We start from the raw sequence: 57,671 nt of genomic DNA on the forward strand, positions 1-57,671 counted from the left end.
GTGCAACCTTCTCTCAGTGTATGGTAGGGGTACTAAACACTTCGAGATTTGGGGAGGTACTCCTTTTTTCATGTCTTAAAAACTCAAGCTGCTCAAGGCATTCAATTTATGAAATTGATTCATCTAAGATTGATAAGAAATAAGTTAGTCCATAGATATGACCATTGGGATGATGAAATAGCCATTGGTGAATCTATTTACAAAGGAGTCCAACAATTGAGTGATGAATTGTTAGAGTATTTAGTAAATAGTATTACTGGTTTAATCAAGAAGCTAGATGAAGGTTATAAATAATGGGGCTTTACATGTAAGCTTCGTAAACTGCTCTTAATAATACACGTTTCGGACCTTTCGATCCTCATTAAGGAAAGAAGAAAGACCGCCAGATTTTGAATTTAGAGAATTTCAACTGAAATTGCTATATCAAAAAAACGAGTAGGAGGCACTATGGAAGAAAGGTTAACTGAAATATTTGAAAAAGCAAATGAAAAATTCATTAATGATGATCTAGAACTATTGCTTTCAAACGTCTCTGAAAGGACGCTGTGTGGAGCACTAATGTTACATCTCAATATTTTGGTACAAAATTCTGAGTTTGCCGATTATAAAGTTGATGTGGAATACAATCGAAACAAAAATGGAAAAGTTAAAACATCTTTAAAAACAATTCGCGGACCTCAGGACATTGTTGTAAAGATAAATTGTGATCTTATTGTTCACAGTAGAGGTAATAATATCTATCAGGATAATCTAATTGCGATTGAAATGAAAAAATCTAATAGGAAACAAGAGCAGAAAGAAAGTGACCGATATAGATTGATTGCTCTAACGAAAGAAAGCTACGACGATATCTGGTCGTTTGATGGTAAAACTTTTCCAGAGCATGTTTGTAGATATGCATTAGGAATTTACTATGAAGTCAATTATAAAGCTCAGCTCATCAATATTGAATACTACAATAAGGGTTATAAATTTGCCGAAAAAGAAATCAGTTTTAAATCGGGAGGACACACCTGCACCAATTTTTCACAAGATCAACTTTGGGCACAGACTTAAACTCAGCATACAACAAGAATCTCAAACATTTTGAAAGTTAAAATCTATACTCCAATACAAGATATGAAACAAGCCTGTAGCTATGTAAATTTTACTGCTACAGGCTTATATTATGAGTTGAAAGTTAATATAGCATATAAAATTGTATAAAAATACAGCTCATTGCATATATTCATTATTCTCAATATTTCTGACGAATAATTCTCACTTAGTACGTAAAAATTCTCATGTTTTATGCAAAATCACAAGAGGCCCCTCCCTGGGCCTCCCCTCCCCTCTTTAACTGCACCTGCTGTAGCCGCAGCTGCTGCAATTTCTGCAGCCCTCGCTGTTAATCAGCGAGGCCGAGCCGCAAGACGGGCACAGGTCCAGCGACGTCGCCGCATGCCGGTTCACGGCATACTGCGATGCTAGCGGCTCCGCGACGATTTCCTGCGTCGCCGTCACGTAGGCGTCCGCATCGTCGTGGAACTCGCCGTGCATCTCCAGCGCCTTGGCGACCGCGTCGGCAATCGATTCGACGCGGTTTGCACCGAAACCGATGGCGCCCGAGCCGCCAATGCCTTTCAGGTGCTTGGTCAGCAGCTGTACTTTGTTGCCATGGTCGCCGTAGCGCAGGAACAGAGAGCACACCCGTCCGAGTGCCTCGGACATGGCAAATACGTCCGATCCCGCCTTGCCTACATTCAGGAACACCTCGCTTGGCGAGCCGTTCATATCGTTGATCGTAATATACGCCATGCCGAACGGCGTATTGAATTTATAGGTGGCCCCGCGCAAAATTTGCGGCCGGCGTTTGTACTGCTTATCGACCTCAGCTCCCGAGATAGCAGAGGTTAAGGAACTGACCAAGCCTCCGCCGGAAGTCAGGCTTGTTGCAGAGGACGGTGCCGCAGCTGAAGTGTAGCTGCCATCCGCTGCTTGAGCCGCTTCCCTTGTATCGGCATTCAGCACCTCGGCCTGAGCCGGAACCGGCTCACTTCTCTTTGCTTCTTCCGCAGCGCCTTTACTGTCCTCCTTCTTCTCGGTAGACAGCACCTGCACATCCCGGCTGCCGTCGCGGTAGATCGTCACGCCTTTGCAGCCCAGGTCGAAGGCAAGCTCATACAAACGCTTCGTCTCCTCAACAGTAAAATCGGCCGGGCAGTTCGCCGTCTTCGAGATTGAGCTGTCCACCCATTTCTGTATCGCCGCTTGGGCCCGAATATGATCCTCCGCCGATAAATCCATCGCCGTTACAAAATAGTCCGGCAGCTCCTGATCCGGATGCGCATCCTTCCATTCCTGAGCAATCGGAACATACTGCTTGTCGAAGCCGAGACGGCTTTGACGATAATATTCAAAAGCAAAGTACGGTTCAATACCCGTGGACGTGCCCACCATCGTTCCGGTACTGCCCGTCGGCGCCTGGGTGATCACCGTTACGTTGCGCATCCCTTTTTTCTGAATGGCCGCCCCTACCTCCGGATAGACGCTCGTCATCGTCTTCATGAAGCCGCTTTGCAGGAACGGCTCTGCCGCGAACTGCTGAAAGCTGCCTTTTTCCTCCGCAATATCTGCAGAAGCCAGATAGGCCTCTTTTGCCATAAAGCCGTACAATTGATCCAGGAACAGCAGCGATTCCGGGCTGCCGTAACGGATTTCAAGCTTAATCATCAGCTCCGCCAAGCCCATCGTCCCCAGACCTACACGGCGCTCGTTCTGCTGGTTCATCCGGTTTTCTTCGAAGTGGTACGGCGTTTTGTCAATGACGTTATCCAGGAACCGGGTAGAGTAGCGCACGACCTTGCCAAGCTCATGCCATGCTACATCCTGCTTCTCTGCATCATAGAACTGGGACAGGTTGATCGCGGATAAATTGCAGACGCCCCAAGCCGGCAGCCCCTGCTCACCGCACGGATTCGTACAAATGATGGGATTGAAATACCAGCTGTTGGACATCTGATTATAGTACTCCATAAATACAACGCCAGGCTCCGCTGATTTCCATGCGGATTCGATAATCGTATGCCATACCTCGCGGGCTTTCACTGTTCGCTGAACGACGACTTTTTTACCAAGCTGCTTCCATTTGTCGAGATTGCCGTCCCACAGCTCATCGTACTCGGGATCGTTCGTATCCGGGAACACTAGCTCCCAATCCAGATCCTCTTTCACCGCTTGCATAAATCCGTTGCTCACGCAGACCGATAAATTCGCGTTCGTAATCTGCCCCATCGTCTGCTTCACCGTAATAAAATCAACCACATCCGGATGCCAGTCGTTCATCATCAGCATGAGCGCACCGCGTCGGCTGCCCCCCTGTTCGATAAGACCCGTCGCGTAGCTGAACAAGCCGCCCCAGGATACCGCGCCGCTGGAGGATCCGTTCACGCCTTTAACAATAGCGCGTCTCGGCCGAAGCGAAGACAGGTTAATACCAACACCGCCGCCCCGAGCCATAATCTCCGTCATTTCCGTCAGGGTGCTCATAATCCCGCCACGGCTGTCCTTGGGCGACGGAATCACGTAGCAGTTAAACAGCGTCAGCTCATCGCTCGCATCCGCACCGGCTGCAATCCGTCCGCCCGGAACCAGCTTCCAGTCCTGCAAAATATATTTAAATTTATGTGTCCATTCTTCTCTCTTCTCAGGGGTTGCTTCTACCGAAGCCATGGCCTTCGCCAATCGTTCCCACAGCTGCTCCGGGGTTTTCTCTACGGTTAATGTCAGCTTCTCGACATGCGATTCAACCACATCACCACTCCGAAGCTGCACCTGGACAATATCGCCTGTACGTGCGATCACTTCCCCGACCTCCTTGGCGGGAAATTTCGGATCGTCCTTAGTCAATACCAGTACCGTATCTCCGACTTTCGTAAGACGGGTATCTGCATTTTTTAGCGCATATCGATCGAGAAAAATTTTCTCACTGAGTCCATTCAACTTACTCCCATGCACGGTCTTCAATACGACAACCTCCCGCAATGTAAAATCCACCAAACACAATATATAGTGTGCAAAACTCATTATACATTACAATATATTGTGTTTCTAATAGGCGAGTAGCGAATTTTGGTAATTAGGACAAGGAACGAACCCGATTGCTTCCATTTGCTCGAATAAGCTCTCTTTTTTGTATAGCGCTTCATAAAATATTTCGACAGGATCGGACTCTTTTTCCCACCGAACCGTACCGGAATTGAAACCTAAGGCCTATAGTCAAATCAGGATGAAGTCTTCCTTGCGAAGCAGCTTGCATCATTGATTTGGTATACCATATACTAGATGAGGCAAGACTTAATCTTTTATCTGGAAAGGGACATTATCCTATGAAGAATGAACAGCTTTTTCACCAATTGGAGCTTGTACGTGAGAGAACCATACAACTGCTTGACCTTGTTACCGAGGATACTGCGGACCTGATGCCTTCAGGGTATAACAATACGCTGCGCTGGCATCTGGGTCACATTGCTACCATCCAGGAAAATATGTGCTTGAAGCTTGCGGGAGAACCGTTCGGACTTCCGGAAACGTTCCCTGTGCTTTTTGCAAATGGTACGAAGCCTGCCGACTGGCAAACCGAGCCTCCCTCACTCGAAACGTTGAAATCCATATTGACAGAGCAGCCTTTAAGAATCAAACAAAAGCTGTACAACCGGACGGAGGACTTGTTGGCGGCTCCTTTCAAAGGCATTGACACCGTGGGCGGGATGATGGGCTTCAGCTTGTATCACGAAGGTGTGCATACCGGTTTCATGATGAGTCTGCGTAAAACGATTGCCTCCCTTTGACATGCGCGTCTGACCTTTGATAACCTAGTTCTGAATACGCGATTCGATTATATGGAGAGGCTTGGGTGACATCTGTACGGTTTCCCAGGAGCGGACTCCCAGAGGAGGCTTCAGCATGTATTTGTTTCAGAATCAATTTATGCCGAAGGAGCAAGTGCCCATTTCACCCGAGGACCGCGGGTATTATTTCGGCGACGGGATCTACGAAGTATTCCGCGTATATAACGGGGTCATCTTCGAACCGGACGGGCATTACCGCAGATTGGAGAAAAGCGCGAAGGATACCCGGATTGCACTGCCCAGCTCAATTTCGGAATTGAACGGAAATTTGGAAGAGCTTATTCGGCTCAACGAGCTGACGGAAGGCATCGTGTATATGCAAATTACCCGGGGAGCCGCGCCTCGGTCACACCCTTTTCCCAAACAGGCGGAGCCTGTCCTTATGGCGTACTGCTCACCTATGGCAAGACCGCTGTCAACGATCGAACACGGGATTCGTGCTATTACTATGGACGATATCCGTTGGCTGCGCTGCGACCTGAAGACACTGAATTTGCTTCCCAATGTGATGGCGAAGCAGCACGCTTTGGATCAGGGTGCGGATGAAGTCATTCTTCATCGCAGCGGTACTGTGACCGAATGCAGCGCGTCCAATTTCATGATCGTCAAAGAAGGTGTCTTACATACCCACCCGGCGAACCACCTGATTTTACATGGGATTACAAGGGATGTCGTGCTTAAGCTGGCCCGGGAGCTATCGATTCCGGTTCAGGAGCAGCCCTTTACAGTGGAGAATGTACAGCAAGCCGATGAAGCCTTTCTGACAAGCACGACGCAGGAAGTAACGCCAATTATTCAAGTTGACGGGCAGACTATTGGAACCGGGGCCCCGGGAGCTATCACTGTTAAACTGCAGCAGGCGTTCGCCCAGCTCATTCCTGCAGCTTCTCCGTCTCTTTAAATTGAAACTTTTTGCTTTCTTATCTACCAAAAAAAAACCTCCGGAGGTTACAGAAGCCATTGAAAAACGGGCGGAGTGGACGGAATCGTTCTGTAGAAGCGTAAGTGGTCGCCTTTACCCCGGATTTTGACCGCTATAAGCGGGTTGAAATTAAAAAAATCCGGGGGACAACAGCGATCCGAAGAATGATCCGTCCATGCAGCCGTAACTTTTTCAGTGGCCTCGGGCAGCAAAGGCTACCTCCGAAGGTTCCAACTTTCATTCGCATATTTCTCATCTATTAATTGCTGTACCAGCGACTGTTCGTAATCCGTCAGCTCGCCTTCCACCAGCTCCACATCCAAGCCTTCCGCCATCCCGATACGAAAAGCCTGCTCCGCTTCGTCCATTTGTACGGTATCTCTTTGCAGCTGCCGGCACAGATCGTTGATGGCCACAGCCTTGTGAACGAACTGCTGCTTCAATCTCGCCTGGATACGCTCATTTTTAAACTTCAATACGCGGAACAGCTGATCCGTATCCATATCCAGCAGGATCGATCCGTGCTGCAGCACCACTTGCTTTTGCCGCGTCTGGGCACTTCCTGCAATTTTTCGTCCCTCCACGACCAGCTCGTACCATGATGGGGAATCGAAGCAGGCTGCGGAGCCCATCGACGCGTACTTCGTTTTGTCCTCTTCGCTTGCAAGCTGCACCATCTGCGCATCGAGTCCCAGGTTGCGAAAGCCGGCCAGCAGCCCTTCGCTCAGCACCCGGTATGCTTCCGTTACGCCTCTCGGAATGCCCGGATAGCTCTCAGCAACGATGATGCTGTACGTCAGTTCTTTATCGTGGAGCACCGCGCGCCCACCGGTCGGCCGACGCACGAATCCAAGCCCTTCTGCCTTAAGCTGTTCAAAATCAATCTCTTCCATCGCCTTCTGAAAATACCCGATCGATAATGTTGCGGGATCCCAACCATAAAACCGTACGGTCGGAGGAACTTTTCCCTCGCTATGAGCGATGAGAATCGCTTCATCTGCTGCCATATTGTATGCAGGGTCTTGAGGCCCTGATGAAATAAAACGCCACTGTTCTTTCATACTTCTATCTACCTGCCTCTCACTTCTTCGCGGCGATCCACTTCCCGGCCGTCAGCTCTGGAATTTGAAACTCCCGGGTCGGCTTCTCTGCCACATCCGGCGCTACGAATGCCAACATCCCGTCCTCTCCAAGGACATGAAACCCGCCATCTACGGCAACCGCATCCACCGGACGGTGCTGCCATGCCAGATGCATCTGCTTACGGGACTTCAAATCAAGCAATGCCAGGGGCTTTTCCATATCCACAACCTTATTGGACGTGTCGAACCGCAATACAAGCATTTTACCGTTCAAAGCCGTCATAGTAAAGAAAAAGGGCCTCGTATTGGAAACAAAATTGCTCGTCAGCTCATAAGGCACCTGCTGCGGATTGAAGCGATAAATTTTATTGGACCATTCGCTTTTTACCCGCTGAGTTGTTCCTATATAAATATCTCCGCTCGTATCCAGCGCTACCTGGTCCAAAGGATACCGGCGCGCTTCCTGGATCATTTTGCCCCATTCGCCTGTCAGCAGATCCGCCTTGTACAGGTTTGAGCTCGTATCCGTATTATTGGAAGTGACGAAATAGACGTCCTTGCCTTGGCCCATCACATCCTCAACTCCCCCCGGCACCAGCCACTCCTTCACCCACTTATGCTCCTTCAGCTGATAAATGCCGACCTTCGTCATTTCGCTGCCCTTTTGCACCGTTTTCTCCGCAGCAGTCAGAAACATCAAATCGCCGGAAACGTAGCTGCACTTGGGCGACATCTGAGGCGTTGCATATTGCAGGAAGCTGCCGGACTGCTTGTCCCGTACATAAAATCCACGGAACGCCTTCGGATCGTTACTATTAAATACGGTAATGACCGTATGTTCGGCTGTATAGTTGATGCCGCTGATCGGCTCGGTCGTTTGCAGAATCGGCTTGCCGCTCTCCGTCTTGCTGTTCACACTGAACACCTGAAACTCATCCGCTGCAAGCAAATCGCCGGTTTCGTCGATCGCTTTGGTCACTTCCTCATCGACAGGAGTAATACGAGGCGGCTCTGTCCGTTGAAACCAGAACAGCATACCGATACTTATACAAACGGCGGCTATGAGCGCCACGCCCCATTTATTCAAACCCCATCCGTCCCTTCCCTCATGCTAATACTCATCATAATGGATTCGTTAAGGTTATGAAAGAGTTTCTTTTCGTCCATACTAAAAATTACAATTACTTATTTATAGCCACACCAAATGCCAGCTTTCCTTCCCGAAGGAAGGCACCAAAGGAGCGGCATCGCATGCAACCAACAGAGAAAAAAGAACACGTGCGCCCCTTCAACGAAGATGTCCAGCTGCATTTTGACCGGGAATGGTTCGAAAACCTGCATCAGCGAGCACAGCGAGGCGGTCCATGGGACGACTGGACGTTGTATCAGCTGGCTTACGAAGCCGAACGGGCCAGTCTGATTTCAGACTTTGACGAGCTGCAATCGCTCTTGCATATCCAACAGCTGACACCCATGCCTCATCAGATTGAAACTGCCAAGAAGGTTTTGACCGAGATGCGGGGAAGGGCCATTCTTGCCGATGAAGTCGGGCTTGGCAAAACGATAGAAGCCGGGTTGATCCTGAAAGAATATTTGATTCGCGGGCTCATCAAAAAAGTGCTGATCCTCGTGCCGGCCTCCCTCGTCCTTCAATGGGTCCGGGAGCTGAATTCGAAATTCGGGATTCCTGCCGTTGCCCAGAAAAAAGAATACATGTGGGCGCAGTGCGACATCATCGTCGCCTCGATGGATACCGCCAAACGCGATCCGCATCGCGACATTGTGCTGGGTATGGAATACGATATGCTGATTGTCGATGAGGCCCACAAGCTGAAAAATAAAAAAACGACAAACTATCAGTTCATCAACGATCTCCGCAAAAAATATTGCCTGCTGCTAACCGCTACGCCGGTGCAAAATGACCTGAAGGAGCTTTACAACCTCATTACTCTTCTCAAGCCGGGCCAGCTCGGAGGTCAAGGAAGCTTTCAAGCCAATTTCGTTGTGGATAAACGTATCCCCAAAAACGAGGAGCAGCTTCAGCAGGAGCTGTCCAAGGTCATGATCCGCAATCGGCGCAGCAATGGCAACGTCAATTTCACCAAGCGGGTGGTGCGCAATATTCCGCTTACCCTGTCCCCCGAGGAGCAGGCGCTGTACGACGGCGTCACGGACTTCGTCAAAGGGCGCTACGAGGAATCGGGCGGCGATATCAGCAGCGCTCTGTCACTGGTCACCCTCCAGCGGGAAGTATGCAGCAGCCGGGATGCGGTGTTCATTACTCTGGTCAATATGTTTAAGAAAACGCCCGAGGACTCGCCGATGCGTCCACGGATTTGGCAGCTCGTAGAGCTGATCCGAAGCATCAAAGCGAATACGAAGGCCGAGAAGGTCATGGAAATCGTACGGGATATTAATGAGAAGGTGATCATATTCACCGAATACCGCGCTTCTCAGGAATACCTGATGCAATACCTGAAGGACAACAAAATATCCGCTGTCCCCTACCGTGGCGGCATGAATCGGGGCAAGAAGGATTGGATGATGGATTTGTTCCGCAACCGGGCGCAGGTCCTGGTGGCAACCGAAGCCGGAGGCGAAGGGATTAATCTACAATTTTGCCACCATATGATCAATTTCGATTTGCCGTGGAACCCGATGCGCGTGGAACAACGGATCGGACGCGTCCACCGGCTGGGCCAGCAGGACGATGTGAAAATATACAATTTGTCCACCAAGGGAACAATTGAGGAATACATTTTGTCGCTGCTTCACGAGAAGATTAATATGTTCGAGCTCGTGATCGGGGAGCTGGACACGATCCTGGAACGGTTCGAAAAGTCCAATTCGCTTGAGACGCATCTTGCCAAAATGATTCTCTCTTCCCGCAGTGAAGACGAGATCCGCAAGCAAATGGACGATCTGGGGCGCTCCTTCTCCACGATTCGCTCTGAGGTCGAACGCAGTCCGCAGCAGAATCCTGCGATTGCGGGCAATATTTTAAATTCGCTGGGACAGACCATTCCGAATGAAGCGGAGGCGGCGCCGTGAAGCCTGCACAAATTCAAGATTTTGTGATGCGTTATTTAGAAGCGGAGCAGTGCGACATCCTGGAGAAGCACCCGGACTATGTCACCGTCAAGCTCTCCCCCTCCGCCGACAAGGAGCTGACCTTCCGCCCTTACTACTGGAGCTTCGTCGAACGGACCGGCGTCCCCCCCGAGACGATGACCTGCACATTCATCTTCAATCCGGAGTCGTATAAAGCCTCCCAGTCCTCGGCCACCCCGCAGGCAGTTGAGCGTCCGGATTCGTCCGGGATGGCCGCTCCGACAGCACCTGCGGGTTCAGGAACCGCCCCCCTCACCGGGGCCGCAGCGGTCGGCGGTCCTAACGCAGGCGCCACCGGTGGCGTTCAACATGCCCCCGATAGCATCCTGGGTCGTTATTTCGGCTTCGTCCCGACGCAGGTGGTGGCACGCGTACCGAAGGATGAGGTGACATTCGGCAGCCGCCGGCTCGAGCAAATCTTCGACGCCGTGCGCAGCAAGGGGCGCTTCGTGCACTTATTCGAAGAGGTGAGGAGCGAGCCGCGTTCGAAAACCTTTTCCACGCAAGCTTATGAAAGCTGGATGCAGGTCAATTTCAAGGTCGAGCTTGCCTGCGACATGAAGCGCAGTGAAATTCATTCGCTCGGCATCCATCTCGTGACAGGTCAAATCGTTGAGCAGTTTCAAGAAGTGCTCAAGGATCGTGCTTTGACCCCCGTCCTCCCTGCCCACGTTTACATGGTGCCTGATAAATTTACGCTGCCGCGCGCGGTCATTTATCTTGAACAGTATTTGGAACAGAAGCTTCGCAGCTACGATCATACCTGGGCCTCGGAAGCCAGAATTCGGCTGGAGGATGAGATCGCCCGAATCCGCAGCTACTACGAGCCCCTGCTTCAAGCGGCGGAGCCTGAGGCCAAGGCGGATATTGAGAATCAATATCGGAACCGGGAGCAAGAAATCGATTGGCAGTACCGGCCCCGTATCCAAATATCCGTCATCAATTGCGGCCTGTTTCATTTGCTAACGGGGAATCCGGGCATGAACTGACGGGTTCCGCTAAATGATTGCAAAAATAGAAGCAATTATTATTTTTGCGGCCTACAGGTTCTAACAAACTTTTCAAGGCATATTTTATACAATAAGGGCATAGCAAATCGAGCCCCATCTCCCAAACAAGCAGGTGACTGGATGAAAAAATTGGTGTTAAGGCTCTCAACGCTCCTTTTATGGACAAGCCTGCTGACGGCAAGCCCGCTTTCCACAGCAGCGATTCAAGAGCATCCGCCCCAACCGGCTCCCATCGTCAAGCCCGATTCCCCGGAACGGTTGAAGACAATGACTACGCCGACCTTCATGGATGCGGTGAATCAATGGGTGGGACGCATTGCCAAAGAGAAGGGCTATGAGGCCTGGTCCTCCGCCGCTTGGACAAGCTATCCCCTCGGTCCGGGGACGCACGGATGGATCGTGCTGCTGCAGGCCGGTGGCCGTGAAGTCGGTTACCTGGTCATTCACGCGGCGGACCCGAATCAGCCGAACACGTACCAGCTGTCCGAATACGGCAGCGGCAGCAACCCGCTTTTCAGTATGAACACACTGTACCAAAGTCTGGTACAGCTTGAACTTATCGATACTTCTTATGAGGCAGAACGCTGGTACATCGACCCGATGCACGCTCTCTGGATTGTGACAACGGAAGATCATACCTACTTTATTGATGCGTCATCCGGCGAAGTGCTGCCCCTTACCTCCAGGCAGCAGCTGCTTGATGCTGAACAAGCAAGCAGCGCCGATATCATAAGCCCTTCTACGGTGACACCCCGGAATGACATCAGCACCAATCGGCAAATCGACGGCTTCGATCCGTACGATAACATGACATGGCTGCTCCAGCAGCCTCTGCCGTCCATGGCTTTTGCCGGACTGCAGGCATTGCTTGACACGCCGGTTCCTGCCCGGCTCACCTTCATTGCCGAGCTCTACGGGGGGCAAGTGAACATCCCGTTTGCCGTAACCGGTTACCAGCAATGGTCCAATGAGGACGGGTACCTGCAGCTTGAGCACAACGGGCACAGGGCGATCCCCTACCGCTATGCTGCGGCAGCCGGCAAACTGTTCCACCAGCAGGACACGCCGCCCGTTTTCTAGCGAAAACGCGCTGGGCACTTATGCTTCCGACGCCAGTTTTCTGGCGAAAACTCTAAGCTTATGCTTCCGATGCCAGTTTTCTGGCGAAAACTCTAAGCTTATGCTTCCGACGCCAGTTTTCTGGCGAAAACTCTAAGCTTATGCTTCCGATGCCAGTTTTCTGGCGAAAACTCTTAGGTTATTCTCCTCCTCACATATAGAAAAGCTTCCCATCCCTGTGCTATAGGGGAGAAGCTTTTCATTTTTTTTTGCGCAGACCATTCAACCACATACGGATGGCCAGCGGAACCATACCGAACCAGCGGTACTGCCAATGCTCGCGTACCTCGCGTTGGCTTGCTTTTGCCTGCTTGCGGACTTCCTTCGGCGTCTCCATATATTTAATAAACTGCTCGGTCATATATTTGATTAACTCATCACCTTTAGCCAATAGGCCGACACCCCCATTCTTCCATTGTTGCCAATGAGGGAAAGGCTCAAACGTGCAGCAGCACCGGATTCTCAATTGATTCTCAACAAGGAGCAACGACACCTCCTCCGAATGGCTTGTTGCTTGAAATCAGCAGCCCCTCGCGAATGCAAGCGTCCATCTGCAGCAAAAAAAAGCGCCCGGCAACCATTCCTTTCGGAGCGGCTTGCCGGGCGCTGTACGCCATGTTACATTTTCTCAGGTGCTTCGAGGCCGATCAGCGCCAGTCCGTTTTTCAACGTGATCTGGAAGCATTTTACCAATGCAAGTCTTGCTTGACGAATCGCTTGGTCGTCCACCAGAATCGGGCATTCGTGGTAGAAGTAGTTGAAGCTTTGGGCCATATCCACCAGATGGCGGCTGATAATCGAAGGCTCCAGCTTGTGCATGGACTGCTCCACCCGCTCCTTAAACAGGTACAACTGCTTGAGCAGCCCCTGTGTCGGTGCATCCTCCAACTGGCTCAAATCCAATTGCTCCAGCGTCCCCCCGAATTCGATGGAGTCGCTGCCTCCATTCGCTCTGCGGAGTAAGCTGCAGGCACGGGCATGTGCGTATTGGACATAAGGTCCCGTCTCGCCCTCGAAGTTCAACGCATCCTCCCAGGAGAACACGATGTCTTTGATCCGGTTGTTGCTCAAATCATTGAATATAATGGCACCAACGCCGACTTGACGGGCCACCTCATCCTTATTTTCAAGATTCGGATTTTTCTCCGCGATGATGTCGTGAATTTTGGCGATCGATTGCGTCAACAGCTCCTCTAATCGAACAACGTTGCCTTTACGCGTGGACAGCTTGGCCCCTTCCAGGCTGACTTTGCCGAACGGCACATGCTGCAATTGATCCGCCCAAGTATAGCCCATCAGCTCGATGACCTTGAACCATTGCTTAAAGTGCAAGCTTTGTCCTGCATCCGTCACATAGATGCACTTGTCAAAATCATACGTATTCTTCCGGTAGATCGCAGCCGTTACGTCACGGGTATGGTACAGCGTACCTCCGTCCTTCTTGATCATCAGCGCCGGAGGCATGTTGTAGTCGTCCAGGCGGACCAGCAGCGCGCCTTCGTCTTCTTCCAGCAGATTTTTTTGCTTCAGCTCGTCAACGACCGCAGCCATCTTATCGTTATAAAAGCTTTCTCCTGCGTAGGAATCGAAGTGTACGCCGAGCAGATCGTAAATTTTCTGGAACTCCTTCAAACTGATTTCCACGAACCATTTCCACAGACGGGTCGCTTCCTCATCCCCCTGCTCCAGCTTCACGAACCAGGCGCGTGCTTCATCCTCAAGCTCCGGCTTGTTATCGGCTTCATCGTGGAACTGCACATACAATCGCTGCAGCTCATCGATTCCTTCTGCTTCCACGGTTTCCTTGTTGCCCCACAGCTTGTAGGCTACAATCAGTTTACCGAATTGGGTTCCCCAATCGCCAAGATGGTTGACCCCGACAGATTTATAACCAAGGAACTCATATATTTTATAGATTGCGTTTCCGATCATCGTTGTCCGCAAATGGCCAATATGGAACGCTTTGGCAATATTCGGTGAAGAAAAGTCAAGTACGATATTGCGGCCTTGACCGATATTTTGCGAGCCGTACCGTTCTTTGCGCTCCAGCACCTCACCAATGACACTTGCTGCGAAATGCGTCGGATTCAAGTACACGTTAAAATAGCCGGATACCGCTTCCACCCGTTGTATCGCCGGATGTCCGCTCCACTGCTGCTTTAGCTCCTCCGCGATCGCTTGCGGCGCCTTGCGCAGCTGCTTGCTCAGCTTAAAACAAGGCATCGACAAATCGCCCATTTGCGGGTTCGGCGGGTATTCGATCAATTCCGCAATAGCTTCCTCCGTAACCCCCTCCAGCTGGGATGCCAGCTGCGAGGCAAGTATGCTTTTATAATTCATTCTATTTATCCCCTTTCATTTCTACCAATCAGTCCATTTCTGATTCAATCCATCTATATTCTTGAACACCAATAAAGCACCCCGAACGGGGTGCTGCCAGACTTCAATCGAGGTTGCCATCATTTGCATTAAGTAACATTATATCGGTCATCAAAAATGGAGTCAAGGCTGGAATCCCATGGACCGTTTAGGGAAATGAAGCCCGCATCCATGATGCTGTGGCAGATAGAAGAAAACGCTTGGAGGCCAGAGACGGCCAATTGGACATCATCGCAGGCTATTCGAGCGGCGCCCGTTTAAATTATCGATCCACAATGGAACCAGAGATGCATTATTTGTTTACTCAGAGTATTTTCTGCATGATAAGCACGTCCAGCAGACGCCCGAACTTATATCCTACTTCTTTCATGACTCCTACATGAGTGAAGCCGAATTTTTCATGTATATATACGCTGCTGTCATTCCCCTCGGCAATTCTGGATAGAACGGTGTGCAGTCCGGCAAGCCTCCCGGCCTCCAGCACAGCGGCTGTCAAACGTTGTCCGAGCCCTTGCCCGCGATATTCGTTATGGATGTAGAGGGAAAGCTCCGCTGTTCGCTCATAGGCCAGCCTATCCGAATAAGGATTCAATGAAGCCCAGCCGACAACCTGCCCCTCCTGCTCCGCCACAACCACCGGATACATGGCACCATGTGCTTCAAACCATGCCTCCTGCTGAGCCAGGGTACGGGGAACGGTATCGAATGTAGCGACCGTATGAAGAACCGCATCGTTATAGATGTCCACAATGGCACTCAGGTCTTCTCTTTTTGCTTGTCGGATGTTCATGTTCGATCCCTTCCTCACCGGTATGTTACAAATGAAAAAACCACCTGGTATCTGAGATATCAAGTGGTTTATATCATCTAAAGCAAGAATGCGGTCAAGAGGACTCGAACCTCCACGGGGGGTTAGCCCACACGGACCTGAACCGTGCGCGTCTGCCAATTCCGCCATGACCGCTTATGGTTGTCTCCCTTACTTAAAAAAGGGGACAAGATGTATATTATCATTCCAACCTCGTGCCTGTCAACATTTTTCCGCCCGATGACGGCAACAATTTGAACTTTTTTTACGTATAGTTTATTATAGGCTGTGCAATATAACACAAAAAACATAAAGGAGGATCTTATGCGTAAACTTGGATTCATTCTTGCTATTGTCACTGCAATCACTGTACTATTGGCAGGCTGCAATACAAGCAGCAATGGCGGCAATAAACCGGCCACGCCTCCTCAGGCAGCAACAATTACCAAAGCAGAGTATGATCAAATCGATGATAAGTCCACTTATGAGGATGCGGTTAAAATTATTGGCGGTGAAGGCAAAATCATCTCCGAATCCGGAACCAAAGGAAATCCGGATTATTCCGTAACTTACCAATTTCCTGCCGAAGGAAAAGAGAACGCAAATGCGAAGCTGACCTTCCGCAACAATAAGCTCATTTCCAAATCAGAATCGGGCCTATGAGAATACCTCTACCGAGGCCTATCAAGATCAGCGACCGCGTTCTATGGCTGGTTTATCGCCAAATATAATTTTCACATCCGATGACCTCGGAAGCTTATAAATTCGTTTGTGGTGAGATAAGGATCCCATTGGGGTCCTTTTTACTTGGAGTGAAACTATAACCATTTACAAAGAAGCCAAGCAACAAAACCCCAAATTGGAAGCGCAATCAAAATTCCGTACAAGGTCCCCTTTAAGGCTGAGCCTTCCTGCATCATGACCGACTCCTCTCATGCGATCCCTTAGCGTTCTTAGAGTTTATATTTATGACCCTGTGCTGACCCTTATGCATGCTTCCAACTAAACTATATCATCATTTGGAGCCGAGCACATATACATAAGACAAGACCGATCTGTAGTATTAAGGTCATTTGACTTGTCAGTATACACTCTGGGAGGCGCGTTCATGGTATTGCTTCAATTAGCTATGGGAATTGTAGCTGCGCTGCTGCTTTGGGGATTTATTAAATTGACTTTTCAGGTCGTGCTCTGGATTATCGGAGTGACGCTTGTGATCAGCTTTTTGATTCCAGGCGCTTTCTTATTTATAAGCGGACTGATTTTTATTATGATCGGGATGTTAGCGACGTTGGGACTGCTATATATCATCGGTGCTTTCAAACCTTAATCTGCATGTGTGCGTTATTCCATCCTGGAAACAGCCTTTCTCCCCCTCTACCCTTCGCGGTATGCTTCCAACGCCCGCGCAGCCCAATCCTTCAAATCATTTGCATTGCGTTGAGGCGGCACATCAAAAATATGCGTCGCAAGCCCTTCCGCATCCGGATCTCTCCGCACGACTTCACCACTGCAAGCGCCATGTTCATCCACACATACCCGAAGATAGAAATAATTATCCAATGCTACCCAATGTCCGTCTTCTTGCCTCTGCATCATCGAAAGGCCTCCTTTGTCCGGTAATGGATTAACGGCTTTCTCACACTCATTGTTTCCTGTTGTTACGCAGGATACTCTTAGCAAGAAGCGGCATCGGAAAACAGGCATACTCCAGCCTTCAAATTGAGACGCTAAGTTCTGGAGGTGATCAACATGACAGGCAGAAACAATAAACCGCGCAATGACGGACCTGCAAGCAGTCCATCCCGCCTTGATCAGTTTGGAGACAAGCTGGCCGATAGCGTTCTACAACCTAAACCCAAAAACAAGCGCAGCTGCGAATCCGAGTAAATGATGATAAGGTCAATCCTTTGACACAAAAAGCAAGCCGGAATTTCCTGGTCGGAAATCCGGCTTTATTCCTTTGCGATAGGATTCATCGCTGCTGTTTTTTGCTTTATCCAGCGTTTATAGGCTGCGGTTGAAGCCATAACCGACTCATAGACCGTACGGCCGATACCATACCCTACCTCGGTTGAGGTTCCCGCATAGCGCGAGACTGGCCCTCTCTGTGTGGCCGCGATTATGACCGCATCTGTCGTCGTTCCTGTTGCGGGAATGTCCTCAGTGTCAAGCCGTATGCAGCAATCCTGCAATGCGGCCGTCTTAGCTTCGGTTGTAGTAATGACCGCATTCACCATCGCTGCATCCGTTAATTCTCCATCAATTAGTACGATAATATTAATCGTTCCGGGATATAGCTGATGACGCGGCTGCTTATACCCTGCCCTTGCTTTGTTGCTAAGGCCAACCGTTGCCCAGGTGCAAACGCGAAAGCCTGCATCCGTCACTCGCTCGCTGTAACCGCAATCTTGAACTCTCGCTGCAGTAAGCAGGGCAGCCGTTTCTTGTATTGCGATCCCCTGCTCCGCCATAAAAGAGTGCATTTCTGTTAGCGGATCGTCACACAGATAGGTATTGTCCACTTGACGATTCAAGAGAGCCTGATGCCATCCTAGCCCTTCTCCCCACATGGAAGAATTCAATGTACGCAGCGGCTGCTTGCTTTCGATTACATAATAGCTGTTCCGCTCCAGATCGACAAGCCGGAAAGACACGCCGTCAATCGGCGTCTGGACAACGCCTTCCCATAAAGGAAAAGCACTCATCGAGCCCCATCGATTCCCGACATAACGTCATGTCGCTCCTCAGTAAAAGGCTGGTAATAATAGCCCCTATCGAGCTTGACGATCCTCCGGTTCTGCTTGCGGATCATGACAGACGTATCATCCCAGGCTACGACAATCCCTTTAACATCATTCTTTATATCAGCATCCCTTACCACTCGAAGCACGGTACCCTCGATCCGGTATTGATCCAGCTGTTCTTCGCTTATCATCTGCTTTCCTCCCTACAAAAAAACTATTCCCCCTTTAAGAAGGAATAGTTTCTTTACTCAAGTCCTGCTGAACAGGACTGTGTAAGCATGTACATATAAGTGCGGTACGAGTCAATTGTTAGCTAACATGCTCCTTGGAATCATTCGTTTCAAACCAATAGTCCAGAACCTTGCTCGACATAACCCGCTTTTGTATATATTCTACCTGTGCCGCGGAAAATTGCGGCTGCCACTCCATCTCAAGTTCCTCACAAAGCTTGACGATAGTCAACAGCTCGGACCACGCCACATATCTTTTGTACCAGAAAAATTGAGGATGTTCAATCATATAGGGATACAGGTCGTCAAACTCTGTATGCTTACAATCGAGGGCACGTTCAAAATGAATTTTAGCTTCGTTCAACTTGGTCTTGAAAAAATCGGCCGGAATCTCATTCCCCATAGCAATGCCTCCTCTGTTTTGCATGGTTCCATTATAAAGGAAAAACAGATTCGAGAAAAGCTTTTCTCCCTTTGAAAATGTTTCAAGGTTTCCGTGCCGTTATTCGAACTCGATAATGCCGCCTTTTAATGAAGAAATTTTGGCTAACGACTCTACACGAATGCCCGACTCCCGAATCGTCCGTCCGCCTGCCTGAAACGACTTCTCCACGGCAATCCCTACCCCTACCAGCTCTGCACCGGAGCGGCGAATAATGCGAATCAGCCCTCGCGCCGCATCGCCGTTCGCAATGAAATCATCGATGAGCAGAATGCGATCCTGTTCAGCGAGACATTCCCGTGAAACCATAATATCCGTAACAAAGCCCTTCGTAAAAGAAGGCACCCGCTCCGAGTACATTTCCGTGTGCTCCGTATTGAGTGTCTTCTTCCGGCGGGCAAACACCATAGGCACGTTCAATTCTTGCGCCGTAGCAAATGCGATGGGAATGCCTGACGATTCGATCGTCATAACCTTGGTCACATTCTCTTCGCGGTACAGACGGGCAAACTCTTTCCCCATAGCCGTCGTCAGCACCGGGTCCACCGCATGATTCAGTATCGCATCCAATTTAATAATATCGTCAGAAATAATAACTCCGACTTCGCGTATTTTTTGTTTTAACAATTCCATTTCCTGAAACCCTCCATCCGAAAACCTTTTCCGTTAACTTATCACATGGGGAATCTGCGTTTCAAGTCCTAAGTTCATAATCTTTTCAAAAAGGAGTGCAACTTTTTCCTGATGAAATACGTTATTTATAGTAGAATGCAAGAAACAACGATCAGGACAGCGAAAAGAGCACTATGAAAATAACTAACGTTCATTTTCATGAAAATTGTGCTGCTTTTGGACGAATTTGCTCTTTGATGATTCAATTTCGGCAGAGTATGATTAATAAGGTTATAATTAACACTACATGAAAGGAAGATTTGGATGATTCGCAAACCGTACAGCCTCGCTTTTTGGTCCGTTCCTTTCATCCTCATTATGCTGATTACAGGATGTAAACATACACCCGAAGCCATGAATAATCCAACCGGAGGCGAAGTGGCGACTTCTCCGTCGAAAACAACCGTAACGCCGCCCGAAGCTCCGCCCAAGGAACCTACTGTGGATGCCGCAGCTTCCGACCAAAAACCTGTCATTGCCAATCCGAATGATAAAGTCTCGCTTGCAAGCAACGAGAGCTCAGCCAAGACGAACGAGCCCAACGAGAATCCGAAACCGGCTGCTACCAAGCCCAAAATCGATATTCAAGACCCTTTTAATGAGGCCAAACCCACTTTGCTGGGACTAACCTTGAAATCATCACCTCAACTGGCAACCTCCAAATATGGTAAACCGAAGGATCAGTTTCAAATGGATGATGATTCGGATCCCATCACGGTTTATGACTATGTCGATTTCTTGATTGGCTATAACACTCAGAATCAGCTGCAGTTTATCGATATCCGCAGCAGCGACATTAACCCGGGATTGAACGGCTTGAGACTGGGTCAGTCCACCAGCGAAGTATTCAAAGCTCTGGGGAAACCGGATTCCAACACAAGCTATGTCATGACGTACAAATCCACCGGGGGGATCCTGAAGCTCGATATCGACCCCAAATCGGATAAAGTTAACTCCATTAAGCTTTTCGCCGAATAATGCGTTACGCAATAAAAGCCTGGACAGGATTCGATTGGATCCTAGCCAGGCTTTTTTCAATAAGTTCAGGACTGCTGCTGCCGGGCTGCCGCCCGTTTGCGGTATTTCCAATAAATGAGGCCTGCAACAAGCAGTAAGGCTGCCAGGACCGCTGCACTAATCCCCATATAATGATGGACGACGTACATGATTTTGGGAGCATTCACACCAATCAGGTGACCAAGTGTCAAGAAGGTCGTGCACCAGATAATCGCACCCGTTCCTGCATACAACAGGTACCTCCATAGTACAACCCCGCTAACTCCGGCAAGATAGCATGTAAAATGCCGTACCCCCGGCACATAATAGCCGAACGCGACAGCCCATAGACCGTATTTTTTAAACCAGCCTTCGGCGACCTCAAGACGCTGCGGTGTCAGCTTCACCCACTTGCCGTACTTATAAAGAAAGGGCTTGCCTACTTTCCTTCCCAAAAAATAACTAACAAGCATTCCTGTCATCGTACCTAAATAGCTGACGATCAATGATTTGTAAAAGGAAAACGGTCCCCCATGCAAGGTTAACGATCCGACTGTCGTCATTAATATCTCATCGGGAACAGGAAGTCCGACAATCCCTACAGCAAGTAAGCCAAACAGGGCGATATATCCGTAATGTTCAATCAGCAACAAAATATCATCCAGCACACAGACACGCTCCAGCTTATAAAATGAAGTGCAAAATATATGTTTAAATCACACAGGGGCTAATCCTACCCTACCTATTCTAACAGAAACGATAGGTTTTCCCAAGTTCGAGTCATGGGAGTGCCGACTTGTTCATACCTTGTACTATATGGGTGGAACAAGCCTTACGAAAGGTGGCCCCTGATTGATGAGAAAGCTGAGTTTAATTATGCAGGTCTGCTTCACTTATGTCGGCACCGTCGTAGGAGCAGGATTTGCGACCGGCCAAGAAATATTGCAGTTTTTTACCCGTTACGGATGGATGGCGACGTTGACGATCGGGTTGGCCAGTCTGCTCTTCGTATGGCTTGGCATCAAGCTGATGCTGCTGGCCAATGAAGTACAGGCGGAGTCCTACGAGGATTTGAACAAAGTATTATTCGGCCCCAGAATCGGAGAATGGATCAGCTTGTTCACACTCGTCACTTTATTCGGCGTTACGACCGTCATGCTGGCAGGAGCCGGCTCCGTCTTCGAGGAGCAGTTTCATCTGCCTTATCAGCTGGGATTAGCTATAACCCTAATGCTCTCCTATTGGGTGCTTCATCAAGGCATGCAGGCAATCGTCGTCGTTAATTCGATTGTCGTCCCACTTATGCTCTGCTTTAGTACCATCGTCGTATGGCATTCCAGCGATCTGCCTGGGGCAGGCAATTGGCTGCGCTTAACATCGGACTACGCCCTGGAACGTATTTGGTTCGCTCCATTGCTGTATACCGCCTTCAACCTGACAATGGCCCAGGGGGTGCTCGTCCCTCTGGGTGCGCAGGTCAAAGACCGTTCTATTCTAATCTGGGGCGGCATCCTGGGCGGGGCCATCATCGGGATTATGCTTCTCGGCGGCCACTTCGCTTTATCGGCCCAAATGCCAGGCATTTCACAATTTGACATCCCTATGGCCCGTCTTATTCAAAAGGTAGGCCCGATCGTCCAGCTGCTTTTCATCTGTGTCATTTACGGGGAAATTTTCACGACTTTTATTGCCGATGTCTATGGTCTTTCTCTGCAAATCGGACAAAGAACCCGGCTCCCGCGACACTGGATATTAATCATGATTCTGCTCTTAAGCTATGGTGTCAGCCAGCTCGGATTCAAGGCACTGCTCTCCACGCTGTATCCTTTATTCGGCCTGATTAGTCTCGCCTGGATGACTATGCTTATCTGCCGCAGAGAACGCCCTGCCAGAACGAACTAGGCTTAGTACCGTAGCGAAGCGCAAAATCATAAACAGCATGGACAGCAGCGTAAAGACAAAGCCGCAAAGCAAATAACCGTAGTGGTATAATGGATAGCTTGCAGCATCCCGAATGACTGCGATAACATCCGTAAACAGGAACAAGCTTCCTACAGCAAACACGCCGATCAGTGCATAATCGAAAAAAGTCCATTGCAGCAGCAGAGGTGCGATGGACTGCAACGGCGAGCTGCCCTGCATCTGCTCCTCCGCTCCATGACCCTCCTCCGGATGGTTGTTTGCCTGTAGTTCCTCCGGCTTATTCTGCATCTTCTGCTTCTGCTGCATGACAAACCAGATAAGCATGACCGCCGATGCGGTTACAATCAGGCCGACGACGCCGGCCAGCACAGCTAATGTTAACTTCATATTGGTACCCCCACTGAGGAGATCTCTGCCCTATGCAGGATCTCTTTCTAGCATATTCGTTGCAGACTCTAGTCTTACGGCTGAGAGGATAGCTGGTAGATTAACCAGAGAGATAAAAGAAACGCCGCAGCCGGGAAGACGAAGAGCACCGGCTTCAGCAATCTGTCAGACCCATGCCCGGCCCGTCTCCATATCCATCGTTCATTCCATTGCTTGAATAACATAATTACCGGTTGGGAGAGGCTCTTCTCCTGCTCTACACTGGGCTCCTGAACTGGGAGCTTGTTCTGATTCAGCTTGATTTTCCCACGCTTCCAGCCTACCTTGAAGGTGATTTCGCGGTCTGTTTTTTGCTCCCGATCCATCATTGCGCCCCCGTTCGTTATACTATATACTATAGTATTTATATACACTAAAAAAAGCAATGTATTTTGTGAAAATGCAAGGGAGCAAACAATCATGTGGTTTATTTTCGCAGCTGCCTCGGCCGTATGCTTCGGCCTGAGAGGTATTTTGTATCAATGGACATCCCAGCGGCCCATTAATCGTAATTTACTGCTGCTGGGCGTTTATTTGTGCGGGACGATCGTTGCCCTGGCGGTCAACGGGTTCGTGGGGCAAGCCTGGTCCACCGGGGCATGGATCGGAGTGGGCATGGGCGTATTCTCTTTCATGTCCAACGCTTCGATGTACCGGGGCTTTGCCGTCGGCAAGGCATCGCTTGTCGCGATGTTCACCGGCCTTCCGCCGGTTGTTGTCGTCATACTCGCCTACCTTTTATGGGGTGAAAAGCTGAATATATGGCAGTCCCTTTCTTTTCTTGTCATCATATCAGGGATCCTTCTGATCCGTTATTCCAGCGACATCTCCTGGAGAAACCTTAAGGGCGCTGGCTGGGGGGCGCTTGCAATGCTCGGCTTCGGGATTACGGACTTATCCTCGAAGCAAGCTACCCGGCTGGGTGCGGAAACCCTCCCTACGCTTGTTCTTATGTACGTTACAGGCACGCTGCTGTTCGGCCTCGCATGGTATATAGGCGAGCGCAAGCAGGCAGCGGCACGCCGGCTTGTCGCCGCCTCTGCGGACAATGCAGCTATTCATGGAGCTGCGGATTCGCCAGGCTTTGTTGCTCCTGAGACGATTCCCGTGCCCTGGAACTTCATGCGAACGCTGCTATGGGGCATGGTTGTGGGACTGACCAATATCAGCGGGATGATGCTGGTCATGCCAGCCTTCAAGCTGGGCGTAACCGGGCTTGTATCCGTCGTCATTGCGATGAATGTCGTCTTTGTTTTGTTCTACGCCCGTTTCGTTCTGAAGGAACGGTTCAGCCGTATGGAAGCGTGCGGTTTGACATGTGCCTTTATCGGTGTATTGATCCTTCGATTAGCCGGTTAGCTGACGGGAGTTCGGCAGCCGCAGCGCAATAAAAAACGACGGTAAGCGCATAGCGCGGAGCCGTCGTTTTTTGGGTTAAGGTAGGATGGATAAATGGCAGGCTACTGCTCCTTGCGGTACGTACGGTACACACCCTTCAGCTGCTGCACGACTCTGGACATGGAATAGGACTTTTGAGCCTTATCCCATGCCACCCGGCCGAGATTATACCGATAAATCCGGTCGCTGATCACCTTTTCCAGCGCAGAGGTCAGTGCAGGCACATCCTCGGGCGGGACGAGCAGCCCGTTATGTCCATGGGATATTTGCTCCGGAATCCCTCCAACGTCTGTACCGATCAGAGCCAGTCCACATAAAGCCGCTTCCGCAAACACCGAGCCGAATGCCTCCGCCCGGGACGGCAGAACAAATACGTCGAAGAACGGCATAAAATCTTCCGGATGCAGCATGTAACCGTAAAATATAATTTCCTCATATATGTTCAGCTCAATCGCCATTTGTTCCAGCTCGGTACGGATGGGACCGTCCCCGATGAGATGCAGCACGAAATTATGTCCCCGCTTTTTCAGCTCAGCGCAGGCCATCAAGAGCGTATCCAGCCCCTTGGCCGGAACGAGCCGGCATACCGTAATCAGCTGCGGGATTTTGTTCTCATGAGGGACCGGACGGAAACGCTTCTCATCAAATCCGTTCGGGATGACACCGATTTTTTCCGGTTCCTGTACATAGTCGGATAAATATTGGCGGAACGAATTGGAAACCGTCAACAGCTGGTCTACCCTTTCCTCCAGCTCGCGGTAAATGGACGTTAAAAAGGCATGCTCCGGTCCATTCTCCTGAATTTTACCGTTCAAGATCAGCTCCCGCTCATAGCTGGAGTGAACCGTCATCAGTACCGGGGTATCGGGAAACAGCTGCTTCATGACTAACGCGGCAATCGGATGATGCGCATGGATCAAATCGTACGTTTTGGTCAAACGCATCTTGGTCCACCAGACGTAGTCCTTGTAGGTCTGTATGTATTTATCAACGACAGGGTGGCCGGCATAGGCTTCCCACTCAAAGGTCGTAAATTGCACAGGTTCAATTCCCTTGCTGCGCACTCGCTTGGGTAAAGAGAACAATTCCATCTCCCAGCCCCGCTTATTAAACCGATCCAACATAAAGGGGACCATGGAAGAAACGCCTCCCGGCTGCTCCGGGGGAAAAAACAAAGCTTGTAAAATATTCATGATAGCCCTCCGTATGTCTTGCGTGATTATAAAATGCACCAGGCTACAACCACTCATATCTACATGGTAACAGTATTGCGAAGCGACCACAAGGGTATCCCGCAAAAGAAAAATAGGACATAAACTGACATTTTTCTCCCCAAAACGAATGTGTGTTTGCTATAATGTACATATCTTTTAGCTAACGATGGAGGCAATAACTATTGATGAATGTTTTGAACTGGTCTGATTTATGGCTAGGCACCTTAGGGGCCGTCATTTCTTACACGGTGATCCTGACGATTATATTTTTGACGCTGGTCACCTCCTTCCGGCTGCTCATAAGCAGACGAAAGATTGGATACTTCTCCATTATGATTTCTTTGCTGATTTTGATCGTGCAGTACTTCCAGCTCATTCAATTTCAGCTCACCCAAACGGAGGGCTCTATAGCCAATTTTATCGCACTCCTGTTAAAGGTCATTTCCTTTATTTTTGTAAATATCGGGGTATACCAGTTATACAATGCCACCAAGCTAAAAGACACCATCGTAGTTATACTGGTCATCGTTATGACCGCATTCGTATCCCTGACTTATTGGTATATGCCGGACTGGATCCAAGGCAGCGCAGAGCAGATTCAGCTGATGCAGCCTCTCGGAATGGAATTATATCTGTTCCTGCTGATTTTCGTCAGCTTCTTGCTTTTGAATCCCCGCATTGGGCAAAATGGCAAGTATCAGCTGATGCTGACCTTTTACTTCTGTTCCCATATGATCCATATGACCAACTTGTATTTGTTTAATAACCAGCAGGCTATCCTGAGAAAGTTTGAGCAGCTCATTCCTATAGCCTTCCATGTCGTACTCTTTTTGTTTATCTTCGAGCGGGTCATCGAGATCATGCAAGCCATTTACAACTCCTCCATTACGGACGGATTGACCAAGCTGTACAACCGTAAATACTTTTATAATCGTGTAAACCAGCATGTAGCGCAGAAAATTGCCGTAACCGTTATCTTCAGTGACATCGATAACTTCAAGAAGTTAAACGACACGAAAGGGCATCATATGGGCGACCTTGTCTTGAAGCAGGTGGCTCAAATTGTGAAGGAGGAAGCGGAGCATATCGGTATCTGCGGCCGTTACGGCGGAGAAGAGATGGTTGTGCTTGTAACGGATACGGAAGTGGATGCAAGCGAGCTTGCTGAACGCATTCGAGCGCGTGTGGAGGCGGAGACCATCGTCACAGTCAGTATGGGGTACAGCTATTTCCGGAAAAATATATCCGCGGAAGAGCTGATTAAACAGGCGGATGAAGCGATGTATAAAGCCAAAACAAGCGGCAAAAACAAAGTCGTCGCCTACGGGTAAAGCATTCAAATGTTCATACATAACATCACATAGCGAAATGAGGATTTAACCTTATGAACCAACCCAAAATGGTCGTCATCGGAAGCTTGAATATGGATCTGGTCGTTACTGCCGATCGGATGCCGCGTATCGGAGAAACGATCGAAGGATCCAACATCCACTACATCCCGGGCGGAAAAGGAGCCAACCAGGCTGTCGGCTGCGCAAGACTCGGCGCGGAAGTCACGATGATCGGCTCTGTCGGTCAAGACGCGTTCGGCCAGCAAATCCTGTCACAGCTGACGAATTACGGGATTGTTACAGAACGGATCGTCCAGCTGGAGGGTATCCCTACGGGCACAGCTACGATTCTGCACACCGCTCAGGACAATTGTATCGTTATTGTGCCTGGAGCTAATGGGAAAACAACCGAAGCTTCAGTAACCTCCAACCGTGAGGTCATTCAACATGCCGACATTATGCTGGTGCAGTTGGAAATTCCTATGGCAACCGTGCTTGAGGCGCTGCGCACTGCCCGGTCCCACGGGGTGAAAACCGTTCTTAATCCCGCCCCGGCCAAGCCCTTAACCGATGAATTGTTAAGCCTTGTCGATATTCTTACGCCGAACGAAACGGAATTTGAAGCCCTGAGCGGAAAGTCTTACCCTTCGGAGGAAGAACTGCTGGAAGGCATGAAGGCTTGGGAGAACAAATACCGCCAAACCCTGATTATCACCCGCGGGGAGAAAGGCAGCTCCTACATTCATAACGGAGAACTGCGAACCGCCGCTGCGCCTTCCGTTCAAGTGGTTGACACGACAGGCGCGGGCGACTGCTTTAATGCCGCTTTGGCCTACAGCCTCGCTGCAGGGGGTACTTTGAATGACGCCGTCACTTTTGCCATTCGAGCCGCATCACTCTCCGTAACCAAATTCGGTGCACAGGAAGGCATGCCGACCTACGAAGAAGTGATCCGCAGCAGCCTTACTCAATCTTAAATAAAGCATCCACCGGTTGGTCCAGCAGGTCGCTTAGTTTCTTGGCGGTTGCGGGACCAACGCTTTTTACGGAACGCTCCAGTAAACTGATATAAGATGAACTGAGGCCGGATCGAACGGCTAGCTCCCTCTGGGATAACCCCTTTATGATTCTTGCTTTAGTAAATGCTGCAGACTTCGTCCTTATTTTCATTGTTGAGATCCCCTTTCATTTTCCGTTAATTACCATTATACCATATTGTTCACTATAGTAATATATTATTTTCACTATTGTATACATCATTAACCCGCAAACTCATCTTACCTCTCTAACCCTCGGCATTGAATTTACAATTGTTTACTGTTATGATAAGTTTGTTAACTTTAGTTTACTTTTTGGACAATGCGGGTGTGAAATTATGAATTTCTACGATCAATTGCGGGATATGCGCAAGCTGAAGGGCTTCACCATACGCGAATTAGCCGACCGTTCCGGGGTATCCGCAGCCTACATCTCACAGCTGGAGAACGGCAATCGGGGTGTTCCTTCGCCTGACGTACTTATGAAATTATCCGAAGGACTCAACACGCCTTATCCGGATTTGATGCAGCTTGCCGGTTACATGGAAAAACCGTCAGACTCCGACGCACGGCCAGGCAGCTATGCTTATACGAAAGCCCCTATTAATCTGCGCAGATTTCTTAGGGAGAATGATTTCATATTCGATGGCATGGAGCTGACAGAGCAGGACAAGGAATGGATTGAACGCATGTTGACCGCCTTGTTCTGGAAGCAAAAGCACGAATCGGAGTAACAGATGGCATGCGTTTGTCCTCCTGATAGACAAAGTCTAGGAAAACCAAAAAAAGCCCGCCTCCTCTATTTGAGGAAAGCGGGCTTTCGCCTTATTTGTAAGCAATCGGGTCTTGGCTGCCGGCTTCGGCAAATCCCTTCAGACGCAAACGGCAGCTGTCGCACACACCGCACGCTTCCTCCTGGCCGTTATAGCACGAGGTTGTCAAGTGATACGGAACATTCAGCTTCATGCCCTCGCGGATAATTTCCGCTTTGGTCCATTCGCTTAATGGAGTTGCAATCCGGATCGGCCCGCCTTCCACGCCTACGCGTGTTGCAAGAGCCATCACCTCTTCGACCTTGCGGATAAACTCCGGCCGGCAATCTGGGTAGCCGCTGTAGTCCAACGCGTTGACACCAATATAAATGACCTCAGCCTCCGTCACCTCAGCATAGGACGTCGCGATGGATAAGAACAGCAAATTTCTTCCGGGCACATAAGTAATCGGCACCTCCGATTCCTGGGCCCCGTCGGCTGACGAAGCTTGTTCCGGTTTCGGTTTTGTCATATCGGGCACTTCCAGCGATTCATCGGTCAACGCACTGCCGCCGAATTCTTTTAGAAATCCGAGCTGAATTACTTTATGCCGGTCCGCTACTCCATAATGCGCTGCAACCTGGCGTGCATTCTCCAGCTCGATTTTATGTCTTTGGCCGTAGTCGAAAGTAATCGGATACAGCTCATAGCCCTCGGCCTGGGCGATCCCCATACAGGTGGTGCTGTCCAAGCCTCCGCTTAAAATAATAACTGCTTTCTTCCCCTGGTTCGTAGTCATGTCTTGCTCCACCTTTTTTTCAAATAGATATGTCAAAACGCCGGGGTCGCTTCCTCCTCCCGACGTTGCTTGCTACTTACACCCCGCGTGCCGCAGGGTTCCAAATGATTTTATGCAGCTGCATATTCAGCTTCACCTGAGAGAGACCGTGCTCAAGCATGAGCTCGACAAGACGGGCCGGAGGCATCGTTTCCCAAACCGGGCTAAATAAAGGCAGCGCCTTTGTCGGTACCTGCTCCAGCAGCCTTCTGGCTTCGTGAAAGTCCTCGAGACTGCCAATGACAAACTTCAGCTCATCCTGTCCCCGAAGCTTACCGAAATTACTGAGCAGCATCTTGTCCGACTCTCCCGAATCCGGAAGCTTGTAATCCATCACGTAACGCACCTTCGGCGAATGAATTCGCTCCAGGAACAGGGTCAGATCAATGGCGCCATTCGTTTCGACATGAATGTCCGTCAATCTGTCGATACCCAGGAGAGCTTCAATCAGCGCAGCGGATTTGTCTCCGTATAACAGCGGTTCACCGCCCGTTAAACAAACATGCGTCGAGCGGAAGCCCTTCACTTGCTCAACAATCTCACCCATGGTCATAACAAATTCCGCCTCTTCCGGCGGATAGCTATATTTCGTATCGCACCAGGTGCAGCGAAGATTACAGCCGAACAAGCGGACGAACACCGTAGGAAAACCGGCTCGTGTCCCTTCTCCCTCAACGGTTTCGAAAATTTCGACCATAGGCAGCTTTACCGTATTCAATTGGAGTCATCCCCCATCATGGATGCCGTCACAGCTGCGAAGCTTGTAGGTGTCTCCCATAGGCGAACTTCCTCCAAGCGAACACGGGGCGTCAGCCCCTCCTCTTTCAGGGCGCTGCTGAGCTGTTCATACATCCAAACTACCATATTCTCCGCAGTCGTATTCATCAGAGGCAGCGCATCATTCAAATACCGGTGATCCAGCCGATCGAGAATCCGCTCCTTGGCGATTCTTTTGATATCTGCAAAATCAATCGTGATACCACGATGATCGACCTTTCCTCTCATGAAAACCTGCAATTTATACGTATGCCCGTGCAAGCTTTTGCATTTGCCGTCATAGCAATGAAGGTGATGAGCGCTATCAAATGTAAATTCCTTGGAGACAAGAACTTCTTTATCGTGATATTTGAGCTGCTCTTCTTGAATTTCCACTCCAAGCCGCTGCACTTTGACAGGGATTTCGTATTCCATCGTTGTTTCATCCTTTCCCCACAAAAAAACCAACCCTAATTATAGCACGCACCTCTCACACCTACAATAAGAAGCACCAATGGGGAGAGTAGAAAAAAATGCAAAACGCTCCCTTTCGCTATTCTTATTGCCAGCTATATTGCAGCCGACATAGAGATAAGCGAAGGGAGCCTGATGGAAGCTCTTAATTAATGAATCGTGTCCGACTCGAAAAACAACTCCTCAAAGGGCTGATTCCGGAATAGCATTGTGACGTTAAACGACTCGTACTCTTTTTCCTTATCCAGTTCTTCCATTAAAAGGGTTGCTATATATTCACGGTCATCCGAATTTCCCGGCTCGCGAAAATCAATGAATCCGGTAATTTGACGTTCGCTAATATCGACTGTAGCCGTTCCGATGGGAAGTCCCCCATAAGAAGACTGATAAATTTCATACGTAAGCATCTCTCCGTCATCCCTTGCCAGAACTACCGTATAGTCGTCACGGATAAATGGTTGACCCTCGTCTTCCTCAAACAATAATGCATCATCTTCATCTAAAAGATCGCCATGCGTGAGCTCAATCGTCTCGATAATCTCATGATCCCACTCCATATGAATGACGAAGGCATCAATCTCATCCTTATCGAAATCACTGACCAGCAGGTCAGCCACCTCTTCCAGCTCTTCCTCGTCCGGTTCCAGCAGCCAGGTGACCGTGCCGCTTACCTCCCGATCCTCGATATACAGCTCCGCCTCGGCTAGCAGCTCCATCATTTCGTCATAAATATGATACTCGACGGTATTGCGTGTTTCTGCTACGATGACAAGCTCATGGCGGTTCGCTCGGCCGACTCCGGAGAATGGCGCGTCCTCTTCGCTAAGAAGCACGTCATCTGTCTCAATCGGCTCCCCCTCAAGGTGTATCATCCTATATTCGCCGTACTCCGCGGGCTTCTCGTCTTCAAGGCGATCGCTGTCCGACCCGTCATAATCGTAGTCGTAATCCTCCTCTACATCCTCATAGGAGGCATCCCACGTATCCGTAGCTATAATATGATCGTACTCACTGTAGGTTACAAGAACATCGCATGTTTCGATGCTCATAGCATCAATCAGCGATTGAACGTACAGCTGCAGTTCGCTGGTTACACGCTGTTTCGCATTCGGGGGTAAGGTCGTTTGCTCCAATTGGATGGCCCCGGAAATGCGGTCCGTCTCACGGTAAACCAAAGTCATGGTGCCGATAAACCGATTGTTCCACAAAATATCGTTTACTTCGCCGCCTGCCGTTTTCAAATCCGGTCTAATTACAACCTCCGTCATTGTCTCGCCTCCATTGGTTCCTTCATGGCTGGTGTACCTTTAAAAACCACCTTTACTAGCGTGTCCTAATTAGCCCAAAATATATGCGCAGGGATAGGAGTCCATACGCACAGCCGGTTTCCTCATACAATAAGAGTAGACCGATGAGAAGAAACAAAATTAAGCATTGGGTTCCTGCCGAAGCGTAACACTAATCCGAACGCTTACCTCTTGCTTCATCGGTAAACTATTAGAATATGGGAGGAATCAGCATGTCTGCAGTTGGAGGTTTGTACACTAGCACAGGTGTTATCTTGGTACTGTTCATCCTTTTGGTTATCGTGACTCGCGCGGGCTGGCTGTAAGCCTGCCATCCGTGAAGGATGAGATAAAGATGTAGCTACAAAGGCTTCGCCCCCTTGGAACGTTAGCTATTTTAGTCAAGTGAAATGCGAAGCCATAAGTTGAAAAGCTTGGATCCATTCCAGAATGGATCCAAGTATACAAACTTAAACATTCCCTTGCATGACAGAAGACCGGGGTCCAGTGGACTCCGGTCTTCTTATTTTAAGGACGCAAAGCTTCCTTTTCTTCACTCCCTGATGCCGTTTGGTGTATGGATGTCCGTTCCACCGGCATTGGCCTGCTGCAGCTGAAGCAGCTCTGTTTCCGACAGTTCACGGTACTCGCCGGGTGACAAGTGCTCATCCAGGAGAAGCGTCCCCATGGAAATCCGTTTCAGAAATACAACCCGCTTCCCTACGGCTTGAAACATACGTTTTACTTGATGAAACTTCCCTTCCATGATCGTTAACTCGATCTTGGAAACCTGCCCCGTATGGGGATTCCCGGTTGCAAGAATGTTAAGCCGGGCAGGCATGGTTACATACCCGTCATCCAAGGCAACTCCCCGCGCAAAAGCTTCAGCATCCTCCTCGGTAACGGCGCCCTCAACCTCGGCAAAATACGTTTTGGGTACATGCTTCCGGGGAGAGAGCAGATTATGTGCCAGCTTCCCATCATTCGTGAGCAATAAGAGCCCTTCCGTATCCTTATCCAGCCTTCCAACGGGAAACGGCTCGAAATGCGCATGGGAAGCATCCAGTAAATCAATGACGGTCCGGTCACGCGTGTCCTCCGTCGCCGAGATGACCCCCTGAGGCTTATTCAGCATCAAATAAATAAACTCGCGGTATTGGACAGCCTCTCCATCTACCGTAATGCGATCCCGCCCGGGGTTGACCTGAACCCCGCTATCCTTAACCAACCGGTCGTTCACCATGACCAGACCTTTTTTGACAAGCAGCTTGATCTCACTTCTGGAGCCGAACCCGGTATGGGACAGCAGCTTGTCCAAACGCAGCGTTGCTTTCATTTAGGTCCACCTCCATCCAGCAGGGTATTCATTCTTCAATATGCCGTCCATCCATTTGCCCCATCCCACAGGAAAGCCGTCAATGGCTACGAGACCATAGCCTTTGGGCTTCATATCCTCACTCGCGCAGCGCACCTGTTCCACCGGGACCTCCAGGGTTTCCCCCTTCAAATAGCGCAGCGCAGCCGGTTCAGCCAGCGACAGCGAAACCGATCTTGCAGCTTCCTCAAGCTTAAGTCCCATAGCCAGAGCATGGGAAGGCTCGAAGCGCTGCTTCCTCACACTGCCGAGATACCAGCCCGGACGAATCACCCGAATGCCCGAGAAGTCCGGCAGTCCTTCCGGTGAGGCGTAAATATGCTCCCCGTGAAGGGTTAGATGCGGGATGTGAAGCTCCGGAACCATTTCACGCATGAAATCGTAAAAGGGCTGCAAATCCAAGGTCGGCTGCTTCTCCGCAGCCTGCTTGGAGCTGCCTCCGCGCTGCTTTTTCAGCTTCGGCTGCTTCCTGTTGATCTTCTCAAGCTCACGCTCACGCTCCGGCTCAGCTTTTACTGAAAGAGCAGCCTCATCGGCCTGCATCGCTGATCCAACCGCACCCGCTTCGCCGGCTTGCACCGGGTCACTGCCACTGTAAACCAGCACAGCGACATAATGGCCTTCTCCCGGCACATGATGCGGCCACAGGCGTGCGGTGCCCTTGACTTCCTCCGCCGCCTCCCTTACCGCTTGGTGCCAGGATGCCGCGTCCGCGTCCAGACTCTCGCCGTGCTTCGCTTCATTTTCCTGAAGCCGCTCGGATCCTTCTACCCAATCCGGACGCCCCGGACGAAATCCGTACCGCATAGCAACAGGCAAAACATGAAATTGCGGATGGTCCGTCAGGAATTCAGCGATCATCTCTTCATTTTCCTCCGGCGAGAAGGTGCAGGTGGAATACACGATGCGACCACCCGGCTTCAGCATAACGGCCGCTTGCCGCAGCAGCTCCCGCTGCATTCCGGCATACCGCACGACCCAATCCGGCTGCCACGCTTTCGCCATATCCTCTTCCTTACGGAACATGCCTTCTCCTGAGCACGGAGCATCAATTAAAATTTTATCGAAATAGCCGCGGCAGGCGTGCTGCAGCTTCTCAGGCTGTTCATTGAGCACCACGGCGTTACGCACACCGCACAGCTCGATATTTTTGACCAGTGCCTTCACCCGATCCGAATGAATGTCGTTCGTTACCAGCAGTCCCTGCCCCTGAAGCTTTGCAGCGATTTGTGTTGATTTGCCGCCCGGTGCCGCGCATAAATCGAGCACCCGCTCACCGGGACGAACGTCCAACAGCTCCGCGGGTGCCATCGCACTTGGCTCCTGAATATAATACAGCCCTGCATGGTAATAGGGGTGTTTGCCTGGCCGTGCTTCCTCCCGGTAATAAAATCCGGTAGGCGCCCAAGCAATAGGCTCAAGCTCCATTGAGGACATTGCTAGAAAAGAATCAACGCTGCATTTCAGCGTATTGATCCGGAGTCCATATAACCGTGAATGATGATAAGAAGCAAGGAACGCTTCATATTCGTCGCCAAGCAGGCGCTCCAATTTATCCGTAAAAGCTTTAGGCAAATGGCTGCCTGTCATCTGTGATCCAACTTTCCGCACGATCTGCACTAGTTAATTTGGAACAAATAAACCTTGTCGCCTTCCGGCTGGATTTGATGCCGTGACATCCAATGTCCGTTCAACCAGCTGAAGGCCTTATTGTCCCAATTGTATTTTTTGTAATTAAAAGCTGCAACTACCAGGTCCGGACGGGTAAAGGAACTGACGAATACCCGCTTACTCGGTTCATCCGCATATATAATAACATCCTCATCCTGCCGCTGAATCATTTGCTTTGTTTTCCAACGGCACATGTAGTAAGAATTGTCGAGATAGTTAGCGAATACCTGCTCTTCAGCAGCCTGCGAGTACGGCTCCAACGTTGCTTTTCCGACCACAACATCGGACTTATCCCAGCTGTCGGGTACATCCAGACGGTTCAGCGCGGTCATGGCTCCTGTGTTCATATCACCGAAAAGCCACCCGGACGTCTTTTTGTACGTACGACCCTCCTTGTTCGTTGCAAGAGTGTATTTATGCAGCAAAACCGCCTTTTTCGTCTCGCTGTAGCCGCCGAATTCCAGCCGTTCCTTGGAATCCTTCGGCAAGCTGAATCTTTTCAACGGATGGCCCCCGGTATCCAGCACCTGCACCCCGTAGGATAGTAATAAGCTTTGATCCGGCCCTATAAGCAGGTTGGCGGGATTACGGTCATATGTAAAATTATAATACATCACTTTGCCGTTTGCATCCATCCCCACCTCAATCAGCCCTTGCTCGGATGAAAATGGCTGCTTCGCGCTGCCGGTCTGGGTATCAATCCACCAAATATCGCTCTGAAACCGGTTGGCATTATACAAGGCAATGCCGCTTTCCCCGACAACCTCGAACTGCTCCCCGGAGCGGCGCTCGTTAGAACCGGGAATGATCCCCTTCTTCGTCCCTGTCTCCAGCGTGTAACTGGTAATCCCATTCATGCTGTCGCGGATCAGCAGATGCTTCTTGTCAGGTGTCAGAACGGCTTTGTACAGAACGGGCGCCTTTGGCTGTGAGCCGCCCGTGACTGCGGTCAAGGGCTCATAGCGGAACAGCTCCAATACCGGAGTGACGGTTTTCTGTGTCATATTAAACTTGTTCACGACATAGACCCATTCCTGGTCCGCATTGGCAACCGTCGTATACAGGAATTCATCCTTGGAAATAAATCCGCACAGCAAGGTGGATTGGGCTACGGCCTCCGTATCTTCCCCATAAATGTATCCGATCGGCTCCTGATCGATTTGCTGTGTTTCCGGTGCCATAGTCAGTACGTCGATTTGGGTCCAGGCATGTGGGCTCTGCATTTCATTTCTTTGTACGAAATATACGGCCTGAGCCCCGTCCGGCGTGACATAAGTGTCAAGAATATGCGCTTTTTTCACTAAAGCCTGTATCCCCTTCGCGGCCTTCGATCGGGCTAGCTGCAGTGCTCCGAATGAATGCTGGGGCAGCATGGGGTTACGAGCTTGAAATTGCTCCAGAACGCGGTAGCTTTCCGCCGCATGAAGCACTTTAGCGCTCACTTCCACTGCATTGGCTGCGTCCACTTGGCGCGGCGGTCGCTGAGATGTCGGCAGTACGGTTGTATATATAATGAAGAACAATCCGCTCAGCAGCATGATCCCCGAAATCAACCAAATGTAAGGGTTTACAGACCGGTAATTCCATTTTCCCATAACAATTCCCCGCAGTCTTGTAGGCTAATTGAATTATTCCATGCCTCATTCGAAAATCCCTCCTTGCACCTTGTGAATATTCGGAAAATCAGGTTTCCATTCTTTAAAAGAGCTGCTGCAGCACAAAAAAGCAGAGGAGCTGTATCCCCTGCCTATGCCTATGCCTAATCCTTATGCTAGTGCTCTTCGCCAGCCATTGGAGGATGCCCGATAAGGTCATCTACCTGCTTCTCGAGCTGCGGATCGACGATCAATATATCCAAATCATAAAAAGCGAACGGTTCCTCATTTGCCCGCTCCAGCTGCTGCAAATACCGCTTGCTGTCATCCACGAGCCGCGCCAGATCAATACCGGTGCCTTGCTGCGCCCGACGAGGCTCCAGCTTGTCAATCGCTGCGGTAAACAGCTTCACCGCTCCGCTCAGGTTGCCGTTACGATAATGGTAAAGACCCACCGCAACCTGCAGCAGACCTTGATATAACGGAGCTCTGCCTTCCTCCAGCCACAGCTCTTCCATCACCTCATGGCATTCGAAATAATCGCGCGCTACGTTAAAATAATAAATAAATTCAACGTAAAGCCTATCATATAGACTTGGATCCTGCTCGCTCAATTCGGACCACCTCGATTCGGGCTTTATGCGTGGCCGGCAGCCGAGGACCCTCGAAGCACGAGTCGACAGCTGCCGGTATTTTAAGCAAATAAGTTAATTGCTGCTGTTGCCCTTCTTGGCACGCACGATGGCTTCCTCAATTTCATTGGAAAGCTCTTTGAGGTACCAGACATCGTCGCTTTCCCAATGCTCGTTGAATCGAAGCTGAAATTGTGCTGCCTCGCGGACTCGATGATAAAAATACAGCTCCTGAATCCCGTTCAGCACCCGGGTCACGATATTCGATTTATCCTCGAACAGCTGCTGTGAAGCCATAATATCATCCCGGATGCTGCTCATTTCCTGATCGAGAATATAGGCGGCTTCCGCCGCTTTACTGAGTCGCTTGATTACGTCCTCCGGAAGACTCTCCCGATACTTGTAGTTTAGCGAATGCTCGATCGTAGCCCAAAAATTCATGGCCAGGGTGCGAATTTGCACCTCCGCCAATACCCGCTTCATACCGAGTGCAGTCTGCACCGGGTACTCGACAATCATATGGTAGCTGCGGTAGCCGCTCGGCTTTTTGTTACGGATATAATCCTTCTCATACAATAACGTCATATCTTCACGCTCACGGATCAGCTCCGCGAGCCGTTCAATGTCTTCGACAAATTGACACATGATCCGAATGCCTGCAATGTCTTCGATGCCTGTTTCCAACTGATCCATCGGAACGTTCAGCCGCTTGGCTTTCTCCAAGATGCTGGAGGTCTTTTTAACCCGACCGGTTACGAATTCAATCGGTGAATATTCTTCGCGGCTTTTCAGCTCGCCACGTAAAGTTTTAAATTTGACCTTCAATTCCTCAACGGCTTGCTCATAAGGCATCAGAAATTTTTTCCAGTCGCGTCCATCCATCCATATTCCTCCATTTTCCTAGCTACGATCTGTGAGCCGCGCCGACAGCCTCCGAAATATGTTTAAAGCCGTCCTTGCGGAGCAATTCTCTCAAGCCTTCGTTCAGTCGCCGGATCAATCCCGGCCCTTCATAAATTAATGCGGTATATACCTCAACGAGGCTCGCACCCGCTCGGATTTTGTCGTAAGCGTCCTGTGCCGAGAAAATGCCTCCCGAGCCGATAATCGGAAGCTTCCCTTCGGTTGCACTGTAGATCGTATGAATCAGTTGGGTTGACTTCTCCGTTAACGGTCTGCCGCTGAGTCCCCCGGTCTCTCCCTTATGCTTGTTGGTCAAGCCTGCGCGGGAAATCGTCGTGTTGGATGCAATGATGCCGGAGACACCGCTGTCTACGATCGTACGCACCATATAAGTAATTTCATCACCCTCGAGATCCGGCGCAATTTTTACCAGAACCGGCTTGGCTTGACCGCCATGCTTCTGATGCTGCAGCTTCATTTCGTCTTGCACGGCCGCAAGCAATCGGGATAAATCATCGCCATGCTGCAAATTGCGCAGGTCCGGGGTATTCGGCGAGCTTATATTGACCACAAAAAAGTCCCCGTACCCGTAAAGTCCACGAATGCATGCCCTGTAGTCTTCCTCGGCCTGCTCATTGGGCGTCACTTTATTTTTACCGATGTTCACGGCCACAGGTATCGTCCTTTTGCCTGCCTGCCGCAAATGCTCGGCCATCGTCTCGATACCAACGTTGTTAAAGCCCATCCGATTAATTAATGCCGCATCCTCCGGCAATCGGAACAATCGGGGCAATTCATTGCCTGCCTGAGGCTTGGGCGTTACCGTACCCACTTCCATAAATCCAAACCCGATGCTGGAAAAACCCGGAACCGCCTTCGCGTTTTTATCCAAACCTGCGGCCAATCCGACCGGATTCGCAAAACGCAGCCCACAAAGGCTCGTCTCCAGCTCCGCATAAGCCGGAACGGAATACATTCCCCGCAGAAGGGCTCTTCCACCTGGAAGGTTCGCCACGGTGTGCAGCCCGTCAATGGTTAAATGATGCGCTTTTTCCGGATCCATTCGGAACAGCACCGGTTTTGCTATGTTCTTGTAAAGCATGCATGTCTCTCCCCTAACCGTTCTGTAAGTTGCTCTCCTTGAACAGTTTATCGTTTTATGCGTCAAAAATAAAGGGGACATGCTATGCAAAATCATGTTCTTGCCCGGGTACATTATGTTAAAATATGCTTAAATCCATCATAAAGGAAGGGCATAAACCTATGCAAAGAAAAAAACCATCCTACTTGCAGCAAAGAAAACCGCAAGAAACCGTCAACAAAAAGCTCATCCTTTGGATCAGCTCTGTATTTGTCTTATTGATTATTGGGATGGCCGTTTTATTGATCTTTAATAAGTAAACGCTTCAGGTATAAGTACACAAGAAAGGAAAGGGCCCAAGGCTCTTTCCTTTAATCCAGCCACTTATATACTTTTCCCGGGTTCGTCTCCTCACTGAACATTGGGAGCTGAAAGACCGGCGTCCCCCGCTTCACCTCCGAAGGAAGCAGTCCCTTTCCTATCGTTACCGGGGTTCCCATCGGAGCCATATCAAATAATTCTTCCAGATCTTCCTGCAGCATACGTACGCAGCCCAAGGATTGGTCCTTTCCGATGCTTGACGGCTTGTTCGTTCCATGAATGGCATAATTCGTATCCGATAACGTCATGCCTCTGCTTCCGAATTCCCCATTCGATTTGCCGTTCGGATTACGAACCTTCTCCGAAATGGCAAACGTTCCTTCTGGTGTTCGTTCCGCCCCGAGACCAACCGGATAATTACGAACGATGATTTGGCCGCTGACCAGTGCCAGCCGGTGATTCGTTTTATCCACAATAATTTGCATAGGCTCTGTCAATGGCTTGATCAGTCCTCCGGCAGCAGGCGCTTTCCCCACAGTCCCACCAGAATCTGTCGGAGCGCTCGTATTGGAGGCTGTTGTAGAAGGAACGCTTGCTGCTCCCCCCATAGCTGCCGCCTCCTTCACCCACTGCTCCTTCTGCTGCTCGTACAGCTGCTGCATGTAAGCCGTAGCCCCCGGAAGCATATTGTTCGGATAAGGCTGACTGAGCTCCTGCAAGGAAGCAGGCGGCGCCCCCTTCAGCCGCGTGTAAGCGGCAACCGCCGAACGCGCGACAAGCTCCTGCTCCCGCTGCTCCGCCCAAGAGCGGTAAATCGCTCTCGGCTTGGCAGGATCCGTCGGCTGGCAGGCGCAGCTTTCCGCATCATGGTATTCAATCTGCTGCTGTGCCGCATCCGCCTTGCCTTCAACCGACAAGACAATGTCAGGAGGCTGCAGCCAGGATATCCAGCGCCCATCCTCTGTAGTCTTGCCGGAGGCTAGGATCGCATAGCTTGAAACCCTTTCCTTCAAAAGCATTTCCTGCAGCGCGTTGCCCACGTTCTCCTTGGTTTTACCGCCTGCGACGTAATATACCTTCGTCTGCTGGGCCTGGGCGGGTGTGACCCCCTGCGGAAGCGCATTTGCAGCGGTTTCCTGCTGGGGTAGCGATTCATGCGAATACCACGGAAACAGCAATATCGCTGCAGCCCCAAGCATAGCTGCGACCCCGCTGCGCAAGCGGGAAAGCAGCCTCTTTTTTTTACCGCGGCGCTGCCATTGTTGAAGGGATTCCTCCGATTCCGGCGAGAAAGTGATTGTTTTCTCCTCGAAGGCCTCATAAATCTCCCCGGCTTGCTTATAACAATACAATGCTTTTCCGCGCTTTCCTTGAGCGTCATATTCACGGCCAAGCAAATACCATGCCATTTTATTTCCAGGATGCTGACGGACATAAGTCTTCAGATACATCGGATCGTTTAATAGATGATGCTGAAACAAATGCTGCAGCTGCTCCTCATGATCCTTCGTTTTCATTCCAGCCCCCCTCTTCGGACTTGTGCAGCCCCTACCGAGTGCACCGTAATGATGTAGGACACAGATGCCTACTAAACGTAATATCGGCAAACAGCCTCATTTTTTAAAGAAAAAACACCTTCGTTCGCTTCAAACTGAACTGAGGTGTCGGATCGTGCCACTTATTCTTCGATCGGTGATTCCGCCAGTAAATGCGGCTTCATCCCTTCCAGATAAGAACGGTCCCGCATCACTTTTTCGAATGCCTCCACAACGACAGGATCGAAATGTGTGCCTTTGCAGCGAATGATTTCCTCTACACCTTCACGGTAGCTTCTCCCTCTTGCATAGGGCCTGTCTGTCGTCATCGCATCAAAAGCATCGGCTACTGCCACAATGCGGGCGTGATAAGGAATTTCTTCCCCCTTTAAGCCTTCGGGATAACCCGTTCCATCCATCTTCTCGTGATGAAATTTGGCGATTTCCGTTGCTTGCAGCATCCGTTTCTCCGGCTCCATCTTGGATAAGATTCTCGCACCGATGGTCGTATGGGAGATCATAATTTGAAACTCTTCGTGGTTCAAGCTGTCGGCCTTCAGCAATACCCTATCGGGAACGCCGATTTTTCCAATATCATGCATTAAGGCTGCACGGTAGAAGTGCCCTGCTTCTTCTTCGTCCATCTCCAGCTGCCGGGCAATCCACAACGAATACAAGGCAACTCGGGATGAATGCCCTGCTGTGTATGGATCCCGGGAATCCAAGGCAAGAACCAGGGAACGGATCACACTCATCGAAAACAGTTGTTCTTTGGCTGTAACGCTGTTCTTCATAACATCAGCCGATTTCAGCTTGTAAGTAAGCTCATCGTTGCGCTTCTCCAATTCATTGATTTTGTTCAGCAGCTGCTGTATGTCGGACACCGTCTCATCGCCCTCCACTCTGTAATGTATGTCATTTATCATAATCGAAAAGACCTATGATGTGAAGTGATTAGCACTCCTAACGCACCATAGGTCTTTATTTACTTACTTGATTATATTCGTTGCCGGGCGCAAAATAGCCGTTCTTGTCGCGTCATCCCACTGAACATCCATACCGATTTCTTCGGCAAAAAAACGTACCGGCACATAAGTACGGTCCTCCTTGACGTAAGGGGATACGTCCATTGTTTTGGAAAGGGGCTGCTTATTTTTCTCGAGCCTTTGAATCCCTGTCTTATCGATCGAAAGCTCAATGGTCACATCGCCTTTAGTCAGCTGAACGCTCCGGTCCTCTTCCCTGAAGCCAACCGTATAACCGAGAGCTTCCGTGATGGCTCGTACCGGTACCATCGTCCTGCCGTTCACTATTTCGGGCTGCGCATCGAACGCTATGACGTTTGATCCTACCACGACCTTGATCCGGTCATCCTGAGGAAGGCTGGGAGGCAGTTGATAAGCATTCAGTTTGCGTACCTTGTTATTAAAGGCATCGGCCACATACAAGCTGCCGTCCGTTGAAATCGCAACATCCATCGGCTTCAGGAACGCCGCTCCATACTCCACACCGTCCGTCTCACCGGTTTGTTGATGGCGATCCCCGGCCAAAGTGGTCACTTTCCCATCCAGCAGATACCGGATAGAATGATTCATGCTGTCCGCAATCACAAGCCCGCCTTCAGGCGTAAGCGCAATGCCCTGCGGGAAATTAAACTGCGCCTTCCCCGCATCGCCATCAGCGAAGCTCCCCGGGGCATACAAGTCTTGCTTGTTGTACAGTTGGCCTGCAGCAGCTTCGTTCGCACCTGCAACCGTCGTGACTTTCCCAGTACTGAAATCCATATAACGAATGCGCTGATTCCCCGAGTCACTGACGTACAAGTTGCCTTTAGCATCCAGAACCAATCCCGCAGGTTCATTGAACTTGGCTTGAGCGATGTCACCATCCAAATAGTCTCCGGCATTTACAACCTGACCCGGGGTCACTTCAATCAGTCGGTCGGAGGGTGCGGTTAATGTTGAGGTGCTGCCGTCCGTACGAATACTTCGTATCACATGGTTCAGCGTATCCGCTACATAAACGGTTCCGTCTGCAGCAACCGCAACATCCTGCGGGTGATCGAAGGTTGCATCCGGGCCCTTGCCGTCTTTTCTCCCGATAAGACCATTGCCTGCAATAGTCGTTACGTTCCCCGCGGCATCTATTTTACGAATCGCATGGTTGCCTGCATCCGCAACATACACGTTTCCACCAGCATCAGATGCCAAACCCATAGGCTCTTGGAATATAGAAAGCTCCGCCTTGCCGTCCAATCGTGTGCCGACGGGCTGTCCCTTGCTGTCTTTCCACGGGATTATGCCCGCAAAAGTGCCGACCTGATCCCCTTGAACGCTTCTGAGCAGATGGTTTCTCGTGTCCGACACAAGCATCGTTCCGTCTTCTTTAATCAATAGCGCTGACGGGGCACGGAATGTGGCAATAGGCCTTGGGGCGTCGCTGCTGCCGTCATCCCCTAAGCCAGCGAAGGTGGTAACATCGACCATGAGCCCGCCATTGCTATTTTTAAGGCCATCCCTCGAGAGGGAGGCGGACGAAGCCCAAGCCTGCGTACCGCCCAATAAACTCATGGCAAGCACCGATGCGGCCACCATTTTTGCTGTTCTTTTCATAAGCTTCTCCTTTAATTCCAATTAACTTCAGACCACTACGGGACCGGAACCGAAACAGGTGCATTCCCGGAATCGAACTCTACGATCACATTGCCTGCTTGATCCACGACCATATAAGAAACCAACTTGACATCCAGATTCGTTGTATCCACGCTTGTCAGATGCAATGGGATTGAAATTAGCGGCTGTTCCCCATCAACCTCAAAATTACCCGGGGCAGGCTGAGAGCTCGTAGCGGCATAGATCAGCTCGGAGCTGGATGCTCCCTTGATTTGCTTCAAGATTTGCACACTATCAGGCTGCGAACCGAACACAGTGCTTGTATTGGTTGGCACACTCCCGTCCCCATCGTAGCTAAGCCGGTTGTCGTACATAAGGTGAACCTCAACCGCATACAACGCTTTGGTGCCTTTAAAATTTTTCATCGTCAGGTTTGCGGTAACGGATTGATTTTGCTTGTCAACAGATGTTAAGAAAATCCCTGAGGTCGTGTCAACCGTGATAGCCGGAACCGATACCGCAGCACTCTGAACGCCGTTCAATTCCGTTACAATCGTAAGCTTATCATAAACCGTTGTTCCTTCGGTGACTAACGAGGTAAGGGGAATATGCACCTCTTGATCCCCATTCCCGTCCGCTTGAGCAATAACAACACCGTTATTCAATACCTTTATGACGGTGCCGACAGGCGCCTTGACTACAAGAGCAGGTGCATTGCTCGTTACCGCAGAGGATGGGCTGATCAAGGCAGGTGCACTGGGCCCGCTGCCGGTTGAACCGCCGCTTGAGCCTTTATGGCCGCTCCCTCCGGACGAGACCGGTGTAGTAACGACATCGCCTCCGTTATTTTTCTTTACCGCTTCCTCAAACCGCTTTCTTTCCTCAGGACTCAACTGTGACAAATATTGATCGGTAATAGCCTTCAACTGATCCGCTTGGGTTTGTTTATTGGCTTCTTGCAGTTTGCTTCGTTCATTCTCAATCTGTTTTAGCAGCAATCCAAGCTTATCCTGATTAGATTGAACTTGCTGAAGCTCCTTTACATACTTTAGCTGCTCTTTCTCGGCTTGTTCCTTGAGCTTCACGACCTCAGGATCCAAGCCGGCCTGTTTATCCAGAGAATCCAGCTTGTTCAAATCAATCTTTTTGAGCGGGAGCTCAATTTTTTTATTGGAATCGTCTATGATTTTCAAATCGGCCTTTTTCCGATCTACAGCTTCTTTAGCCAGCTGTGGAATAAAGGCATCGAAATTGGTGCCGACCTTGTTTAAATCATCTTTATTTTTAATCAGCAGAATCGACTGCGGATCCGGCTTTTGAATGCCTTTATTCAAATCATCCAGCAGTTTTTGCTTCAGCTGCGCATTCTCCTGCTGTGTTTCCAACGAATTTTGAATGATGGCTTGTATCACTTCAGGTGAGGCCTGATTGACAAGGTCGTCTACGTTCACCATATCGACTTTCGTTTTCAAATCCGAGTGAACGTTACGGGTATCCAGCTGCAGCTGCTGCGAAGGGTAGACGGTGACGTACCGGCTGGTTTGCCGGAATCCCTCTTCCCCAGCGTTAGTAGAAGTTATTGTCCTGGCACCTACCACGCCGGAACCGACAACCAGCTTCGTTTCCCCGGTTACCGGATCTACGCCGGTATATAATAAAGTTCCCCGAACGCCCATGACCGCGGTAGGCGTTTCCACCTCGAACTCGTCCTCGGAGCCTACGAGGCTTTTGACTTTGGTCCATGCGGAGCCTGCCCAAATTTTAAATTTGGACACTTTGCCGCCGCCTTGGTCAACCAAATCGGAGATCGATACCTCGGCATTCTCGCCAATGGTCATGTTATCATCATGATCCGCAATTTTTAACACGAGGGAGGAGGATTCTCCCGTATAAATCATATCTCCCTGGTTCAAGCTCATATCTTCATACGCGGTATACGTTTTGGAGCCGCCGGCCTTTTTCACACTGACGTCCCCATGAACCTCGACTACAATTGCCGCACGTGCCGCAGCCTGCGCAGGCAAGGCGCCTATCCACGCTGAGAACACCAATAAAACAAGACAAGATGCGACAAAAGCTGATAAGGCCGATATCTTGTTTGCGGCTCTTCCCCTATACTTCTTTATCACATGAAAACTCCTCTCCAAACCTATCATCGTAAGTCATTAACCTATGAAATTCATCTCTATTAATTGTAATTTGGCAGGCAGGAAATGGCAATGCAAATATTGACAGGATCCGAGCCGGATTCAGCCAATTCATCCGATTGCTAGTGCTACGAAACTTTGCCTTCCCCTGCTTTCGCAGCCGGTGCCTGGACCCAACCTGTCACCTCGAACAGCTTTAAGGGAACACTTTTCCCCTTCATCAGCTTTTCACCGACATAGTTATATTCAAAATAAGCCTTGGTCAGCTCATAAGTCGATTCGGAAACCAGAATTTGATTCGGGCTCGTGTTGGACTCAATACGTGCAGCTGTATTGACATTGTCGCCGATAGCCGTGTAATCTACCCGCAAATACGAACCGATGTTGCCCACAACGACGTCTCCTGTATTAATACCGATCCCTACACTAATGGAAACGCCGTATTTCTCCATCACTTCCGCCCGGACCTTCTCCATGCCTTTCTGGATTTCAAAAGCGGTCCTCACGGCGTAATAAGGATGATCCTTCACATCCAACGGAGCGTTGTACAGAATCATCGCGGCATCGCCAATGAATTTATCGATAGTCCCATGGTTATGCAGCGCCTTCTCCGTGATCAAGTCGAACATCATATTTAAAAAATCGACGACTTCCTCGGGCTTCAGCTTCTCTGAGAGCGGCGTGAATCCCCGGACGTCCAGGAACAGCACCGTCAAATTTTTGCTGATGCCACCCAGCTTGATTTCTGAATCGCTCTTAGCGATCTCGTTTACAAGATCCGGTGAAATGTAGCGTCCGAACTGCTTAGTGATATAGTTTTTTTGTTTGGTCTCAAAATAGGTTTTCATCGCGATATTGCCCAGATAGGAGATAAGTCCGCTCGCGACCCCGCCCACGGTTTCGATGTAAATATCGTTGTAAGCAAACGTCATATATTGCACGACAAGCAAAATCACCGACATGCCGAATACAAGTACAATACCCGTGATCGCCTTCAAGCGCCAGGTCAAGAAACCGAACAAGGCGATCATAAATGCCGACAGAGCGATAGTCACTGCGCCGCCCGCAGGGGAAATCAGCCTCTGATTTAATATTTGATTCAAAATATTCGCGTGGGCATACACCAGATGCATATGCTTTTCGACCGGCGTGATGCCTTCGTCGGACCCCGGTGCCGTATACCCGACAAGCACGATACGGTCCTTGAACGTTTGGGGAGGAATGGAGCCGTTTAATACTCTGGCAAAAGATATCGTTTCGAAGTTATACTCGAGCGCATCCCATTTAATCAGCATCTCCGATTTGGGGCGATTTTGCAGCAGAGGCAAGTTTACATATTTGGTAACGTCCGCCCCCGCCAATTGAGCCATAGCAAGACCCATGGATGGAAAGATTCCCTCCGGCGTCTTGATCTGCAGCCAATTCGAACGGATGATTCCATCGGTATCATAGGTCGCGTTTATATGGGCTTTGTTACTATACGGTTTGAACAAGGAAATCGGCTGCTCCACCTCATCGGCTGAAATGAGCTCGCCTTCTTTCACTTTCGTGGAACGGTCAAAGTCGCTTCCCAGCTTCGCGTGAGAAGGCAGCACAATATTTTTATGCTTGGCAAGCTCTTCCGACAACAGCTTATCGCTCTCGGGATTGGCGCTGGCTGTATAGAGCTCAATATCGAAACCGATCACTTTGGCTCCGGCTTTTTCCAGCTGGCTGATCAGCTGCGCATATACTTTGCGGTCCCATGGATAAGGACCTACCGACTTGATCGATTCCGTGTCGATACCGATTACCACAATATCCTCATTCGGCTGCCCGGTCATCGACTGTTTCATATTGAAATCATAGGTTCGGTCCGATAAGACCTTCCAAACACCAAACAGTAAAAAAATAAAGCATATCAGGACAACGCATGCATTCCCGATCAAAATGACGGCAGATTTACGTACACCCTTTTTCATAAATGCCCCCCGTTTACTTGGTTTTCGTTAACTATATTAACATAATTTTCTCCGGAAAATATCAAGTTTCTGTCAAGACACAAAGAAAAAAGCCCTCTCCTTAGGCCAGAAGACCTAAAAGAAGAAGGCTTTTTATTTTAACCTATGATTAGTTGAAAGGAGTATCTGCTACTTTGATGGAATCTGTTGGACATCCATCTTGTGCATCTTGCAGATCATCGTACAGGTCTTCTGGAATTTCCGTTACGCCTTTGTTGCCATCGCCGTCGAAAATTACTTCAGCCAAACCCTCATCGTCATAATCATAAATATCAGGAGCCGTTGCGCCGCAAGCTCCGCATGCAATACAGGTATCTTTCTCTACCCAAGTGTATTTAGCCATCTCTACATTCCTCCTAATTTGTAACCTCATCCTAAAATATAATATAAAACAAGGCAAAGTTCAAATAAAAAGTCGATAACGTTCTTGAATCAGTCCTGCAAGAGAATTGATATCATCCGGCTCAAAACAAGGAATTTCCAACGCTTCAGCATATTCCCATAGTTCTACTGGAGCTACCGCTGCAATCGGAGGCTTGTAAAGCTGATTCAGCAGACTCGCTTGATCGGCATGCCGAAATATCGCAATTTGATCGTGAGCCCCGCCCTTAAACCCTTCGACAAGAACGAGATCCAGCTCTTGAAGCGGCAGCTGTGAAAGCATTTGCTCCCATTCAAGCAAAGCTTGTCTTCTGTAGACCCGATAAGCATCCGGTGACACGACCATCGCCGCATCCGCACCGGCTTCAATGAACAGTGTGGAGTCGGCTCCCTCGACTTCTTTATAATGCCCATGCCCATCATGTTTAATTACCCCAGTCCGGAGCCCTTTCCCGACAAAATGCCGCACCAGCTTCGTAACGAGGGTCGTTTTTCCGCTGTTGGAATACCCCGCCAATCCAATAACCACAGCCATATCTTAGCCTCACTCCTCCTCCAGACGCTGCTCCTTCATATGATCCATTTGAAGCGAAGTGCCCCTTACCTTATGATTGCGGATCAAGGAGGACGGATCGTCACCAAGCATCCCTGCGGTCAATACCGCGTTCTCACCGAATTTATCCCGCAAGGCATCAAGCGCTTTGTTGAGCTTCTCCTTCGCAGGCTGCTTCTGGTAATCGAACAAATCCAGCTGAACAGCCGTTTCCTGCTTGCTTGACAAGCTTTGAAGGGTAATGCCGAGCAATCGTACAGGCTTCCCTTCATTCCAGTGATCATCGAACAGCTTGCATGCCATATGGTAAATATCTTCCATATTCTCCGTCGGGGCATTCAGCTTGGCCGCTCTGGTTATCGTCTTCATATCCGGGTCCCGAATTGTAATTTGCACGGTATGCGTCATCAGCTTCTGACGCCGCAAACGTCTTCCTACCTGATCGGCCACATTCAGAAAGACCCGAAAAATATCGCTGCGCTCCGTCAAATTCGATGGCAAGGTTGTCGTATGCCCAATCGACTTGCTTTGCTCCTGCTCCGGATCCACTTCACTGTCATCCTCGCCATTGGCAGAGCGCTTCAGCACGGCCCCCATTACACCGAAGTGCTCCTTAAGCAGCGTGTCGCTCGCCTTCGCCAGCTGACCCAATGTATGAATGTTCAATCGCTTGAGCTTTTCTGCGGTTTTCCCGCCTATGCCATATAGATAAGCGCAGGGCTTATCCCACAGCACATGAGGGACATCCCGCTTGCGCAGCACGGATATACCGTTCGGCTTTTTCATATCGGAGGCCATTTTGGCCAGCAGCTTGTTCGGTGCGATGCCGATGGAGCATGGAAGCTGCAGCACGGTGCGAATTTGATGCTGAATCTGCTGCGTAATGTCCAGCGGCGTCCCGAATTGCTTCGAGCCTGTAATGTCCACATAGCACTCATCGATAGACATCGCCTGCACCAATGGAGAGTAGCTGTAGGCAATCTTCATAAAACGTCGTGAAAATTGACGGTACAGCTCAAAATTCGGGCGAATCAGCAGCAGCTCGGGACAAATCTTCAGCGCTTGGCTGACAAGCATTCCCGTCTTGATGCCCAAGGCCCGGGCCGGGTAGGAGCAGGTTACAATAATCCCTTTCCGCAGTTCAACGCTGCCGGCTACGGCGGTCGGTTTGCCTTTGTACGTCTGCGGCTCCACCGCCTCATGGACAGAACAATAAAAGGCATTCATATCAATATGAAGAATCACCCGCCCGTTGACCGGGTAGGCCTTTAATGTTTGATCATTGTGCATCATAAGCACGAACCGTTATCTCCATACGGCCCTCCGCAACTGTAGTTCTTCATCGAATCACTTCTTTTTCCAGCATACAATCCTCCTCCCGGAGGGTCAAGCCAAACGCCCGTCTAATTTGTTAAAGACGTATCTTTCTAAGGAAACATTGTGATATAATATTTAATTATATTTTACGCAAGCTTGTATGATTTAGGAGGATATCCATGGCGACTAACGTGAAAATTTTCGATACGACTTTAAGAGATGGAACCCAAGGCGAAGGCATCAGCTTATCAGTAGAGGATAAAATGAAAATCGCCCGAAAGCTGGATTCCCTCGGAGTTCACTATATTGAGGGCGGCTGGCCCGGCAGTAACAATAAGGATATTGAATTTTTCACCCGGGTGTCTGAGCTTCAACTGAAGAATGCCAAGGTTACCGCTTTCGGAAGTACGCGCAGAAAGGATACACTGCCCGAGAATGATATGAATTTGAATCGCATTCTGGAGGTTGGCGTGCCTGTCGCTACGATCTTCGGCAAATCGTGGGACTTCCATGTTTTCCAAGCCATCCAAACAACACTGGAAGAAAACCTGGCTATGATCTATGACTCCGTCCGTTATTTGAAAAGTAAAGGGCTTGAGGTTATTTATGACGCAGAGCACTTCTTTGACGGTTTCAAAAACAACCGGGACTATGCGCTGCAAACCATTAAAAAGGCCGAGGAAGCCGGCGCGGACTGGATCGTCCTTTGCGATACGAACGGCGGCTCCCTCCCGCATGAGATTACCGAAATTGTGACGGTAGTTAAGCAAACCGTTGCTGCGCCTATCGGGATCCATGCCCACAACGACTGCGAGCTCGGAGTTGCGAACAGTCTGGCTGCCGTAGCGGCAGGAGCCACTCAAGTGCAAGGAACGATTAACGGCTATGGCGAGCGCTGCGGCAATGGCAATCTGTGCTCGATCATTCCGAACCTTCAGCTAAAAATGAATTACAGCTGTATTAGCGCGGAGCAATTGCAAAGCTTGGCAAGCGTTGCCCGCTACGTCAGTGAAATTGCGAATATGCATATGCCGATGAATCAGCCTTATGTCGGGTCCGCCGCATTCGCGCATAAAGGCGGAATCCACGTATCTGCCATCCTGCGCAACTCCAGTACGTACGAGCATATCACCCCTGAGCTGGTCGGCAACAAGCAGCGCGTACTCGTATCTGAGCTCGCGGGTCAGAGCAATCTGGTGTTCAAAGCGCAGGAGCTCGGACTTGATTTCGATAATGATAACCAGCAAACGAAGCAGTTGATCGAGCAAATCAAGGAAATGGAGCATCAAGGCTATCAATTTGAAGGAGCCGATGCTTCGCTGGAGCTGCTGATCCGCAACGCTTACGGTAAGCTGGAGGAAGCGTTCAAAGTCGAATCGTTTAAAATCCTGATGTTCAAGAACGAGAACCAGCCTGTAGTCACGGAAGCAATCGTGAAGCTGAATGTGCAAGGTGAGACGGTGTACAATGCTGCAGAAGGCAACGGACCTGTTAATGCCTTGGATAACGCACTGCGCAAATGCTTGCAGCAGCATTACCCTGCTCTGCAAAACATCCATTTGAGCGACTACAAGGTTCGCGTATTGGATGAGAAGGATACGACCGCTGCCAAAGTACGCGTACTTATCGAGTCCACGGACTTTAACAACTCATGGAGTACCGTCGGCGTTTCCGACAATGTCATCGAAGCAAGCTGGGACGCATTAATTGACAGTATTCGCTATGCGCTGCTGGGCAAGCCTAAGGTCGAGCTGCATGTCGAAGAGCAGAGAGAGCGTTTGGGCTTGGTAAATCATTAATTTCTAAGTTACGATTAGATATATCCTTTAAAAGCAAAAACAAGGAGCAGTATGTTGAATACGGCGCTCCTTGTTTTTATTTTATCCTTCAACCAGCATCTGAATTCTTTTCTCCAGCTGTTCTCTGGGCAGCACGTGAATAACATCCCTCAGAACACCTTGCTTATCGATTAAGAAGCTGGTCGGGACGAATAAAATCCGGTACATCTCCGCAGCCTTCCCCTCTTTATCCAACAGCACAGGAAATGGGAGCTGATACTGCTTTACAAACCCCTTCACATCGGCTACACGATCTCCTTTTGTCACATTGACCGCATAAACATCGAACTTGTCCTTATACTTTTCATACACTTGCTTTAAGTCAGGGGCTTCCTCATGACAAGGTCCGCACCAGGTGGCCCAGAAATTAATCATCAGGGGCTTTTCCCTCTGCCCTCCGACTTGGTAGGTATGTCCATCCAAGCTTTCCAAGGTAAAGCCCGGAACCGGTTTGTTGCGGGCCATCTCCACTGCGGAGCCCATACCCGCTGCGGCTGCCGAAGCCTGCGACGTCTCTTTTATCGTACCGCTTTGATACATCGCCAAACCAACCAAAAGTAGTGCAATGAGCATGACAGGCATATTGCGCTTCATGTAAAAGCTCCTTCCTATGAACTGCCGTTCCCCTATTCCTTTATTGTTCCCAAAAATACATTCTTTAGTTCATACTCTCCATGGAATAGATTGAGAGCATGGCGCTTTTCATCAAAGGGTACATTAGGGTTACAAACTTGCGTTCCAGAGGAGATTTGCAACCATGGAAAAGACTCGAACAAGGAAGCTGAATATTACCTTTGAAAGTGACATGGAGTCACCCCCGGCCAAGAAGCAGAAAGCGGGCCAGAAATCGGGTGGCTCCAAAGGAAAAGTTTCGGAATTTATTGCGCTTGCCTCCGTACCGCTGGTTCTGGTTTTGGGCAACTCTATGCTTGTTCCCATTTTGCCGGATTTGCAGGATCGACTAGGCATCAGTAAATTTCAAAGCTCATTGGTCATCACCTTATTTTCCGTTACGGCCGGACTCATCATTCCCATTTCCGGATATTTGTCAGACCGGTTTTCGAGAAAGTGCATTATTATCCCCTCTTTAATTATTTATGGAGCTGCAGGCGTGCTGGCAGGGTTCGGAGCTGTTTGGAACTCCTATACGACGATTATTATCGCGCGGGCAATACAAGGGCTTGGAGCCGCAGGAACCGCTCCTATTGCTATGGCGTTGGCCGGTGATATGTATTCGGGAGGAACGGAAAGTAAGGCTCTAGGCTTGACGGAGGCATCCAACGGCACTGGCAAAGTCATCAGCCCGATTCTGGGCTCTCTGCTCGCGCTCATCGTCTGGTATGCCGCATTTTTCGCTTTTCCTGTTTTTTGTCTTTTGTCCCTTTTAGCCGTCGTTTTCTTATTGAAGGAGCCAAAAAAAGGGCAGCCCGCCCCCAAGTTGAAGCCATACTTGAAATCGATCGGTACCATCCTTAAGGAGAAAGGCCGTTGGCTTATTACATCCTTTTTTGCTGGATCTCTGGCGTTGTTTATTTTGTTTGGGGTACTTTTTTACTTATCCGATATTTTAGAGGAGGCGCCTTACAATATCAAAGGAGTCAAAAAAGGCTTCGTACTCGCTATCCCATTACTGGGGCAAGTCGTTACCGCATATACGACGGGGGCGCTCATCAAGAAAAACGGGACCGTGATGCGATGGCTCATCAATATCGGACTGGCTTTAATGACAGCAGCTCTAGGGGTATGTAGCATCACACTCGGCAAAAACTTATATTTTCTCATCGGCCTGCTTACGCTAAGCAGTATCGGTACCGGGCTGCTTCTGCCTTGCTTAAACACGATGATTACCGGTTCGGTGGAGAAGCAACAGCGGGGGATGATCACTTCCATTTACAACAGCTTGAGGTTTCTTGGCGTCGCTTTTGGCCCCCCGTTGTTTAGCTGGATGATGGACATTTCGCATGCTACCGTCTTTATAACCGTAACGTCGTTATCCTTGATTACTTTGGGATTGGCCTTTTTCCTGATTAAACCGAAGGGAACCATCAGCTGACCTATCCTTCAGGAGCAGGATGCAGTCCAGGACAGATTTCATATATAATTAGAAGAAGTTATTTTATTCTAATTATGCAAGGATGTCCGCCGCGATGAAGGATTGTATATCCATTTCCTCCCGACTAATGCAACAAATTGAGCAATACTGCATTGCCCATTTGCCTTATGAGGCCTGCGGTCTTTTACTCGGCACGGAAGCTAAGCCGCAAACTGAAATGCCGTTATTTGTCCGCCGTTTTGTCGGGATTCCCAATACAGCTGCAAACCCGCGGCGGCATTTTGTCATGGATCCGTCCGTGTTCATTCCTTATTTGTTCGTACCGAATCCATCCCATGAATCCATTATAGGCATATTCCATTCCCATCCTTCAGCTCCTCCGGTTCCTTCTGTTGAGGATCTTCAAACCTCATGGATCGACGTGCCCAGCCATTGGATTGTATCCATACAGAATGCCGATCAACCGGAATGGCAAGCTTACCGCTATGAAAAGCTTCATCCAAACGAGTCCGGCAGCCTTACCCGATTCAAGCCCTTGCGTTTGATTACAACCACATGAATTGAGTAGGAGAAACGTTATATCTGGACCTTCCGAAGCTGTGCGACTGTGCTCAGCAATGGCTTTTCTCGTCAATAGGAGAGCAGGTTTTGGTTGCGCTATGTGGTAAAAAAAGAGCTTCAGCTGGCAGACTGCCAAGGCTGGAGCTCTTATTGATGATGGCTTAAATGTGCATAAAGATCACCCAGCGTATGGATATCACGGTTACGAATCTCTCGCATAAACCGGCTCCATAGCCTTGCTGTCATGCGCGCATCCTCCAAAGCATGGTGGCGCACTGTTACATCGATTCCATAAGCGTCCAGCATTGTGTCCAAGTCATAGCTTTTCAAGCGGGGGTTCAACCATTTTCCCAGCATCATGGTATCCAGCATACGGTGTGACAAATTAATTTTGGACGTTTTCCACAACGCTGAATTTAAAAAATGCTTATCATGGCCCGTGCCATGGGCTACGAGCACTTTTTGCTGAACGAATTCCAAGAAATCATGCAATCCATTAATAAGATCCGGAGCTTTCGCGGCCATATCATTCGTAATTCCCGTTAATTCAGTTATATTGTCCGGAATAGCCCGCTTCGGATTTACCAGACGATAGAAGGTTTCCTCTTCCTTGATGGTATCCCCTTGAACGGCTACAGCGCCGAAGGAAATAATTTCGTCCCCATTATACGGCGAAAAACCGGTAGTTTCCAAATCGAAAACTACCAGTTCCACCGTGTCCAAGGGGATATCATATAATGAATTTTTCCGCTGCTCTTTCATAATGGATCGTATGAAAGCCATCTGCTGGGCGCTCTGCACATCGAACATCGAAGTTATGGCAGGGGTAATACCGCCCATTTTGTATAGATGCCACATCCTACCCGCAGGTCTCATGTCTTTCACAGGATCTCACCTAACCTTTTTCCATCTCTTTTTGAACGCTTTTCTTCACAAACTTTTGCAACTCGTTGCCGATTCTTAATGCAAGCTTCAGTTCGCTCGTGCGCTCTTTAGTTAGTCTATCGGCCGGCAGCTTGCCCCGTGTTGTGTAATAACCGTCCTCGAGCTGAAATGGGGTTAGCGAACGCAGCTTTAATGCAATCGACAAAGCTTCAAGCCAATCCTGGGCAATTTCCTCTTCCACCCATCCACCTTCCATCAGTGCGGCAATTCTGGCATCCGTAGACGTTTCCCGTATTCCAGCCTCTACACTAAGCAGCCGGATGCCGTTTACAATAGGGATATAGGCACCGTACTTGATATCGACGCCCCCTGCATCTTCCCCGTACCGTTCTTTAATTAATTGCCCGAATAAACCTAAAGAAATTTTGTGATGAAGGGTGTTATGAAGCAGATGCTCCAGCATAACCGGATGCTGCTTGCAATAATGAAGCATTTCATCCGTTAGCCGGCCCGGCAGGCTCTGTTCCCCATAAATCAATCGCATATCTGCAAAAATAAGCAAATACCGCATGTGCTCCCAGTGCGGGTCACTCAACCATTCGTACAGCATGCTCCGATATCCGCTCCAAGAGTTGCGCCATTTCTCGTTCGTGCAGATAACCTCGCCCGAGCATGGAGGATAGCCAAGCCTTAACAACAAATCGCTAATTCGTTCCGCCAGCGCTGTAAAATACACGTCGGACTTTGCTGCAAGCTCCGGATCATTCGAATCCTCATAGATTAAACCATTATCCTGATCACTCCAGAGCGTTTGTTCCTGCCGCCCCCCACTGCCAAACAAGACGAAGGCAAATGCAACCGGCGCCTCCAGCCCCTGATCTTGCTGTAATGAATGCTGAGCCAGTTGAACCGCTCTCGCAATAAATAAATCATGCACCTGATTCAACTGCTTATTCCAATCAAGAGAATGGGAAAGAAGGAGACGCCCCTCGAACTCCTCATGCAATTGATCCCGAAATTGCCTCAGCTGCTCAACATGCCCAGCATTCGCAATTTCACTACGAACCATTTCCAACGAGAAATTTTCCATACGGGTTCTCCTTCAGTCTGATGTTGTAATTGTTTAATGATTCCGTTCTTTCCTTAAAGCGTGCTTGCTGCTCCACCTGCACCTTGAGCCGCTGCTTTTTTCATTTGCTCAGGGTAGCCGTAAGTGCCATGCTCGGAAAGATCCAGACCGATGATTTCCTCTTCTTCCGTAACCCGAAGACCGATTGTAATTTTGATAAGACCCAAGATAATGAAGGACACGACAAGAACGAAGATGAATGCACCGAACACGCCCAGCGCTTGCACACCCAGCTGCTCCAAGCCTCCGCCGTACAGAAGACCCGCTTTACCAACAGCTACCTTCTCAGCCAATTCAGGCCGAGCGAAAATCCCTGTGGACAATGTTCCCCAAATCCCTGCAATACCATGTACGGAGAAAGCGTAGATCGGATCGTCGATACCTGCTTTCTCGAACCATTGAGCCGTGAAGAAAGTAATGATCCCTGCAAGTGCACCGATAATGATTGCATCGCGAGGAGAAACGAATGCGCAAGCTGCCGTGATTGCAACCAGTGCTGCAAGAACACCGTTCAACATACTTGGAATATCCGCTTTACCAAAGTACATCCAGGAAACGACTAGCGCCGCTACCGCACCGGCTGCTGCTGCAAGGTTTGTGGTCAAGGCTACATAACCGAAGAATCCGTCGCCTGTGGCACTCAAAGTGGAACCTGCGTTAAACCCGAACCAGCCGATCCACAAAATGATAACACCGAGAACCGACAATACTTGGTTGTGACCAGGAATCAAGTTAGGCGTTTTATCTTTATTGTATTTGCCAATACGTGGTTTAAGCAAAATAGTTGCTACGAGTGCCGCCGTTGCACCTTGCAAGTGAACTACGGTCGAACCGGCGAAATCTTGCATACCCAATTGACCCAACCAGCCGCCGCCCCATACCCAGTGAGCAACAACAGGATAAATTAGAACGGTGAATAAAATACCGAAAATGAAGTAAACCGGGAGCTTGCCGCGTTCAGCGAATCCGCCCCATGCAATCGCAAGCGATACACCTGCAAAGGCTAATTGGAACAAGAACAAAATACCGATAGGAATCGGGGATTCTGCAAAAAGGCTGACAGAGCTTTTAATTTGCTCTTGTGTACCATCCAGGAAAAACCCGCCTTCACCTACAAAGCTGTTACCGTCACCAAAAGCTAATCCGAAACCGACTGCCCAGAAGGCAATGGCGCAAATACCGAAAGTAAGAATGGTTTTACCTGCAACGTGACCCGCGTTTTTCATCCTAGTCGAACCCG

General features: G+C 49.6%; 57 protein-coding genes and 1 tRNA gene (1 of these 58 running past the window's edge). 19 read left to right on the forward strand and 39 right to left on the reverse strand.

Annotated features, from left to right (window positions below; all coding sequences use genetic code 11):
* The first annotated feature begins 447 nt into the window (after window positions 1–447).
* Window positions 448–1,056 carry a hypothetical protein gene (locus CF651_RS21750; RefSeq protein ID WP_094016986.1) on the forward strand — a complete coding sequence of 203 codons (609 nt, stop codon included), beginning with the start codon at window positions 448–450 and terminating at the stop codon, window positions 1,054–1,056.
* Window positions 1,057–1,335: 279 nt separating this feature from the next.
* Here CF651_RS21750 and CF651_RS21755 read toward each other — a convergent pair whose 3' ends face one another.
* Complete coding sequence (locus tag CF651_RS21755; protein WP_094016987.1) at window positions 1,336–4,005, reverse strand: adenosylcobalamin-dependent ribonucleoside-diphosphate reductase; 2,670 nt, start codon at window positions 4,003–4,005, stop codon at window positions 1,336–1,338.
* Between the two features lie 362 nt (window positions 4,006–4,367).
* Between CF651_RS21755 and CF651_RS21760 the strand changes: the two genes are divergently transcribed.
* A complete protein-coding gene (locus CF651_RS21760; protein WP_094016988.1) occupies window positions 4,368–4,829 on the forward strand; it encodes a DinB family protein in 462 nt (153 codons plus the stop codon).
* Between the two features lie 115 nt (window positions 4,830–4,944).
* Window positions 4,945–5,790 carry a D-amino-acid transaminase gene (gene dat / locus CF651_RS21765; protein WP_094016989.1) on the forward strand — a complete coding sequence of 282 codons (846 nt, stop codon included), beginning with the start codon at window positions 4,945–4,947 and terminating at the stop codon, window positions 5,788–5,790.
* A 236-nt stretch (window positions 5,791–6,026) separates the two neighbouring features.
* On the opposite strand, the gene CF651_RS21775 is transcribed toward dat, so the two are convergent.
* Together CF651_RS21775 and CF651_RS21780 are read right to left on the reverse strand one after the other, a co-directional pair.
* Complete coding sequence (locus CF651_RS21775; RefSeq protein ID WP_094016991.1) at window positions 6,027–6,872, reverse strand: lipoate--protein ligase family protein; 846 nt, start codon at window positions 6,870–6,872, stop codon at window positions 6,027–6,029.
* Between the two features lie 19 nt (window positions 6,873–6,891).
* Window positions 6,892–7,980: a hypothetical protein gene (locus CF651_RS21780; RefSeq protein ID WP_094016992.1), complete on the reverse strand. Its 1,089-nt coding sequence runs from the start codon at window positions 7,978–7,980 to the stop codon at window positions 6,892–6,894.
* Between the two features lie 164 nt (window positions 7,981–8,144).
* Here CF651_RS21780 and CF651_RS21785 point away from each other — a divergent pair, with 164 nt between their 5' ends.
* From CF651_RS21785 to CF651_RS21795, 3 genes are all read left to right on the forward strand, one after another.
* Window positions 8,145–9,944: a DEAD/DEAH box helicase gene (locus CF651_RS21785; RefSeq protein ID WP_094016993.1), complete on the forward strand. Its 1,800-nt coding sequence runs from the start codon at window positions 8,145–8,147 to the stop codon at window positions 9,942–9,944.
* The gene (locus tag CF651_RS21790) at window positions 9,941–10,993 is read left to right on the forward strand and encodes a YqhG family protein (protein ID WP_094016994.1); all 1,053 of its coding nucleotides are present in this window, start codon (window positions 9,941–9,943) and stop codon (window positions 10,991–10,993) included. Before CF651_RS21785 ends, CF651_RS21790 begins: the two co-directional genes overlap by 4 nt.
* A gap of 141 nt (window positions 10,994–11,134) precedes the next feature.
* Window positions 11,135–12,094, forward strand: a complete 960-nt coding sequence (locus CF651_RS21795; protein WP_094016995.1) for a hypothetical protein — start codon at window positions 11,135–11,137, stop codon at window positions 12,092–12,094.
* Between the two features lie 238 nt (window positions 12,095–12,332).
* Here the strand turns inward: CF651_RS21795 and CF651_RS21800 are convergent, their stop codons facing one another.
* From CF651_RS21800 to CF651_RS21815, 4 genes are all read right to left on the reverse strand, one after another.
* Window positions 12,333–12,524 (reverse strand): YqzE family protein, encoded by a 192-nt coding sequence (locus CF651_RS21800; RefSeq protein WP_094017103.1) that lies wholly within the window; start codon window positions 12,522–12,524, stop codon window positions 12,333–12,335.
* Between the two features lie 227 nt (window positions 12,525–12,751).
* Entirely contained in the window at window positions 12,752–14,473 is a 1,722-nt protein-coding gene (argS, locus tag CF651_RS21805; protein WP_094016996.1) for an arginine--tRNA ligase, read from the reverse strand.
* A gap of 343 nt (window positions 14,474–14,816) precedes the next feature.
* On the reverse strand, window positions 14,817–15,302 hold the full coding sequence (locus tag CF651_RS21810; RefSeq protein ID WP_094016997.1) for a GNAT family N-acetyltransferase: 486 nt from the start codon (window positions 15,300–15,302) through the stop codon (window positions 14,817–14,819).
* An 89-nt stretch (window positions 15,303–15,391) separates the two neighbouring features.
* Window positions 15,392–15,476 (reverse strand) — tRNA-Leu (locus tag CF651_RS21815).
* A gap of 168 nt (window positions 15,477–15,644) precedes the next feature.
* Here CF651_RS21815 and CF651_RS21820 point away from each other — a divergent pair.
* Both CF651_RS21820 and CF651_RS21825 read left to right on the forward strand, forming a co-directional pair.
* Window positions 15,645–15,983 carry a DUF3862 domain-containing protein gene (locus CF651_RS21820; protein ID WP_094016998.1) on the forward strand — a complete coding sequence of 113 codons (339 nt, stop codon included), beginning with the start codon at window positions 15,645–15,647 and terminating at the stop codon, window positions 15,981–15,983.
* A 445-nt stretch (window positions 15,984–16,428) separates the two neighbouring features.
* On the forward strand, window positions 16,429–16,650 hold the full coding sequence (locus tag CF651_RS21825) for a hypothetical protein (RefSeq protein ID WP_094016999.1): 222 nt from the start codon (window positions 16,429–16,431) through the stop codon (window positions 16,648–16,650).
* 47 nt (window positions 16,651–16,697) lie between these two features.
* On the opposite strand, the gene CF651_RS21830 is transcribed toward CF651_RS21825, so the two are convergent.
* A complete protein-coding gene (locus tag CF651_RS21830; RefSeq protein ID WP_094017000.1) occupies window positions 16,698–16,919 on the reverse strand; it encodes a hypothetical protein in 222 nt (73 codons plus the stop codon).
* A gap of 153 nt (window positions 16,920–17,072) precedes the next feature.
* Here CF651_RS21830 and CF651_RS32460 point away from each other — a divergent pair, with 153 nt between their 5' ends.
* Window positions 17,073–17,210 (forward strand): hypothetical protein, encoded by a 138-nt coding sequence (locus CF651_RS32460; protein ID WP_179232929.1) that lies wholly within the window; start codon window positions 17,073–17,075, stop codon window positions 17,208–17,210.
* A gap of 65 nt (window positions 17,211–17,275) precedes the next feature.
* Here the strand turns inward: CF651_RS32460 and CF651_RS21835 are convergent, their stop codons facing one another.
* The 4 genes from CF651_RS21835 to CF651_RS21850 all read right to left on the reverse strand — a co-directional run bounded on the left by CF651_RS21835 (window position 17,276) and on the right by CF651_RS21850 (window position 19,372).
* Window positions 17,276–18,028, reverse strand: coding sequence for an adenosylcobinamide amidohydrolase (locus CF651_RS21835; protein ID WP_094017001.1), 753 nt, complete (start codon window positions 18,026–18,028; stop codon window positions 17,276–17,278).
* Entirely contained in the window at window positions 18,025–18,258 is a 234-nt protein-coding gene (locus CF651_RS21840; RefSeq protein WP_094017002.1) for a hypothetical protein, read from the reverse strand. Before CF651_RS21840 ends, CF651_RS21835 begins: the two co-directional genes overlap by 4 nt.
* Window positions 18,259–18,376: 118 nt before the next feature.
* Window positions 18,377–18,700 (reverse strand): hypothetical protein, encoded by a 324-nt coding sequence (locus tag CF651_RS21845; RefSeq protein WP_094017003.1) that lies wholly within the window; start codon window positions 18,698–18,700, stop codon window positions 18,377–18,379.
* Between the two features lie 99 nt (window positions 18,701–18,799).
* Window positions 18,800–19,372 carry a xanthine phosphoribosyltransferase gene (locus CF651_RS21850; RefSeq protein WP_094017004.1) on the reverse strand — a complete coding sequence of 191 codons (573 nt, stop codon included), beginning with the start codon at window positions 19,370–19,372 and terminating at the stop codon, window positions 18,800–18,802.
* A 303-nt stretch (window positions 19,373–19,675) separates the two neighbouring features.
* Here CF651_RS21850 and CF651_RS21855 point away from each other — a divergent pair, with 303 nt between their 5' ends.
* On the forward strand, window positions 19,676–20,389 hold the full coding sequence (locus CF651_RS21855) for a DUF4309 domain-containing protein (protein WP_094017005.1): 714 nt from the start codon (window positions 19,676–19,678) through the stop codon (window positions 20,387–20,389).
* Between the two features lie 65 nt (window positions 20,390–20,454).
* Here the strand turns inward: CF651_RS21855 and CF651_RS21860 are convergent, their stop codons facing one another.
* On the reverse strand, window positions 20,455–21,072 hold the full coding sequence (locus CF651_RS21860) for a DedA family protein (RefSeq protein ID WP_094017104.1): 618 nt from the start codon (window positions 21,070–21,072) through the stop codon (window positions 20,455–20,457).
* A 190-nt stretch (window positions 21,073–21,262) separates the two neighbouring features.
* Here CF651_RS21860 and CF651_RS21865 point away from each other — a divergent pair, with 190 nt between their 5' ends.
* Window positions 21,263–22,309 (forward strand): YkvI family membrane protein, encoded by a 1,047-nt coding sequence (locus CF651_RS21865; protein WP_094017006.1) that lies wholly within the window; start codon window positions 21,263–21,265, stop codon window positions 22,307–22,309.
* Here the strand turns inward: CF651_RS21865 and CF651_RS21870 are convergent.
* Window positions 22,235–22,717 carry a hypothetical protein gene (locus CF651_RS21870; protein ID WP_094017007.1) on the reverse strand — a complete coding sequence of 161 codons (483 nt, stop codon included), beginning with the start codon at window positions 22,715–22,717 and terminating at the stop codon, window positions 22,235–22,237. The two genes, CF651_RS21865 and CF651_RS21870, sit on opposite strands and share 75 nt — an antisense overlap.
* Before the next feature lie 74 nt (window positions 22,718–22,791).
* The gene (locus CF651_RS21875; protein WP_144029087.1) at window positions 22,792–23,085 is read right to left on the reverse strand and encodes a hypothetical protein; all 294 of its coding nucleotides are present in this window, start codon (window positions 23,083–23,085) and stop codon (window positions 22,792–22,794) included.
* A gap of 91 nt (window positions 23,086–23,176) precedes the next feature.
* Between CF651_RS21875 and CF651_RS21880 the strand changes: the two genes are divergently transcribed.
* Window positions 23,177–24,115, forward strand: coding sequence for a DMT family transporter (locus tag CF651_RS21880; protein WP_094017009.1), 939 nt, complete (start codon window positions 23,177–23,179; stop codon window positions 24,113–24,115).
* Window positions 24,116–24,216: 101 nt separating this feature from the next.
* Here CF651_RS21880 and CF651_RS21885 read toward each other — a convergent pair whose 3' ends face one another.
* On the reverse strand, window positions 24,217–25,347 hold the full coding sequence (locus tag CF651_RS21885; protein ID WP_094017010.1) for a glycosyltransferase family 4 protein: 1,131 nt from the start codon (window positions 25,345–25,347) through the stop codon (window positions 24,217–24,219).
* A 206-nt stretch (window positions 25,348–25,553) separates the two neighbouring features.
* Here CF651_RS21885 and CF651_RS21890 point away from each other — a divergent pair, with 206 nt between their 5' ends.
* Both CF651_RS21890 and rbsK read left to right on the forward strand, forming a co-directional pair.
* The gene (locus CF651_RS21890; RefSeq protein ID WP_094017011.1) at window positions 25,554–26,699 is read left to right on the forward strand and encodes a GGDEF domain-containing protein; all 1,146 of its coding nucleotides are present in this window, start codon (window positions 25,554–25,556) and stop codon (window positions 26,697–26,699) included.
* A 53-nt stretch (window positions 26,700–26,752) separates the two neighbouring features.
* Complete coding sequence (rbsK, locus tag CF651_RS21895; RefSeq protein WP_094017012.1) at window positions 26,753–27,676, forward strand: ribokinase; 924 nt, start codon at window positions 26,753–26,755, stop codon at window positions 27,674–27,676.
* On the opposite strand, the gene CF651_RS21900 is transcribed toward rbsK, so the two are convergent.
* Entirely contained in the window at window positions 27,663–27,869 is a 207-nt protein-coding gene (locus tag CF651_RS21900; protein WP_094017013.1) for a helix-turn-helix domain-containing protein, read from the reverse strand. The two genes, rbsK and CF651_RS21900, sit on opposite strands and share 14 nt — an antisense overlap.
* 205 nt (window positions 27,870–28,074) lie before the next feature.
* Between CF651_RS21900 and CF651_RS21905 the strand changes: the two genes are divergently transcribed.
* Complete coding sequence (locus tag CF651_RS21905) at window positions 28,075–28,470, forward strand: helix-turn-helix domain-containing protein (protein ID WP_094017014.1); 396 nt, start codon at window positions 28,075–28,077, stop codon at window positions 28,468–28,470.
* Between the two features lie 91 nt (window positions 28,471–28,561).
* Here CF651_RS21905 and queC read toward each other — a convergent pair whose 3' ends face one another.
* From queC to CF651_RS21925, 4 genes are all read right to left on the reverse strand, one after another.
* Window positions 28,562–29,287, reverse strand: a complete 726-nt coding sequence (queC, locus tag CF651_RS21910; protein ID WP_094017105.1) for a 7-cyano-7-deazaguanine synthase QueC — start codon at window positions 29,285–29,287, stop codon at window positions 28,562–28,564.
* 76 nt (window positions 29,288–29,363) lie between these two features.
* Entirely contained in the window at window positions 29,364–30,023 is a 660-nt protein-coding gene (locus tag CF651_RS21915; protein WP_094017106.1) for a 7-carboxy-7-deazaguanine synthase QueE, read from the reverse strand.
* A 17-nt stretch (window positions 30,024–30,040) separates the two neighbouring features.
* The gene (gene queD, locus CF651_RS21920) at window positions 30,041–30,517 is read right to left on the reverse strand and encodes a 6-carboxytetrahydropterin synthase QueD (RefSeq protein ID WP_094017015.1); all 477 of its coding nucleotides are present in this window, start codon (window positions 30,515–30,517) and stop codon (window positions 30,041–30,043) included.
* A 188-nt stretch (window positions 30,518–30,705) separates the two neighbouring features.
* Window positions 30,706–31,824 (reverse strand): hypothetical protein, encoded by a 1,119-nt coding sequence (locus tag CF651_RS21925; protein WP_094017016.1) that lies wholly within the window; start codon window positions 31,822–31,824, stop codon window positions 30,706–30,708.
* A 251-nt stretch (window positions 31,825–32,075) separates the two neighbouring features.
* Here CF651_RS21925 and CF651_RS21930 point away from each other — a divergent pair, with 251 nt between their 5' ends.
* Window positions 32,076–32,168: a sporulation protein YjcZ gene (locus CF651_RS21930; RefSeq protein WP_094017017.1), complete on the forward strand. Its 93-nt coding sequence runs from the start codon at window positions 32,076–32,078 to the stop codon at window positions 32,166–32,168.
* 227 nt (window positions 32,169–32,395) lie between these two features.
* On the opposite strand, the gene CF651_RS21935 is transcribed toward CF651_RS21930, so the two are convergent.
* From CF651_RS21935 to CF651_RS22000, 14 genes are all read right to left on the reverse strand, one after another.
* Window positions 32,396–33,178: a pseudouridine synthase gene (locus tag CF651_RS21935; protein ID WP_094017018.1), complete on the reverse strand. Its 783-nt coding sequence runs from the start codon at window positions 33,176–33,178 to the stop codon at window positions 32,396–32,398.
* Complete coding sequence (locus CF651_RS21940; protein ID WP_094017019.1) at window positions 33,179–34,807, reverse strand: RsmB/NOP family class I SAM-dependent RNA methyltransferase; 1,629 nt, start codon at window positions 34,805–34,807, stop codon at window positions 33,179–33,181.
* A 29-nt stretch (window positions 34,808–34,836) separates the two neighbouring features.
* Window positions 34,837–36,483, reverse strand: coding sequence for a YncE family protein (locus tag CF651_RS21945; protein ID WP_094017020.1), 1,647 nt, complete (start codon window positions 36,481–36,483; stop codon window positions 34,837–34,839).
* A 176-nt stretch (window positions 36,484–36,659) separates the two neighbouring features.
* Window positions 36,660–37,097 carry a DUF309 domain-containing protein gene (locus CF651_RS21950; protein ID WP_245856088.1) on the reverse strand — a complete coding sequence of 146 codons (438 nt, stop codon included), beginning with the start codon at window positions 37,095–37,097 and terminating at the stop codon, window positions 36,660–36,662.
* Between the two features lie 93 nt (window positions 37,098–37,190).
* Window positions 37,191–37,997: a GTP diphosphokinase gene (yjbM, locus tag CF651_RS21955; protein WP_094017021.1), complete on the reverse strand. Its 807-nt coding sequence runs from the start codon at window positions 37,995–37,997 to the stop codon at window positions 37,191–37,193.
* A gap of 22 nt (window positions 37,998–38,019) precedes the next feature.
* Window positions 38,020–39,120 carry a quinone-dependent dihydroorotate dehydrogenase gene (locus CF651_RS21960; RefSeq protein WP_094017022.1) on the reverse strand — a complete coding sequence of 367 codons (1,101 nt, stop codon included), beginning with the start codon at window positions 39,118–39,120 and terminating at the stop codon, window positions 38,020–38,022.
* A 350-nt stretch (window positions 39,121–39,470) separates the two neighbouring features.
* Window positions 39,471–40,937 carry a L,D-transpeptidase family protein gene (locus CF651_RS21965; RefSeq protein ID WP_094017023.1) on the reverse strand — a complete coding sequence of 489 codons (1,467 nt, stop codon included), beginning with the start codon at window positions 40,935–40,937 and terminating at the stop codon, window positions 39,471–39,473.
* A gap of 161 nt (window positions 40,938–41,098) precedes the next feature.
* A complete protein-coding gene (locus tag CF651_RS21970; RefSeq protein WP_179232930.1) occupies window positions 41,099–41,839 on the reverse strand; it encodes an HD-GYP domain-containing protein in 741 nt (246 codons plus the stop codon).
* 105 nt (window positions 41,840–41,944) lie between these two features.
* Entirely contained in the window at window positions 41,945–43,567 is a 1,623-nt protein-coding gene (locus tag CF651_RS21975; RefSeq protein ID WP_094017025.1) for a stalk domain-containing protein, read from the reverse strand.
* Window positions 43,568–43,602: 35 nt separating this feature from the next.
* Entirely contained in the window at window positions 43,603–45,696 is a 2,094-nt protein-coding gene (locus CF651_RS21980; RefSeq protein WP_179232931.1) for a FecR domain-containing protein, read from the reverse strand.
* Between the two features lie 146 nt (window positions 45,697–45,842).
* Window positions 45,843–47,675, reverse strand: a complete 1,833-nt coding sequence (locus CF651_RS21985; RefSeq protein WP_094017027.1) for a CHASE2 domain-containing protein — start codon at window positions 47,673–47,675, stop codon at window positions 45,843–45,845.
* A gap of 148 nt (window positions 47,676–47,823) precedes the next feature.
* Window positions 47,824–48,057, reverse strand: coding sequence for a ferredoxin (locus tag CF651_RS21990; RefSeq protein ID WP_094017028.1), 234 nt, complete (start codon window positions 48,055–48,057; stop codon window positions 47,824–47,826).
* Window positions 48,058–48,117: 60 nt separating this feature from the next.
* Entirely contained in the window at window positions 48,118–48,630 is a 513-nt protein-coding gene (gene mobB, locus CF651_RS21995; RefSeq protein WP_094017029.1) for a molybdopterin-guanine dinucleotide biosynthesis protein B, read from the reverse strand.
* Between the two features lie 9 nt (window positions 48,631–48,639).
* On the reverse strand, window positions 48,640–49,941 hold the full coding sequence (locus tag CF651_RS22000; protein WP_094017108.1) for a DNA polymerase IV: 1,302 nt from the start codon (window positions 49,939–49,941) through the stop codon (window positions 48,640–48,642).
* A gap of 203 nt (window positions 49,942–50,144) precedes the next feature.
* On the opposite strand from CF651_RS22000, the gene cimA reads away from it, so the two are divergent.
* Entirely contained in the window at window positions 50,145–51,764 is a 1,620-nt protein-coding gene (gene cimA, locus CF651_RS22005) for a citramalate synthase (RefSeq protein ID WP_094017030.1), read from the forward strand.
* A gap of 81 nt (window positions 51,765–51,845) precedes the next feature.
* On the opposite strand, the gene CF651_RS22010 is transcribed toward cimA, so the two are convergent.
* Window positions 51,846–52,397: a TlpA family protein disulfide reductase gene (locus CF651_RS22010; RefSeq protein WP_094017031.1), complete on the reverse strand. Its 552-nt coding sequence runs from the start codon at window positions 52,395–52,397 to the stop codon at window positions 51,846–51,848.
* Between the two features lie 163 nt (window positions 52,398–52,560).
* Between CF651_RS22010 and CF651_RS22015 the strand changes: the two genes are divergently transcribed.
* The gene (locus CF651_RS22015) at window positions 52,561–53,856 is read left to right on the forward strand and encodes an MFS transporter (protein ID WP_094017032.1); all 1,296 of its coding nucleotides are present in this window, start codon (window positions 52,561–52,563) and stop codon (window positions 53,854–53,856) included.
* A 94-nt stretch (window positions 53,857–53,950) separates the two neighbouring features.
* Window positions 53,951–54,415: a M67 family metallopeptidase gene (locus CF651_RS22020; RefSeq protein ID WP_179232932.1), complete on the forward strand. Its 465-nt coding sequence runs from the start codon at window positions 53,951–53,953 to the stop codon at window positions 54,413–54,415.
* Window positions 54,416–54,564: 149 nt separating this feature from the next.
* On the opposite strand, the gene CF651_RS22025 is transcribed toward CF651_RS22020, so the two are convergent.
* The 3 genes in view from CF651_RS22025 to CF651_RS22035 are tightly spaced (at most 53 nt apart) and all read right to left on the reverse strand, a layout consistent with a single transcriptional unit that may run on beyond the window.
* Entirely contained in the window at window positions 54,565–55,302 is a 738-nt protein-coding gene (locus CF651_RS22025) for an exonuclease domain-containing protein (protein ID WP_094017034.1), read from the reverse strand.
* 10 nt (window positions 55,303–55,312) lie between these two features.
* On the reverse strand, window positions 55,313–56,392 hold the full coding sequence (locus CF651_RS22030; RefSeq protein ID WP_094017035.1) for a DUF294 nucleotidyltransferase-like domain-containing protein: 1,080 nt from the start codon (window positions 56,390–56,392) through the stop codon (window positions 55,313–55,315).
* A 53-nt stretch (window positions 56,393–56,445) separates the two neighbouring features.
* Window positions 56,446–57,671, reverse strand: the 3' portion of a protein-coding gene (locus CF651_RS22035; RefSeq protein WP_094017036.1) for an ammonium transporter. 175 nt of this gene lie beyond the right edge of the window; the window shows 1,226 of its 1,401 coding nt (coding positions 176–1,401); its start codon lies off the right edge, out of view; the stop codon is at window positions 56,446–56,448.

It is taken from the genome of Paenibacillus rigui (assembly GCF_002234615.1).
GTDB lineage: Bacteria > Bacillota > Bacilli > Paenibacillales > NBRC-103111 > Paenibacillus_S > Paenibacillus_S rigui.

Coding starts and splice junctions, on each gene's coding strand:
- CF651_RS21750 (WP_094016986.1), top strand. CDS start 448: ATGGAAGAAAGGTTAACTGAAATATTTGAAAAAGCAAATGAAAAATTC.
- CF651_RS21760 (WP_094016988.1), top strand. CDS start 4,368: ATGAAGAATGAACAGCTTTTTCACCAATTGGAGCTTGTACGTGAGAGA.
- dat (WP_094016989.1), top strand. CDS start 4,945: ATGTATTTGTTTCAGAATCAATTTATGCCGAAGGAGCAAGTGCCCATT.
- CF651_RS21775 (WP_094016991.1), bottom strand. CDS start 6,872: ATGAAAGAACAGTGGCGTTTTATTTCATCAGGGCCTCAAGACCCTGCA.
- CF651_RS21785 (WP_094016993.1), top strand. CDS start 8,145: ATGCAACCAACAGAGAAAAAAGAACACGTGCGCCCCTTCAACGAAGAT.
- CF651_RS21795 (WP_094016995.1), top strand. CDS start 11,135: ATGAAAAAATTGGTGTTAAGGCTCTCAACGCTCCTTTTATGGACAAGC.
- argS (WP_094016996.1), bottom strand. CDS start 14,473: ATGAATTATAAAAGCATACTTGCCTCGCAGCTGGCATCCCAGCTGGAG.
- CF651_RS21810 (WP_094016997.1), bottom strand. CDS start 15,302: ATGAACATCCGACAAGCAAAAAGAGAAGACCTGAGTGCCATTGTGGAC.
- CF651_RS21820 (WP_094016998.1), top strand. CDS start 15,645: ATGCGTAAACTTGGATTCATTCTTGCTATTGTCACTGCAATCACTGTA.
- CF651_RS21825 (WP_094016999.1), top strand. CDS start 16,429: ATGGTATTGCTTCAATTAGCTATGGGAATTGTAGCTGCGCTGCTGCTT.
- CF651_RS21830 (WP_094017000.1), bottom strand. CDS start 16,919: ATGATGCAGAGGCAAGAAGACGGACATTGGGTAGCATTGGATAATTAT.
- CF651_RS32460 (WP_179232929.1), top strand. CDS start 17,073: ATGACAGGCAGAAACAATAAACCGCGCAATGACGGACCTGCAAGCAGT.
- CF651_RS21835 (WP_094017001.1), bottom strand. CDS start 18,028: ATGAGTGCTTTTCCTTTATGGGAAGGCGTTGTCCAGACGCCGATTGAC.
- CF651_RS21840 (WP_094017002.1), bottom strand. CDS start 18,258: ATGATAAGCGAAGAACAGCTGGATCAATACCGGATCGAGGGTACCGTG.
- CF651_RS21845 (WP_094017003.1), bottom strand. CDS start 18,700: ATGGGGAATGAGATTCCGGCCGATTTTTTCAAGACCAAGTTGAACGAA.
- CF651_RS21850 (WP_094017004.1), bottom strand. CDS start 19,372: ATGGAATTGTTAAAACAAAAAATACGCGAAGTCGGAGTTATTATTTCT.
- CF651_RS21855 (WP_094017005.1), top strand. CDS start 19,676: ATGATTCGCAAACCGTACAGCCTCGCTTTTTGGTCCGTTCCTTTCATC.
- CF651_RS21865 (WP_094017006.1), top strand. CDS start 21,263: ATGAGAAAGCTGAGTTTAATTATGCAGGTCTGCTTCACTTATGTCGGC.
- CF651_RS21870 (WP_094017007.1), bottom strand. CDS start 22,717: ATGAAGTTAACATTAGCTGTGCTGGCCGGCGTCGTCGGCCTGATTGTA.
- CF651_RS21875 (WP_144029087.1), bottom strand. CDS start 23,085: ATGATGGATCGGGAGCAAAAAACAGACCGCGAAATCACCTTCAAGGTA.
- CF651_RS21880 (WP_094017009.1), top strand. CDS start 23,177: ATGTGGTTTATTTTCGCAGCTGCCTCGGCCGTATGCTTCGGCCTGAGA.
- CF651_RS21885 (WP_094017010.1), bottom strand. CDS start 25,347: ATGAATATTTTACAAGCTTTGTTTTTTCCCCCGGAGCAGCCGGGAGGC.
- CF651_RS21890 (WP_094017011.1), top strand. CDS start 25,554: ATGAATGTTTTGAACTGGTCTGATTTATGGCTAGGCACCTTAGGGGCC.
- rbsK (WP_094017012.1), top strand. CDS start 26,753: ATGAACCAACCCAAAATGGTCGTCATCGGAAGCTTGAATATGGATCTG.
- CF651_RS21900 (WP_094017013.1), bottom strand. CDS start 27,869: ATGAAAATAAGGACGAAGTCTGCAGCATTTACTAAAGCAAGAATCATA.
- CF651_RS21905 (WP_094017014.1), top strand. CDS start 28,075: ATGAATTTCTACGATCAATTGCGGGATATGCGCAAGCTGAAGGGCTTC.
- queC (WP_094017105.1), bottom strand. CDS start 29,287: ATGACTACGAACCAGGGGAAGAAAGCAGTTATTATTTTAAGCGGAGGC.
- CF651_RS21915 (WP_094017106.1), bottom strand. CDS start 30,023: ATGGTCGAAATTTTCGAAACCGTTGAGGGAGAAGGGACACGAGCCGGT.
- queD (WP_094017015.1), bottom strand. CDS start 30,517: ATGGAATACGAAATCCCTGTCAAAGTGCAGCGGCTTGGAGTGGAAATT.
- CF651_RS21925 (WP_094017016.1), bottom strand. CDS start 31,824: ATGACGGAGGTTGTAATTAGACCGGATTTGAAAACGGCAGGCGGCGAA.
- CF651_RS21930 (WP_094017017.1), top strand. CDS start 32,076: ATGTCTGCAGTTGGAGGTTTGTACACTAGCACAGGTGTTATCTTGGTA.
- CF651_RS21935 (WP_094017018.1), bottom strand. CDS start 33,178: ATGAAAGCAACGCTGCGTTTGGACAAGCTGCTGTCCCATACCGGGTTC.
- CF651_RS21940 (WP_094017019.1), bottom strand. CDS start 34,807: ATGACAGGCAGCCATTTGCCTAAAGCTTTTACGGATAAATTGGAGCGC.
- CF651_RS21945 (WP_094017020.1), bottom strand. CDS start 36,483: ATGGGAAAATGGAATTACCGGTCTGTAAACCCTTACATTTGGTTGATT.
- yjbM (WP_094017021.1), bottom strand. CDS start 37,997: ATGGATGGACGCGACTGGAAAAAATTTCTGATGCCTTATGAGCAAGCC.
- CF651_RS21960 (WP_094017022.1), bottom strand. CDS start 39,120: ATGCTTTACAAGAACATAGCAAAACCGGTGCTGTTCCGAATGGATCCG.
- CF651_RS21965 (WP_094017023.1), bottom strand. CDS start 40,937: ATGAAAACGAAGGATCATGAGGAGCAGCTGCAGCATTTGTTTCAGCAT.
- CF651_RS21975 (WP_094017025.1), bottom strand. CDS start 43,567: ATGAAAAGAACAGCAAAAATGGTGGCCGCATCGGTGCTTGCCATGAGT.
- CF651_RS21985 (WP_094017027.1), bottom strand. CDS start 47,675: ATGAAAAAGGGTGTACGTAAATCTGCCGTCATTTTGATCGGGAATGCA.
- CF651_RS21990 (WP_094017028.1), bottom strand. CDS start 48,057: ATGGCTAAATACACTTGGGTAGAGAAAGATACCTGTATTGCATGCGGA.
- mobB (WP_094017029.1), bottom strand. CDS start 48,630: ATGGCTGTGGTTATTGGATTGGCGGGGTATTCCAACAGCGGAAAAACG.
- CF651_RS22000 (WP_094017108.1), bottom strand. CDS start 49,941: ATGATGCACAATGATCAAACATTAAAGGCCTACCCGGTCAACGGGCGG.
- cimA (WP_094017030.1), top strand. CDS start 50,145: ATGGCGACTAACGTGAAAATTTTCGATACGACTTTAAGAGATGGAACC.
- CF651_RS22010 (WP_094017031.1), bottom strand. CDS start 52,397: ATGAAGCGCAATATGCCTGTCATGCTCATTGCACTACTTTTGGTTGGT.
- CF651_RS22015 (WP_094017032.1), top strand. CDS start 52,561: ATGGAAAAGACTCGAACAAGGAAGCTGAATATTACCTTTGAAAGTGAC.
- CF651_RS22020 (WP_179232932.1), top strand. CDS start 53,951: ATGAAGGATTGTATATCCATTTCCTCCCGACTAATGCAACAAATTGAG.
- CF651_RS22030 (WP_094017035.1), bottom strand. CDS start 56,392: ATGGAAAATTTCTCGTTGGAAATGGTTCGTAGTGAAATTGCGAATGCT.